General features: G+C 71.0%; 47 protein-coding genes and 2 pseudogenes. 17 read left to right on the top strand and 32 right to left on the bottom strand.

The genetic code is table 11. The features are described from left to right. Positions 1 to 96: 96 nt before the first annotated feature. Positions 97 to 1,053, bottom strand: a complete 957-nt coding sequence (locus OG521_35315) for an ROK family protein (protein WUW25749.1) — start codon at positions 1,051 to 1,053, stop codon at positions 97 to 99. Between the two features lie 182 nt (positions 1,054 to 1,235). On the opposite strand from OG521_35315, the gene OG521_35310 reads away from it, so the two are divergent. After that, positions 1,236 to 2,264, top strand: a complete 1,029-nt coding sequence (locus OG521_35310; protein ID WUW25748.1) for a LacI family transcriptional regulator — start codon at positions 1,236 to 1,238, stop codon at positions 2,262 to 2,264. A 116-nt stretch (positions 2,265 to 2,380) separates the two neighbouring features. Next, positions 2,381 to 3,223: pseudogene (locus OG521_35305) on the top strand (hypothetical protein). 1,048 nt (positions 3,224 to 4,271) lie between these two features. On the opposite strand, the gene OG521_35300 reads toward OG521_35305, so the two are convergent. The 5 genes from OG521_35300 to OG521_35280 form a co-directional block, all read right to left on the bottom strand. Further along, on the bottom strand, positions 4,272 to 5,570 hold the full coding sequence (locus OG521_35300) for an HpcH/HpaI aldolase/citrate lyase family protein (protein ID WUW25747.1): 1,299 nt from the start codon (positions 5,568 to 5,570) through the stop codon (positions 4,272 to 4,274). Positions 5,571 to 5,741: 171 nt separating this feature from the next. Beyond that, a complete protein-coding gene (locus OG521_35295; GenBank protein ID WUW25746.1) occupies positions 5,742 to 6,704 on the bottom strand; it encodes an electron transfer flavoprotein subunit alpha/FixB family protein in 963 nt (320 codons plus the stop codon). Between the two features lie 61 nt (positions 6,705 to 6,765). Beyond that, the gene (locus tag OG521_35290) at positions 6,766 to 7,551 is read right to left on the bottom strand and encodes an electron transfer flavoprotein subunit beta/FixA family protein (protein WUW25745.1); all 786 of its coding nucleotides are present in this window, start codon (positions 7,549 to 7,551) and stop codon (positions 6,766 to 6,768) included. A 201-nt stretch (positions 7,552 to 7,752) separates the two neighbouring features. Continuing rightward, the gene (locus OG521_35285) at positions 7,753 to 8,259 is read right to left on the bottom strand and encodes a flavin reductase family protein (GenBank protein ID WUW25744.1); all 507 of its coding nucleotides are present in this window, start codon (positions 8,257 to 8,259) and stop codon (positions 7,753 to 7,755) included. Between the two features lie 196 nt (positions 8,260 to 8,455). Next, a complete protein-coding gene (locus OG521_35280; GenBank protein ID WUW25743.1) occupies positions 8,456 to 8,782 on the bottom strand; it encodes a thioredoxin family protein in 327 nt (108 codons plus the stop codon). 218 nt (positions 8,783 to 9,000) lie between these two features. Here OG521_35280 and OG521_35275 point away from each other — a divergent pair, with 218 nt between their 5' ends. Then, complete coding sequence (locus OG521_35275; GenBank protein ID WUW25742.1) at positions 9,001 to 9,723, top strand: 1-acyl-sn-glycerol-3-phosphate acyltransferase; 723 nt, start codon at positions 9,001 to 9,003, stop codon at positions 9,721 to 9,723. Positions 9,724 to 9,753: 30 nt separating this feature from the next. On the opposite strand, the gene OG521_35270 is transcribed toward OG521_35275, so the two are convergent. The 5 genes from OG521_35270 to OG521_35250 form a co-directional block, all read right to left on the bottom strand. Further along, positions 9,754 to 10,446 (bottom strand): phenylalanine--tRNA ligase beta subunit-related protein, encoded by a 693-nt coding sequence (locus tag OG521_35270; protein ID WUW25741.1) that lies wholly within the window; start codon positions 10,444 to 10,446, stop codon positions 9,754 to 9,756. 26 nt (positions 10,447 to 10,472) lie between these two features. Continuing rightward, complete coding sequence (locus OG521_35265; protein WUW25740.1) at positions 10,473 to 11,075, bottom strand: transglutaminase family protein; 603 nt, start codon at positions 11,073 to 11,075, stop codon at positions 10,473 to 10,475. Positions 11,076 to 11,152: 77 nt separating this feature from the next. Continuing rightward, positions 11,153 to 12,235 carry a low specificity L-threonine aldolase gene (locus OG521_35260; GenBank protein ID WUW25739.1) on the bottom strand — a complete coding sequence of 361 codons (1,083 nt, stop codon included), beginning with the start codon at positions 12,233 to 12,235 and terminating at the stop codon, positions 11,153 to 11,155. Continuing rightward, entirely contained in the window at positions 12,214 to 12,981 is a 768-nt protein-coding gene (locus OG521_35255) for an SDR family NAD(P)-dependent oxidoreductase (protein WUW26907.1), read from the bottom strand. The genes OG521_35260 and OG521_35255 overlap by 22 nt, the downstream gene beginning before the upstream one ends. A gap of 26 nt (positions 12,982 to 13,007) precedes the next feature. Further along, positions 13,008 to 14,405 (bottom strand): DUF6421 family protein, encoded by a 1,398-nt coding sequence (locus tag OG521_35250; protein ID WUW25738.1) that lies wholly within the window; start codon positions 14,403 to 14,405, stop codon positions 13,008 to 13,010. 492 nt (positions 14,406 to 14,897) lie between these two features. On the opposite strand from OG521_35250, the gene OG521_35245 reads away from it, so the two are divergent. Further along, positions 14,898 to 15,581 carry a glycerophosphodiester phosphodiesterase family protein gene (locus tag OG521_35245; GenBank protein ID WUW25737.1) on the top strand — a complete coding sequence of 228 codons (684 nt, stop codon included), beginning with the start codon at positions 14,898 to 14,900 and terminating at the stop codon, positions 15,579 to 15,581. Between the two features lie 18 nt (positions 15,582 to 15,599). On the opposite strand, the gene OG521_35240 is transcribed toward OG521_35245, so the two are convergent. After that, positions 15,600 to 16,157, bottom strand: a complete 558-nt coding sequence (locus OG521_35240) for a GNAT family N-acetyltransferase (protein ID WUW25736.1) — start codon at positions 16,155 to 16,157, stop codon at positions 15,600 to 15,602. Positions 16,158 to 16,235: 78 nt separating this feature from the next. On the opposite strand from OG521_35240, the gene OG521_35235 reads away from it, so the two are divergent. From OG521_35235 to OG521_35205, 7 genes are all read left to right on the top strand, one after another. After that, positions 16,236 to 16,622 carry a VOC family protein gene (locus OG521_35235; protein WUW25735.1) on the top strand — a complete coding sequence of 129 codons (387 nt, stop codon included), beginning with the start codon at positions 16,236 to 16,238 and terminating at the stop codon, positions 16,620 to 16,622. A gap of 126 nt (positions 16,623 to 16,748) precedes the next feature. Continuing rightward, a complete protein-coding gene (locus tag OG521_35230) occupies positions 16,749 to 17,354 on the top strand; it encodes a DUF5134 domain-containing protein (protein ID WUW25734.1) in 606 nt (201 codons plus the stop codon). An 86-nt stretch (positions 17,355 to 17,440) separates the two neighbouring features. Next, positions 17,441 to 18,376: a M56 family metallopeptidase gene (locus OG521_35225; protein WUW25733.1), complete on the top strand. Its 936-nt coding sequence runs from the start codon at positions 17,441 to 17,443 to the stop codon at positions 18,374 to 18,376. A gap of 152 nt (positions 18,377 to 18,528) precedes the next feature. Beyond that, positions 18,529 to 19,221 (top strand): phosphatase PAP2 family protein, encoded by a 693-nt coding sequence (locus OG521_35220; protein WUW25732.1) that lies wholly within the window; start codon positions 18,529 to 18,531, stop codon positions 19,219 to 19,221. A gap of 47 nt (positions 19,222 to 19,268) precedes the next feature. Further along, positions 19,269 to 19,970 carry an HAD-IA family hydrolase gene (locus tag OG521_35215; protein WUW25731.1) on the top strand — a complete coding sequence of 234 codons (702 nt, stop codon included), beginning with the start codon at positions 19,269 to 19,271 and terminating at the stop codon, positions 19,968 to 19,970. Positions 19,971 to 20,040: 70 nt separating this feature from the next. Next, entirely contained in the window at positions 20,041 to 20,220 is a 180-nt protein-coding gene (locus tag OG521_35210) for a hypothetical protein (GenBank protein ID WUW25730.1), read from the top strand. 149 nt (positions 20,221 to 20,369) lie between these two features. Next, positions 20,370 to 20,594 carry a hypothetical protein gene (locus OG521_35205; protein WUW25729.1) on the top strand — a complete coding sequence of 75 codons (225 nt, stop codon included), beginning with the start codon at positions 20,370 to 20,372 and terminating at the stop codon, positions 20,592 to 20,594. Between the two features lie 268 nt (positions 20,595 to 20,862). Here the strand turns inward: OG521_35205 and OG521_35200 are convergent, their stop codons facing one another. Then, a complete protein-coding gene (locus tag OG521_35200; protein WUW25728.1) occupies positions 20,863 to 22,353 on the bottom strand; it encodes a hypothetical protein in 1,491 nt (496 codons plus the stop codon). Between the two features lie 324 nt (positions 22,354 to 22,677). Here OG521_35200 and OG521_35195 point away from each other — a divergent pair, with 324 nt between their 5' ends. After that, a complete protein-coding gene (locus OG521_35195) occupies positions 22,678 to 23,469 on the top strand; it encodes a carbon-nitrogen hydrolase family protein (GenBank protein WUW25727.1) in 792 nt (263 codons plus the stop codon). Positions 23,470 to 23,530: 61 nt separating this feature from the next. Here the strand turns inward: OG521_35195 and OG521_35190 are convergent. Continuing rightward, positions 23,531 to 23,674 (bottom strand): annotated as a pseudogene (locus OG521_35190) (FAD-dependent oxidoreductase). Between the two features lie 115 nt (positions 23,675 to 23,789). Between OG521_35190 and OG521_35185 the strand changes: the two are divergent. Beyond that, positions 23,790 to 24,458, top strand: coding sequence for a DUF305 domain-containing protein (locus tag OG521_35185; GenBank protein ID WUW25726.1), 669 nt, complete (start codon positions 23,790 to 23,792; stop codon positions 24,456 to 24,458). Between the two features lie 111 nt (positions 24,459 to 24,569). Beyond that, positions 24,570 to 25,940 carry an FAD-dependent oxidoreductase gene (locus OG521_35180; protein ID WUW25725.1) on the top strand — a complete coding sequence of 457 codons (1,371 nt, stop codon included), beginning with the start codon at positions 24,570 to 24,572 and terminating at the stop codon, positions 25,938 to 25,940. 27 nt (positions 25,941 to 25,967) lie between these two features. Here OG521_35180 and OG521_35175 read toward each other — a convergent pair whose 3' ends face one another. Beyond that, positions 25,968 to 26,336 (bottom strand): ArsR family transcriptional regulator, encoded by a 369-nt coding sequence (locus OG521_35175; protein WUW25724.1) that lies wholly within the window; start codon positions 26,334 to 26,336, stop codon positions 25,968 to 25,970. Positions 26,337 to 26,522: 186 nt separating this feature from the next. Between OG521_35175 and OG521_35170 the strand changes: the two genes are divergently transcribed. Next, positions 26,523 to 27,098 carry a YdeI/OmpD-associated family protein gene (locus OG521_35170; GenBank protein ID WUW25723.1) on the top strand — a complete coding sequence of 192 codons (576 nt, stop codon included), beginning with the start codon at positions 26,523 to 26,525 and terminating at the stop codon, positions 27,096 to 27,098. 7 nt (positions 27,099 to 27,105) lie between these two features. On the opposite strand, the gene OG521_35165 is transcribed toward OG521_35170, so the two are convergent. The 7 genes from OG521_35165 to OG521_35135 form a co-directional block, all read right to left on the bottom strand. Beyond that, on the bottom strand, positions 27,106 to 27,522 hold the full coding sequence (locus tag OG521_35165) for an acyl-CoA thioesterase (GenBank protein WUW25722.1): 417 nt from the start codon (positions 27,520 to 27,522) through the stop codon (positions 27,106 to 27,108). A 58-nt stretch (positions 27,523 to 27,580) separates the two neighbouring features. Then, the gene (locus OG521_35160; GenBank protein ID WUW25721.1) at positions 27,581 to 28,660 is read right to left on the bottom strand and encodes a galactose mutarotase; all 1,080 of its coding nucleotides are present in this window, start codon (positions 28,658 to 28,660) and stop codon (positions 27,581 to 27,583) included. 104 nt (positions 28,661 to 28,764) lie between these two features. Further along, positions 28,765 to 29,799, bottom strand: a complete 1,035-nt coding sequence (locus tag OG521_35155; protein ID WUW25720.1) for a LacI family transcriptional regulator — start codon at positions 29,797 to 29,799, stop codon at positions 28,765 to 28,767. Positions 29,800 to 29,897: 98 nt separating this feature from the next. Further along, complete coding sequence (locus tag OG521_35150; GenBank protein ID WUW25719.1) at positions 29,898 to 30,941, bottom strand: ABC transporter permease; 1,044 nt, start codon at positions 30,939 to 30,941, stop codon at positions 29,898 to 29,900. Continuing rightward, positions 30,938 to 31,912, bottom strand: a complete 975-nt coding sequence (locus OG521_35145) for an ABC transporter permease (protein WUW25718.1) — start codon at positions 31,910 to 31,912, stop codon at positions 30,938 to 30,940. The genes OG521_35150 and OG521_35145 overlap by 4 nt, the downstream gene beginning before the upstream one ends. Beyond that, positions 31,909 to 33,549: a sugar ABC transporter ATP-binding protein gene (locus OG521_35140; GenBank protein WUW25717.1), complete on the bottom strand. Its 1,641-nt coding sequence runs from the start codon at positions 33,547 to 33,549 to the stop codon at positions 31,909 to 31,911. Before OG521_35140 ends, OG521_35145 begins: the two co-directional genes overlap by 4 nt. A 190-nt stretch (positions 33,550 to 33,739) precedes the next feature. After that, the gene (locus OG521_35135) at positions 33,740 to 34,825 is read right to left on the bottom strand and encodes an ABC transporter substrate-binding protein (protein ID WUW25716.1); all 1,086 of its coding nucleotides are present in this window, start codon (positions 34,823 to 34,825) and stop codon (positions 33,740 to 33,742) included. A 513-nt stretch (positions 34,826 to 35,338) separates the two neighbouring features. On the opposite strand from OG521_35135, the gene OG521_35130 reads away from it, so the two are divergent. After that, positions 35,339 to 37,786 (top strand): glycoside hydrolase family 127 protein, encoded by a 2,448-nt coding sequence (locus OG521_35130; GenBank protein WUW25715.1) that lies wholly within the window; start codon positions 35,339 to 35,341, stop codon positions 37,784 to 37,786. Between the two features lie 176 nt (positions 37,787 to 37,962). Continuing rightward, positions 37,963 to 40,233, top strand: coding sequence for an AbfB domain-containing protein (locus OG521_35125; GenBank protein ID WUW26906.1), 2,271 nt, complete (start codon positions 37,963 to 37,965; stop codon positions 40,231 to 40,233). A 386-nt stretch (positions 40,234 to 40,619) separates the two neighbouring features. Here OG521_35125 and OG521_35120 read toward each other — a convergent pair whose 3' ends face one another. The 10 genes from OG521_35120 to OG521_35075 all read right to left on the bottom strand — a co-directional run bounded on the left by OG521_35120 (position 40,620) and on the right by OG521_35075 (position 57,658). After that, complete coding sequence (locus OG521_35120; GenBank protein ID WUW25714.1) at positions 40,620 to 43,904, bottom strand: PA14 domain-containing protein; 3,285 nt, start codon at positions 43,902 to 43,904, stop codon at positions 40,620 to 40,622. Between the two features lie 220 nt (positions 43,905 to 44,124). Further along, positions 44,125 to 46,560, bottom strand: coding sequence for a GH92 family glycosyl hydrolase (locus OG521_35115; GenBank protein WUW25713.1), 2,436 nt, complete (start codon positions 46,558 to 46,560; stop codon positions 44,125 to 44,127). A gap of 268 nt (positions 46,561 to 46,828) precedes the next feature. Further along, entirely contained in the window at positions 46,829 to 47,926 is a 1,098-nt protein-coding gene (locus tag OG521_35110) for an NADH:flavin oxidoreductase/NADH oxidase (protein WUW25712.1), read from the bottom strand. 124 nt (positions 47,927 to 48,050) lie between these two features. Then, positions 48,051 to 48,323 (bottom strand): DUF1876 domain-containing protein, encoded by a 273-nt coding sequence (locus tag OG521_35105; GenBank protein ID WUW25711.1) that lies wholly within the window; start codon positions 48,321 to 48,323, stop codon positions 48,051 to 48,053. A gap of 81 nt (positions 48,324 to 48,404) precedes the next feature. After that, on the bottom strand, positions 48,405 to 48,797 hold the full coding sequence (locus OG521_35100) for a hypothetical protein (protein WUW25710.1): 393 nt from the start codon (positions 48,795 to 48,797) through the stop codon (positions 48,405 to 48,407). A 33-nt stretch (positions 48,798 to 48,830) separates the two neighbouring features. Then, positions 48,831 to 52,013: a glycosyl hydrolase 115 family protein gene (locus OG521_35095; GenBank protein ID WUW25709.1), complete on the bottom strand. Its 3,183-nt coding sequence runs from the start codon at positions 52,011 to 52,013 to the stop codon at positions 48,831 to 48,833. 102 nt (positions 52,014 to 52,115) lie between these two features. After that, positions 52,116 to 54,530, bottom strand: coding sequence for a glycoside hydrolase family 3 C-terminal domain-containing protein (locus OG521_35090; protein WUW25708.1), 2,415 nt, complete (start codon positions 54,528 to 54,530; stop codon positions 52,116 to 52,118). Positions 54,531 to 54,580: 50 nt separating this feature from the next. Beyond that, positions 54,581 to 55,474, bottom strand: coding sequence for a carbohydrate ABC transporter permease (locus OG521_35085; protein WUW25707.1), 894 nt, complete (start codon positions 55,472 to 55,474; stop codon positions 54,581 to 54,583). 4 nt (positions 55,475 to 55,478) lie between these two features. Continuing rightward, positions 55,479 to 56,408: a sugar ABC transporter permease gene (locus tag OG521_35080; GenBank protein WUW25706.1), complete on the bottom strand. Its 930-nt coding sequence runs from the start codon at positions 56,406 to 56,408 to the stop codon at positions 55,479 to 55,481. A gap of 2 nt (positions 56,409 to 56,410) precedes the next feature. Then, positions 56,411 to 57,658, bottom strand: a complete 1,248-nt coding sequence (locus tag OG521_35075) for an extracellular solute-binding protein (GenBank protein ID WUW25705.1) — start codon at positions 57,656 to 57,658, stop codon at positions 56,411 to 56,413. Positions 57,659 to 57,671 lie beyond the last annotated feature (13 nt).

Below are 57,671 nucleotides of genomic sequence, written 5' to 3'. Positions count from 1 at the left end.
GGGAGGCAGAAGGTCCTCGGGACGGCCGGGTGGCGACGACAGCCGCCGTCGCCACCCGGCCGCGGTTCCGTGACGGCCCGGAGAGCCGGACCGCCGCTAGACGGACACAGCCCCGTCCGCGGTGACCCGTGCGGCGAAGGCCGCGGCCGCCGCGCCCACGAGTCCGGCGTCGTTGCCCATGACCGCCGGTGCCACGGTGAGCTGCTGGACGAACGAGAGCGTCGCGTACCGGCGCAGGGCGGTGCGCAGCGGGGCGAACAGCACCTCGCCGGCGCCGGCCACTCCGCCGCCGATCACCGCGATGTCGATCTCGACCAGGGTGGCCGTCGCGGCGATGCCCGCGGCCAGCGCCTGCGCGGCGCGTTCGAACGAGGCGACGGCGACCGGGTCGCCCGCCCGTGCGGCGGCCGCGACCGCGGCCGCCGACGCGTCGCCGTCCGGGCCGGGCCGCCAGCCGCCCTCCAGGGCGCGGCGGGCGATGTTGGGGCCGCTCGCGATGCGCTCGACGCAGCCGCGCGCCCCGCACGGGCAGGGATCGCCGTCGAGATCCACGCTGATGTGCCCGATGTGGCCCGCGTTGCCGCTGGGGCCGGGGTGGAGCGAACCGCCGAGGACGAGCCCGCCGCCGACCCCGGTCGACACGACCATGCACAGCGCGTTGTCATGGCCGCGGGCGGCGCCGAGCCAGTGCTCGGCCGCGGTGATCGCGACGCCGTCGCCGACCAGCTCGACCGGGAGCCCGCCGGTCGCCCTGCTCACCCGCTCCACCAGCGGGAAGCCCCGCCAGCCGGGCACGTTGACGGGACTGACCGTCCCGGCCGCGGCGTCCACCGGACCCGCGCTGCCGATCCCGACGGCCGTGGCCCGGCCCCACAGCGGGGAGGCGGTCAGTTCGGCCAGCACCTCACCGACGGCCGCCATCACCGTCTCGCCGTCCTCCCGGGCGGGCGTCGGACGCTGCACCCGCACGCGGAGCGTGCCGTCGCCGTCCACCAACGCTCCGGCGATCTTGGTGCCGCCGATGTCCAGCGCGGCGACGAGGTCGGTATGCATCGGTGTGGGCTCCGGATGGTGAGGGGGCGGACCTGCGGCTTCAGTGAATAGTCTGCATAGTCTCCATTCAGCTGACAACGTTGTCCAGGGCCTATGCTCGACGCCACACCCTCCGGCCGCCCCAGCGGTACCCTCCGCGGTCCGTCCGGACAGCCCCGTACCCGACGACAGGACAGCGCACCGTGGCCGAGACCACCCGTCACCCCGAGCCCCGTTACGGCAACAGGCCGACCATGAAGGATGTGGCCGCCCGCGCCGGAGTGGGCCTCAAGACGGTCTCCCGGGTGGTCAACAGCGAGCCGGGCGTCACACCCGACACCGAGCGCCGCGTCCAGGAGGCCATCGACGCGCTGGGCTTCCGCCGCAACGACAGCGCACGGGTACTGCGCAAGGGCCGCACCGCCTCCATCGGCCTGGTCCTGGAGGATCTCGCCGACCCGTTCTACGGACCGCTGAGCCGCGCGGTGGAGGAGGTGGCACGGGCGCACGGCGCCCTGCTCATCAACGGTTCGAGCGCCGAGGACCCGGAGCGCGAGCAGGAACTCGTCCTCGCGTTGTGCGCGCGCCGCGTCGACGGGCTGATCGTGATTCCGGCCGGCGACGACCACCGCTATCTGGAACCGGAGATCAAGGCCGGCATAGCGACGGTGTTCGTGGACCGCCCGGCGGGCCGGATCGATGCCGACATGGTCCTCTCGGACAGCTTCGGCGGCGCCCGCGAGGGCGTCTCCCACCTGATCGCCCACGGCCACCGCCGGATCGGCTTCATCGGTGACCAGCCCCGTATCCACACCGCCACCGAGCGTCTGCGCGGCTACCACACGGCGATGACCGACGCCGGGATCACCGTCGAGGACTCCTGGGTCTCACTCGGCTCCACGGACCCGGACCGCGTCCGGGTGGCCGCCGAGACCATGCTCTCCGGCCCGGAACCCGTCACCGCGCTCTTCGCGGGCAACAACCGTGTGACGGTGACCGCGGTGCGCGTCCTCGCGGGCCGGGAGCGGCCGGTCGCCCTGGTCGGCTTCGACGACATCGAGCTGGCGGATCTGCTCGGCATCACCGTCATCTCCCAGGACGCGGCGGCAGTCGGCCGCACCGCGGCCGAACATCTCTTCCGCCGCCTCGACGGGGCCGACCACTCACCGGCCCGCGTCGAACTCCCGACGCGACTGATCGCCCGCGGTTCGGGCGAACTGCGCCCGTCCTGAGAACACTTGAGCGGATTCGCACCTTCTGGCCTTCTGGGAGGCGCGGTGCCCGGTTCACTAGGATGTCGGACGCACTGCGCCCGTATTCCTAATTTCCGGGGAAGGTCAGAAGCAAGGTGAACGAACGCACTCTTGAGGCATTGGGCCTTGATGAAGCGCCACGCGAACACCCGCTCATCTACCCGGGGGCCTGGCCCGTGGAATCGGGCCTGCTGCATCGGAACGAGTACCTGAGGTTACGGCCCAAGCAGAACCGGCGGCTCGCCCAGTGGCTGGTGGAGAGCCCGGACAACGGATTCAACGGCAACGCCGCGTCGAGTCGTGCCGTACCGCTCGACTACGCGCTCATGAGCTCCAACGAACCGCTGATCGGGGAGCGGTACCCGGTGCTCTCGATCGGCTCCAACGCCTGCCCGGCGCAGTTGCGGCACAAGATGGAAGGGCTGGGCGTCTCCTCGACCATTCCCATGGTGAAGGTCCGCTCCACCGGCATCGGGGTCGGGGTCTCCGCCTATGTGAGTCCGCTCGGCTACGTCTCGGCGTCCCCCTTCCACACGCCGGGCAGGACCCGCGACCTGTTCGTCACCTGGCTGGACGCGGCCCAGCTGGAGATCGTCGACGGCAGCGAGGGCGTCTTCACACCCGGTGGCGAGTACGACCGGGTGTTCCTGCCGGGCGACGACTTCCCCGTCGAGCTGCCCTCCGGCGAGCGGCTGGGCGGCGTCTACGCGTATGTACACCGCTACGGCGTGATCCACGACGGAACGGGCGCCCCCAGGACGCACCCCGGCGAGCGGCAGTTGCTCACCGACCTGCTCTCGGAGTCACGGCGCCTGCGGGAGTGGTTCGGTGACACGCCCGACGAGTTCAGCTCGCGGGCCCGGGGCGACGAACAGCTCTGCGAGAAGGGCACCCGGCTGTTCCAGGACGAGGAACGCACCACACGGTCCGGGCTGGAGGACCTGGTCCCCGAGGCGCCGTCGAACATTCCGTACGACGACATCCACCCGGCCAATGACCTGCCGCCGAACGCCTTCCACGCCGCCCGCACCCCCGATACGTACGACCAGCGCGGTTCGGGTGTCGTCAGGATCTCGGCCGGGCTCGCCGCCACGCTGCGCCACCCGAGCCATGTGATCGTGCAGAACGTTCAGATTCCCGCTGCCCGGCACGAGCGGCTCGGCGCTCTGGCCAACGTGGTGGTCGCTGCCGACATCGACCGCGAGGACCGGCGAACCGTGCAGGTCGACCGCTCGCTGCGGATCTGCGTGGGGGTCGAGCCGGGCGAAGCGATCACGGTGCGCCCGGCCACGCTCCCCAAGCGCAGACACCGCTGGCAGGATCTGCTGTTCGGCAAGCAGAGCTACATCACCTGCCGGATCCAGGACGGCGACCGCGCCAGCGCGGAGCACGAGGTCTGCCTGCTGGACGCCCTCACGCTTCAGCTCATCGGCGTGTCCAGCGGCGATGACGTGGTGCTGGAGGGCTTCCCGGACGAGAACGGGATCGTGCCGATCCTCGAACTGAAGGCCATCCAGACGAGCGACGAGGTGCAGAGCCGCCGGACCGAGCTGCACGGCGGTGACATGACCAGCCGCTATCCGAGCTCGCTCGACGCGCTAGGCACCTATCCGGACCTGCCGTGGGCGTTCCTGGACCGCAGGCTGTGGTCCGGACTCGGCGTCGAGGGACAGTGGCTGGCCACCGTACGCATCCGCTGCAGCCGTACCTACCAGCTCAAGAAGGAACTCCGCGAAATGGTGTTCCTGCTCGGCCTCGCGTTCATCGGCGTGGTCACCGTGCTGAACAGCATCCTCTGGCGGGTCACCAGCCTCGTCGTCCTCGTGCTGCTCGTCGGCGTCCTGGTGAGCATGCGGCTCCGCAGCAGACTCACCCAGCGCGCGCGGCGTATCGGAGGCCCGATACAACGCCGGTGATCCGGTCGTCCCGGGCGCGGCACACGCCGGCGCCCGGGACGACCGGATCGTTCACACGGTGCGGTACCGGCTACGGTGCCGTGACGGTCAGCCCGCCGCGCCGCGGTGAGGCGAAGGCGTCGAGGTCCGCGCGGGTCAGTCCGGTCAGCCGGGCCACCTCGGCGGTGTCCAGGGCGCCGCAGTCGATGCCGCGCAGCAGGTAGCCGCTGAGCGCCTTGGCGGTGGCGGGTTCGTCCATCACGTCGCCGCCGGCCTTGGCCACGTAGGCGGCGAGCCGGGCCGCGGCCTGCTCCAGGCCCTCGCGGTAGAAGGTGTAGACGGCCGCGTAGCGGGTCGGCAGGTGGCCCGGGTGCATGTCCCAGCCCTGGTAGTAGGCGCGGGCCAGAGCGCGCCGTGTGAGGCCGTAGTGCAGTCGCCAGGCCTCGTGGACCTGCGGGGTCGGGCCGACGGGCAGGACGTTGGTCGAGCCGTCGGAGACCCGCACCCCGGTGCCCGCGGCGGCTACCTGCATGACGGCCTTCGCGTGGTCGGCCGCCGGGTGGTCGCTCGCCTGGTAGGCGGCGCTGACCCCGACGCAGGCGCTGTAGTCGAACGTGCCGTAGTGCAGTCCGGTCGCCCGGCCCTGCGCGGCGTCGATCATCCGGGCGACGGCGGCGGTGCCGTCGGCCGCGAGGATGGACTGGCTGGTCTCGATCTGGATCTCGAAGCCGAGCCGCCCGGAGGGCAGGGCGTGAGCCTTCTCGAAGGCCTCGAGGAGCTGGACGAAGGCGGTGACCTGTTCGGGGTACGTCACCTTCGGCAGGGTCAGCACGAGCCCGTCGGGCAGGCCGCCCGCCTCCATCAGGCCGGTGAGGAAGACGTCCGTGGTGCGGATGCCCCGGTCGCGTACCGCGGCTTCCATGCACTTCATCCGGATGCCCATGTACGGGGCCGCCGTGCCGTTGGCGTACGCCTCCGAGATCAGCCGGGCCGCCCGGGCCGCGGCCTCGTCCTCCTCGGCGTCGGAGCGGGGGCCGTAGCCGTCCTCGAAGTCGATCCGCAGGTCCTCGACGGGCTCGCGCTCCAGCTTGGCGCGGACGCGGTCGTGGACGGGGCCGGCGAGCTCGTCCGGAATGCCGAGGACCGCGGCGAGCGAGGCGGCGTCGGGGGCGTGCTCGTCGAGCGACCGCAGTGCCTGGTCGCCCCAGGAGCGGATGGTGCCCTCGGTGAAGGCGTCCCCGGGTACGTAGACCGTGTGGACGGGCTGGCGCGTGCCGGGGTCGCCCGGGTAGCGGCGGGCGAGTTCGGCGTCCACCGCCGTGAGGGAGGCGCTGATCCCGTCGCTGACCGCACCGGCGAGGCTCGTCGCCACCTTCTCCTGCTGACCCATCTCCGCACCCTCCGCACTCTCGTTGTTTCCGCTTCCCGGAATCAACAATCCGTATAGTGAAGTTATAAGGCTGTCGTACCTGCGTCAATGGTGATCGGAAACGGTGCGGGGCCGCGCGGTGGGTTCACCGCGCGGCCCCGGGCCGTCGTGCTGTGCTGTGTGCCGTGGGGGTCAGCCCTTGCGGGTGTTGACCTCGTCGGTGAGTTGGGGGACGACGTTGAAGAGGTCACCGACGACGCCGTAGTCGACGAGGTCGAAGATCGGGGCCTCGGCGTCCTTGTTGACCGCGACGATGGTCTTCGAGGTCTGCATGCCGGCCCGGTGCTGGATCGCGCCGGAGATGCCCGAGGCGATGTAGAGCTGCGGCGAGACGGACTTGCCGGTCTGGCCGACCTGGTTGGAGTGCGGGTACCAGCCGGCGTCCACCGCGGCGCGCGAGGCGCCGACGGCGGCACCAAGCGAGTCGGCGAGGGCCTCGATGACCGCGAAGTTCTCCGCGCCGTTGACGCCACGGCCGCCCGAGACGACGATCGCGGCCTCGGTCAGCTCCGGACGCCCGGTCGACTCGCGCGGGGTGCGCGAGAGGACCTTGGTGCCGGTGGCCTGCGCCGAGAAGGAGACCGTGAGGGCCTCGACGGCACCGGCGGCCGGTGCCGGCTCGACCGGGGCCGAGTTCGGCTTGACGGTGACGACCGGGGCACCCTTGGAGACACGGGTCTTGGTGGTGTACGAGGCGGCGAACGCGGACTGCGTGGCGACCGGGCCCTGATCGCCGGCTTCCAGGTCGACGGCGTCGGTGATGATGCCGGAACCGATCCGGACCGCGAGGCGGGCCGCGATCTCCTTGGCCTCCGCGGAGGAGGGCAGCAGCACGGCGGCCGGGGACACCGCGTCGTAGGCGGCCTGGAGCGCGTCGACCTTCGGTACGACGAGGTAGTCGGCGAACTCGGGGGCGTCGGCGGTCAGGACCTTGACGGCACCGTGCTCGGCGAGCACGGCGGCGGTGTCCGCGGCGCCGTTGCCCAGGGCGACGGCGACGGGCTCGCCGATGCGGCGGGCGAGCGTCAGCAGCTCCAGGGTGGGCTTCCGGACGGCACCGTCCACGTGGTCGACATAGACGAGAACTTCAGCCATGGGACTTCAATCTCCTGCGTGTGCGAGGTAGGCGGGGGCGGTGAAGGGGTACGGCCGGGGCTCAGATGAACTTCTGGCCGGCCAGGAACTCGGCCAGCTGCTTGCCGCCCTCGCCCTCGTCCTTGACGATCGTGCCCGCGGTACGGGCCGGACGCTGCGCGGCGGAGTCGACCGCGGTCCACGCGCCACCCAGGCCGACCTCGTCCGCGTCGATCCCCAGGTCGTCCAGGTCCAGCGACTCGACCGGCTTCTTCTTCGCGGCCATGATCCCCTTGAACGACGGGTAACGGGCCTCACCGGACTGGTCGGTCACCGACACCACCGCCGGCAGCGACGCCTCCAGCTGCTCGGACGCCGTGTCACCGTCCCGGCGGCCCTTCACCACACCGCCCTCGACCGACACCTCGGACAGCAGCGTCACCTGCGGCACACCCAGCCGCTCGGCCAGCAGCGCCGGAACCACACCCATCGTGCCGTCCGTCGACGCCATCCCCGAGATCACCAGGTCGTAACCCGTCTTCTCGATCGCCTTCGCCAGCACCAGCGACGTACCGATCACATCCGTGCCGTGCAGATCGTCGTCCTCGACATGAACGGCCTTGTCCGCACCCATCGACAACGCCTTGCGCAACGCGTCCTTGGCGTCCTCCGGACCCACCGTCAGCACGGTGACCTCCGCATCGTCCGCCGCATCCGCGATCTGCAACGCCTGCTCGACCGCGTACTCGTCCAGCTCCGACAGCAGCCCGTCGACATCCTCACGATCCAACGTCAGGTCATCGGCGAAATGCCGGTCACCGGTCGCGTCGGGCACGTACTTCACACAGACAACGATCCTCAAGCTCACGCCGGCTCTCCTACTGCATCGTCATTTCCGGGCTGCCTTGTTGCACGCAGCATAGGCGCCTGATGGGGCGATTTCCGGTCGGGGCGACCGGCGCACCGACCGTAATATTACTCGCCAGTACACCCACTGGGTGTTCAATGAGCAAGCGCTTTGCGCTGTGATCTGGCCAACGCCGGGCGCTCGGATGCCACCACGGCGAGGTCAGTCTCGCAGAGCCGTGAACCTGCCCTGGTGATAGACCAGCGGACGGCCGCCGCCGGCCGGATCACCGACGACCGCCTGCGCGATCACGATGCGGTGGTCCCCCGCCGGGATCCTGGCCACGACCCGGCAGACCAGCCAGGCGAGCACGCCGTCCAGCACCGGGACGCCTTCGGGCCCGCTGCTCCATCGGGTGGACGGGCCGAACCGGTCGGCGCCGCTGCGCGCGAAGGTGGCGGCCAGCTCCCGCTGGTGATCGCCGAGTATGTGGACGCCGATGTGCTCGGCCTCCGCCACCACCGGCCAGCTGGAGGACGAGGTGCCGACGCCGAAGGAGATGAGCGGCGGGTCGGCCGCGACGGAGTTGAGGGAGGTGGCGGTGAAACCGACCGGCCGGTCACCGGCCGCGGTGATCACGGCGACGCCGGCGGCGTGCTGCCGGAACACGGAGCGGAGGAGGTCGGGCGAGGCGGTCCGGGCGTTGCCGAGTTCGGGTGATGCCGTCATGGAGATGTCCTTCTGCACGTCGGAGGTACGGGGCCGTGGATGCTCAGGCATCCGGACAGCGCGCACTCGCGTTGCGGGCGAGGTCGACGTGGACCCGGCCGTAGAGAAGGAGTACTGGCGGCATAGCGTCAGAGTGACGATGCGTGGCGGTTGCAGTCAAGACCGTCCCATCAGGTGGGAGAAGCATCACGGCCCGTCATATCGCCTGTCCCAGCGCGGCGACGACGTCGGCGGTGCGTGGCTGTCCGACGGCCCGGCGGACGATGCGGCCGGCGGCGTCGAGGACCAGCACGGTCGGGGTCCGGCTGATGTCCAGCGCGCGCACAAGAGTGAGATGCGCCTCGGCGTCGATCTCCACATGGGCGACACCGTCGACCATCCCCGCCACCTCGGCGAGGGTGCGACGGGTCGCCCGGCACGGCTGACAGAACGCGCTGGAGAACTGGACCAGCGTCGCCCGCTCCCCCAATTCCACGCCGAGTTGGGCCGTGTCCAGCCTGTTCGTATCTGCCTGCCCGTCCACCTTCGGCCTCCTGTCAGAGCTCTACGCAAAGGGTCAGCACCCACGGCCGCCCGGACATTCCCGGCCGTTCCACGTGACGAGAATCTCGCGCCCCGCGCCCGCCGAGACTGGCCACCACGACGCGCATGGGGCACGATCGGCCCAATGCCGAAAACCTACGGCTGCGTAACTTCCGCCGGGAGAACCCTCCCCAGGCGCTGAAGAAGGGTCTTCTCCAGATGGCAGAACTCGTCTATCGGCCGGTCATCGGCGCCGCTCGTACGTTTTTCAAGGCGCTCGACCTGAAGATCGACACTCAGGGTTCGGAGCACATCCCGAAGACCGGTGGCGCGGTTCTGGTCAGCAACCACATCAGCTATCTGGACTTCATCTTCACCGGGCTGTCGGCGCTGCCGCAGAAGCGGCTGGTGCGGTTCATGGCGAAGGAATCGGTGTTCCGGCACAAGGTCTCGGGACCGCTGATGCGCGGCATGAAGCACATCCCCGTCGACCGGAAGCAGGGCGAGGACGCGTATGCGCACGCCCTCTCCTCGCTGCGCTCCGGCGAGATCGTCGGCGTGTTCCCCGAGGCGACGATCTCGGAGTCCTTCACGCTCAAGAGCTTCAAGTCGGGTGCGGCCCGTCTCGCCCAGGAGGCCGGCGTTCCGCTGATCCCGATGGCGCTGTGGGGCACCCAGCGGCTGTGGACCAAGGGGCGCCCGCGCAACTTCAGGCGCAGCCACATCCCGGTGACGATCCGGGTCGGTGAGCCGCTGGAGGCCCCGACCGACCAGTACGCGGGTGCGATCACCCGGCGGTTGCGGGAGCGCGTGCAGGAGCTGCTCGAAGCGGCCCAGCGCGCCTACCCGGTGCGCCCGAAGGACGCGAGCGACACCTGGTGGGTGCCCTCGCACCTCGGCGGTACGGCTCCGACGGCCGCCGAGGTCCGCGAGCGCAGCTGACGGGCGCCGGCCCGGAGTGCGGCCGAAACGTCACTCCGGAGTGCGGACGGTGATCCGCGCTCCGGGGCTCAGCTTCTCCAGGGACTCGGCGAGTTCGGTGCCGGCCGCCTCGAGTTCACCGGCGGACATCGGCGCCAGGCTCTCCAGCAGGAAGAGGGCGTTCACCGACTCCTCGGTGAGCCGGGTGCGTACTCCCTGGCGCCAGTTCCACCGCCGGCAGGTGACGCCCTCGTCGTCGCGCCAGACGACCTCGCCGGGCTCGGGGTGCTCGATGGTCTCCTCGCCACCCGCGACGGTGGGAAAGGGCTCGCGCCCGGTGGAGCGCACGAGCCGCATGGCCCCCTCGATGCGGTCCGTGTCCTCGCCGCCGACCGGGATCAGATGGGCGACGCTGATCGCGTTGTAGAGGTCGACCAGCAGATTGATCCGGGGCAGCCCCGCCTCGCTCAGGGCCCGCTTGGCGAGCGCCTCGGCGGAGTTGCGGGTACGTGAGGGCTTGGCGCCGAACGCGGTGTAGGTGTCGCGCCAGGCGGCGAGGTGGGGGTCCTCGTGCGGGGGCCGGCCGTCGAGCCGCTCGGCGAGGCGTCGCGTCGCGTCGTCCAGGAGGGCCGAGCTCCGCACGTCGCTGGGTCCGTTGACCAGGCCGTGCGCCTCCACGGCGAGGCAGGTGAAGCCGGGGGCGAGGGCGCGTACCTCGTCGGAGACGGTGATGGTCGGGGTCATCGATACCTTGCCTGGAGTGGGTGTCGTCAGAGTGCTGTCGGGAGTGTGCGCCAGAGTTCCGCGCGGTCGGCGGCCGTCCGCAGGGCGCGCAGCACCTCCGGATGCGGTGCTGCATAGAGTACTGGATAGTCCACTTCATTGAACTCCGGCCGGACGGGCCAGGCCAGCCGCTCCTCGTCCAGCGAGAACTGCGCGTCCACACCCGGCGGCACGTTGCCCCGCGGATCCTGCCGGTCCCAGCGGTCACGGCCCGGCAGCCTCAGCGCCACCAGCCCGTGGACCGCCCCCGGATCCCCGGAGTCGTCCGCGAGCGCCTGGTAGCAGAGGGCGGCGGGGATGCCCTCCGCACGCAGGAGTGCGGCCAGGGCGTGCGATTTGGCATGGCAGATGCCGTTGCGGGTGGCGAGGACGTCCGAGGCGCGCCAGGTGACCCGCATATCGCCCGAGTCCGCGGAGTGCGTGACGGTGTCACGTACGAAGGCGTAAGCAGCGACGGCGTATGAGTATGCGTCCGTTGCCTCGGAGCGCAGTCGTGCGGCCGTCTCGCGGACCAGCGGATGCCCGTGGTCGATTGCCTCGTCGGCCGTCAGGTAGGCGGAGATCTCCGGGATCTGCTGCGTCAGCTCCATGAGCGTCGAGCGTAGGGAAGCGGCCGACCGGAGTCAATGCATTTCCGGTCGACCGCATATTCATGCATGGTGGAACGCTACGCCGCCGCCATCTCTTCCTTCAGGGCGAGGAGGAACGCGTCGACGTCGTCCTCCGTGGTGTCGAAGGCGCACATCCAGCGCACGTCACCGGCCTTCTCGTCCCAGAAGTAGAACCGGAAGCGCTTCTGCAGCCGCTCGCTCACCGCGTGCGGCAGCCGGGCGAAGACGGCGTTGGCCTGGACGGGATAGAGGATCTCCACGCCGCCGACCGCGCGGACGCCCTCGGCGAGCCGCTGGGCCATGGTGTTGGCGTGCCGGGCGTTGCGCAGCCACAGGTCGCCGGCCAGCAGCGCCTCGAGCTGCACCGAGACGAAGCGCATCTTGGAGGCGAGCTGCATCGACAGCTTGCGCAGGTGCTTCATCGCCCGGACGGCGTCCGGGTTCAGCACCACGACGGCCTCGCCGAAGATGGCCCCGTTCTTGGTGCCGCCGAAGGAGAGCACGTCGACGCCGACCGTGTTCGTGAACGTCCGCATCGGCACGTCCAGGGAGGCCGCGGCGTTGGCTATCCGGGCCCCGTCGAGATGGACCTTCATGCCGTGCCCGTGGGCGTGCTCGCAGATGGCGCGGATCTCGTCGGGGGTGTAGACCGTGCCCAGCTCGGTGTTCTGGGTGATCGAGACGACCTGGGGCATGGCGCGGTGCTCGTCGTCCCAGCCGTACGCCTGCCGGTCGATGAGCTCCGGCGTGAGCTTGCCGTCCTCGGTGGGCACGGTGAGCAGCTTGAGCCCGCCGACCCGCTCCGGCGCGCCTCCCTCGTCCACGTTGATGTGCGCGGACTCGGCGCAGATGACGGCGCCCCAGCGGTCGGTCATCGCCTGGAGCGAGACCACGTTGGCGCCCGTTCCGTTGAAGACCGGAAAAGCCTCGGCGGTGGGTCCGAAGTGGCTGTGCATCACGCGCTGGAGGTGACCGGTGTAGTCGTCCTCGCCGTAGGCGATCTGATGGCCGCCGTTGGCGAGGGCGAGGGCCGCGAGGATCTCTGGGTGGGTCCCCGCGTAGTTGTCACTGGCGAATCCGCGTACCTGCGGGTCGTGATGACGACGCGCGTCGGTCCTTACGGTTGCGGGGTCAGCCACAGGCGCTTTCCGTTCACTTCCGGGGCGGGCCGGTCCCAGACGCCGGCGATGGCATCAGCCAGCTCCTTGACGTCGGTGAAGCCCGCGAACTTCGCATTCGGGCGCTCGGCGCGCATGGCGTCGTGCACCAATGCCTTCACGACCAGGATCGCAGCCGCGCTCTGCGGCCCCTGGTCGCCCCCCGCCTTGCGGAAGGCGTCCGCGAGCGCGAGGGTCCAGGCCTCGGCCGCCGCCTTCGACGCCGCGTAGGCGGCGTTGCCCGCGGTGGGGTTGCTCGCGCCGGCCGCGCTGATCAGCAGATAGCGGCCGCGGTCGCTGCGCTGCAGACCGTCCTGGAAGGCCAGCGAGGTGCTCTGGACCGTGCGGATCAGCAGCTTCTCCAGCAGCGTCCAGTCGGCGAGGTCCGTCTCGGCGAAGGTCGGGCTGCCGCGCCAGCCGCCGACGAGGTGGACCAGACCGTCGATCCGGCCGAACTCCTTCTCCGTCTTGTCGGCCCATTCACGGGCGGCACCGAGATCGAGCAGGTCCACGGTGTCGCCGGTGACGGTGGCGCCGCCGTGGGCGTAACGGGCCGCGTCCACGGCCTCCGCGAGCCGGGTGGCGTTCGCGTCGGAGGCGACGACGACCGCGCCCGCCTCGGCGAGCCTCAGCAGCGCCGCCCGGCCGGCGGGTCCCGCCGCTCCGGCGACCGCGACCACGGCCCCTTCGAGCGCACCGCTCCCGCTGCCCCTGCCGTTTCCGTTCATGGCCACCGCCTCCTCACGACGTGCGCTCACGCGGCCGCCTGCCCGGCTTCCGCGGCGGTGATCCCCTTGGTGGAGGCGATCACGTTCTTCAGCTTCTTGGAGAGCGCCTCATAGAACATGCTCAGGGGAAACTCGTCCGGAAGCACGTCGTCGACGAGTTTGCGGGGCGGCAGCGAGAGATCCAGGGCGTCGGGACCCTTGGCCCAGCGCGATCCCGGGTGCGGGGCGAGATAGGTGGCGACCATGTCGTACGCCGCGAACCAGTGGACGAGCTTGGGGCGGTCGATGCCGTCCCGGTAGAGCTTCTCGATCTCGGCGCAGAGCTGGTTGGTGACCTGCGGGGCACGCTCCCAGTCGATCTTCAGGGTGTTGTCCGTCCAGCGGACGACGTCGTGCTTGTGGAGGTAGGCGAAGAGGAGCTGGCCGCCGAGGCCGTCGTAGTTGCGGACGCGCTCGCCGGTGACCGGGAAGCGGAACATCCGGTCGAAGAGCACGGCGTACTGCACGTCGCGGCCCTGGCCGAAGCCGTCGGCCTCCAGCTTCACGGCCTCCCTGAAGGCGGTGAGGTCGCAGCGCAGCTCCTCCAGGCCGTACATCCAGAACGGCTGGCGCTGCTTGATCATGAACGGGTCGAACGGCAGGTCACCGTGGCTGTGCGTGCGGTCGTGGACCATGTCCCAGAGCACGAAGGCCTGCTCACAGCGCTGCTGGTCGCCGACCATGTCGCGGATGTCCTCGGGCAGCTCGACGCCCAGGAGCTCGACGGAGGCCTCGGTGACCCGGCGGAAGCGGGCGGCCTCGCGGTCACAGAAGATGCCGCCCCAGCTGAAGCGCTCGGGGGCCTCGCGCACGGCGATGGTCTCCGGGAAGAGCACCGCGGAGTTGGTGTCGTACCCGGAGGTGAAGTCCTCGAAGGTGATGCCGCAGAACAGCGGGTTGTCGTAGCGGGTCGCCTCCAGGTCCGCGAGCCACTCGGGCCAGACCATCCGGAGCACGACCGCTTCGAGGTTGCGGTCGGGATTGCCGTTCTGCGTGTACATCGCGAAGACGACGAGGTGCTGGAGCCCGTCGGCGCGGTCCTTGGCCGGCTGGAAGGCCAGCAGCGAATCGAGGAAGTCGGGGATGCCGAATCCGTCGGCGGCCCAGCGGCGCAGGTCCAGGACGAGGGCACGGTGGTACGCGGCGTCGTGCGGGAGGAGCGGCGACAGCTCCTCGACCGCGGCGGCCACTCGCTCCAGTGCCGACCCGGCAAGGGCCCGCGTGGGCGCGCCATCGGCGTCGAAGTCGATGGAACCGTCCTTCGACTGCCAGGGACGGATCTCCTCCACGGCATTCTTGAGCGCGGGCCAGGCAGGGTGCTCGACCACCCGCTGAGCGGAAGGTATGTCACCGGCGGCGACGTCGTGCACAAGAATTTCCGTCATAACACTTCCTCCACGGGAGAACCTCGCGTCAAGCAACCGTATCCGTGTGCGGTTCTCCAAGACAAGTGGGGACCTGAAAATTATCCTGCACATCCCCATGGTCACCGCGATTTTTCCTGCCGTCCAGCGCTCGGGCAACCTCTTCCACGTACGAACGGCCGTCATGGACCCTCCCGGGCCGTCCTGCCCGCCCCGGCCGCGACCGGACACCAAGGGCTGTCCCGCAATTCCTGGTGGATCAGCGCGCGGCGTCAGATGCGGTGCATCGCAAGGCGGAGAGGCGCCCGCATACTGGGCGCATTCGGGCGATTCGGCAACGGAGGGGGTCCCCCCGTGCCGTTCCGGCCACGGGGGAGAGGTGCCGTAGCTGTCGTCGTGCGCCCGCCAGGAATTGCGGGACAGCCCTTAGGCTGCGGGACTGCGGTCATGCCGTAGTGCCGCGTGGGTAGGAGCAGCACGCGGGGAGACGCCGTCGACGGAAGCGAGAGTGCCTTGTCTTTTCTCACCATCGGTCATCGCGGGGTGATGGGTGTCGAGCCGGAGAACACCCTGCGGTCGTTCGTCCACGCCGAACAGGCCGGCATGGACCTCATCGAGCTGGACCTTCATCTGAGCAAGGACGGCGCGCTCGCCGTCATGCACGACGCCGAGGTGGACCGCACGACCGACGGCAAGGGCCCGATCGCCGAGAAGACCCTGGCGGAGCTGCGTGAGCTCGACGCCGGTCAGGGGGAACGCGTGCCGGTCTTCGAGGAGGTCCTCGACGCCGTGCGCTCCCCCTTGCAGGCGGAGATCAAGGACGTGGCCGCCGCGCGCACGCTCGCCGAGGTGATGCGGAGGCGCGATCTCGTCGAACGGGTCGAGGTGATCTCGTTCCACGACGAGGCGATCGCCGAGATCGCGCAGCTGGTGCCGGGGGTGCGGACGGCTCTCGTGGCCAGCCGCTGGGGCGACGACGTGGTGGACCGCGCGAAGGCGGTGGGCGCCACCCGGCTGGTGCTCAACGTCCGGCGCATCACGCTGGAACTGGTCGAGAAGGCCCACGCCGAGGGGCTGACCGTGGTCGGCTGGGTGGTCAACACCCAGGACCATCTGCGGCTGGCCCGTGGCCTCGGGCTCGACGGCGCGACCACCGACTTCCCGGAGATCCGCCGCGCCGGCCGTTTCACCGCGTAGCCGAGCCGCGGGCCCGGGTCAGGCCTCGGGCAGGTCCTTGACGAGCAGCTCGAAGGCGAGGTCGTCGCGCTGCGGAACACCGAAGCGCTCATCGCCGTACGGGAACGGGCTCAGCTTTCCCGTACGGCGGTAGCCGCGGCGCTCGTACCAGGCGATCAGGTCTTCGCGCACCGAGATGACGGTCATGTGCATCTCACGCGCACCCCAGCTCTCGCGGACCGTGCGCTCGGCCTCGGCGATGATCACCTTGCCGAGGCCCGTGCCCTGGAGTGCGGGACGCACGGCGAACATGCCGAAGTAGGCGGCCTCGCCCCGGTGTTCGAGCTGGCAGCAGGCGACGGTCTCGCCGTCGCGCTCCACCACGAGCAGTCGGCTGCCGGGGGCCTCCACCACGTCGCGCACGCCCTGCGGGTCGGTGCGCTGCCCCTCCAGGATGTCGGCCTCGGTGGTCCAGCCCGCGCGGCTGGAGTCACCGCGGTACGCGGCCTGGATCAGCTCCACGAGGGCGGGCACATCCGCTTCGGTCGCGTCGCGGAAGGTCAGCTGTCCCGAGTCCCGGGGCGGGGCGGTGTCCATGGTGAGGCTCTCCGTTCTCTGCTTCGGCCGTGCCGCAGCAGCGTAACTCCCGGCGGGGCAGCCCTTAGAGTCCGGACCATGGTTCATGTGCTGAGCAGCCGGATCCTGGTGACCCCCACGGATCCCGAACGGTCACGGACGTTCTACGGGGAGTCCCTCGGGCTCCCCGTCTACCGCGAATTCGGTACGGGTCCCGAGCGGGGGACGGTCTACTTCCTCGGCGGCGGGTTCCTGGAGCTGTCCGGTCGCGGTGACGCGCCGCCCGCCCCCGGACTGCGGCTGTGGCTCCAGGTCGCCGATGTCCGGGCCGTCCACGCGGAGGTGTCGGCCCGCGGTGTGGAGGTCCTGCGGCCGCCGCTGCGCGAGCCCTGGGGGCTCGACGAGATGTGGATCGCCGATCCGGACGGGGTGCGCATCGCCGTCGTCGAAGTGCCGGCGGAGCACCCGCTGCGCTATCGGCCCTGAGGCCTCGGCGCCGCAATACACTCCCGTCGCGCGCTCCCCCTGTACCCCAGTGCGCCGCGTACGAGGGTGCGGGCCCGGGCATCGACTAGACGACGGCGATGTCGTTCGCCCAGGGGGAGGTCTGCTGTGCACGGACCCGCGATGTCCGGCTGGCTGCTGATGACGTTGTGCGCGGTGACGGGCGCGTACTGCCTGCTGCGGACCCGCAGCGGGACCGGGGAGGAGCGCAGAGCGGCGCGTGCCGAGGCGCTGATGGGCTTCGGCATGGCCGCCATGGCGATGCCGGCGGCTGTCGTCGCCCCGCCCGCGTGGGGATGGGCGCTGTACGCCGTGCTCTTCGGCGCCGCCGCGGTGCGCGCCCTGTGGTTCTCCCGCCGCAGCGGTCACCATCTGCACCACCTGGTCGGCTCCTCGGCGATGGTCTACATGTCCGTGGTGATGGCGCGGTCGGGCGGGACGGGGCACGGCGGCCACGCCTCCCACGCCATGGCGGCCGCCGGCGGCGTGCCCCTGCTGACCGGGCTGCTCCTCGTCTACTACACCGTGTACGTCCTGCGGTCCGGGGCGCGGCTGATACCGGTGACCGCGGCGGCGGCAGGGGGCGGGACCGTGACCGGCGGAACCCTGACCGGCGGGACACCGGCGGCCGGCTGGGGGACCCGGCCGGAGCTGGCGCTGGCCTGCCGGCTCACCATGGGCATAGCGATGTTCGCGATGCTGCTCGCTCTGTGAGACGGGAGCCTCCACAAACCGTGGCGTGCGTCACTTGCCGAGCGCAGCCATACCCGTGTGTACCGCGCCCCTCATAGGCTGACGCCATGTTGGTCTCCCTCGTGCTGCTGCTGCTCGGTGCACTGGCCGCCGTCGTGACCCCGCGGCTGATGGCGCGGGCCGAGTGGCCGGAGCGCGAGCCCGTGGTGGCGCTGTGGGTGTGGCAGTGCGTGGTGGCGGGGGTGCTGCTCTCGTTCGGACTGTCCATGACGTTCAGCGCGGCGGCGGCCTGGCAGGCGGTGCGCGGCCATGTGTTCGCACCCGCCCCGCACGCCGTGGTCGAGGCCTACGCTCTGGCGGCCTACGGCCCGTGGTCGGCCGTGATGGCCGTGCTGCTGGCTCTCGGCGGTCTGTGGACGGCCGCGATGCTGACCCGCGAGATCCGTCGCGTCCGGCTGGAACGCAGGGGACGGCGCGCCGAACTCCTGGTGCGTTCACCGCTGATGCCCGGCGAGGAGCCCGGCAGCGGCCGGCTCGTGGTCCTGGAGGGGGAACGTCCCGACGCCTGGTGGCTGCCCGGCACCGCGCCCCGGCTCGTCATCACCACCGCCGCGCTGGGACGGCTGAAAGGCCGTCAGCTCGACGCGGTGCTCGCCCATGAACAGGGGCATGCGAACGCCCGGCACGACTGGCTGCTCAACTGCTCGGCCGCGCTGGCGTCCGGCTTCCCGCAGATTCCGGTGTTCGCGGCGTTCCGCGGCGAGATGCACCGGCTCGTGGAACTGGCCGCCGACGACACGGCCTCACGGCGCTTCGGGCGGCTGACGACCGCGCTCGCACTGGTCGAACTGAACGAGGACCGGGGCGTGTTCGGCCCGTGCCCGACGCCGGACGCGCAGATGCCCCTGCGGGTGAACCGGCTGCTGGCGCCCGCGGGGCGGCTGACGGCGGGCCGCCGGCTGCGGCTCACCGCGGCGGCCACGCTCCTGCCGGTGGTCCCGCTTCTGGTGGCGTTCGTTCCGGCGCTCAGCGCACTGGGATAGCAGGACCGGGAGTTCCCGGGTCCGGCGGCAGCCGGACAGCCCGACCGGGCGTTGTCGTACGCGTTTTCGCCGGCGGCCGGACACGGCACCCGGACGTCCTGCCCGCCGCGCCGGGATGGCCGTACGACCCGCCCGTCGGCAAGGATCACCTCATGCACTCCCCGCCCCTCTCCCCCACGCGCCCCGCCCGCACCCCGGCTCCGGCTCCGTGGACGGGCATCGTCTGCGGCGTCCTCGCCCTGGTGCTGCTCGCCCTGGTCGCCGCGCGCTGGTCCCCGCTGATGCGCCTGGACCGTGCGGTCGCCGAAGCGCTGCACCGGCGGGCGGTGACGGAGCCCGGCCTCGTCCATGTGAACCGGGTGCTGACGGACTGGCTGTGGGACCCCTGGACGATGCGCGCGCTGATCGCCGTCGCCGTGGTGCTCCTGTGGTGGCGCGGCGCCCGGCTGCTCGCGGCCTGGGTGGCGGTGACGAGCCTGTTCTCCAGCCTGCTGCAGCAGGGGATCAAGGCCGCCGTCGGCCGCGAGCGCCCCCGCTGGCCCGATCCGGTGGACTCCGCGCACTACGCGGCGTTCCCATCCGGACACGCGATGACCGCCATGGTGAGCTGCGTGCTGCTGCTGTGGCTGCTGCGCCGGTCCGGGGCCCGTCCCTGGATCCGGCGGACCGCCTTCGCCGCCGCCTGGATCTCGGTGCTCGGCGTCGGTCTCACCCGGCTCTACCTGGGCGTCCACTGGCCGTCCGACGTACTGGGCGGGTGGCTGCTGGGAGCGGCCCTGGCCGCCTTCGCGACCGCCGGGTACGACCGTTACACCTCGCGCGACCGGGCGCCGGACGCCGCCTGACCGGGCATCCTTGCCCCGCGGTCACCGCGTCGGCGAGGATCGGGGCCATGCCGATCAAGGGTGTGCTCTTCGACTTCTCCGGGACGCTCTTCCGGATCGAGTCCGTCGGTTCCTGGCTCGCCGCGGCCCTCGCCGAGCGGGAGGTGAGTCCGGACGAGGCCGGCTTCGAGCGGTGGGTACGTGAGCTGGAGGCCTCCGGTGCGCTGCCGGGCGGTCCTCCTCCCGCGCAGGTCCCGGAGGAGCTGGCGGGCGCCTGGGCCGCCCGCGACGAGAGCGCCCGGCAGCATCGCGAGGCGTACACCGGTCTGGCGCGGCAGGTCGAACTGCCGGATCCGGGGCTGTACGACGCGCTGTACGAACGCCATATGGCCCCGGCCGCCTGGCGGCCCTACCCGGACGCGGCGGAGGTGCTGGCCTCGCTCCGCGACCGCGGTGTCGCGGTCGGCGTGGTGAGCAACATCGGGTGGGACCTGAGGCCGGTCTTCCGGGCGCACGGCCTGGACGGCTTCGTCGACACGTACGTACTGTCCTTCGAGCACGGCGTCCACAAGCCGGACGCACGCCTCTTCCACACCGCCTGCACACTTCTCGGACAGGATCCGGCCGATGTGGTGATGGTCGGCGACGACCGGCACGCCGACGCCGGGGCGGCCGCGCTGGGCTGCGAGGTACGTTTCGTGGACCATCTCCCGGTGGACGAGCGGCCGGACGGCCTGCGGGAGCTCGGTCTGGCCTCCGAGGTTGCCTGAGAGACATGTGAGAGATGTCCCTGACGCGCAATGGGTCGGATTGTCACATCGGGGCCTTAGCCTGGTAGGCATGTCCCCGACTCCGTGCCCGTCCGGTTCCGTGCGTCCCGCAGCAGTGGTGAATGAAGACATTCGCGACCTGTGGCAGCGTTCGGGCGGCTGCCTGTCCCCGGAGGACGAGGAGCAGTACCAGCGGCTGCTGGTCGAGTGGGCCGCGGCCACCGGCGGCGGCGCGAGGTCCGCCGCCTGAGCATCCGGGCCCGTCCGGGTCCGCCCGCCCTCTCCGGCGCGACTGCCGCGGGGCCGCCGAAGCGGTCCTCGTACACCTTTTCGATCTGCCGTTCGACCGGGTTCCCGATTCGCTGTGCGGCGGCCGTCGGCACGTCGCACCCTGGAGGCATGACTTCTCCCCCGATCGTGATCTTCCGCCCCTCCCCCTCCGGCGGACGGCGCGTCACCGTGCAGCGCGACGGGCGGGTCCAGATACTCGGCCTCGCGCACTCCGACCACGATGTGATCGTGTTCCTCGAGGGTGCGGGGCTCGACGACCCCGAGCGGATTCTGGACAGCCCCGAGTGGGTCGAGTGGCGGGGCGGTCGGGCCCATCGGTACGAGGCGGCCTGAGACGTCTGGTTCCGGCGATCCCCTGCGTCGCCGGAACCAGGCGGTCACCCCGGCCGGTCCAGCCGCCGGGGACCGCGTACCGGCCTGCTGACGGCGGGCGGCCGGTGCGGGGGTACAGCATGTCCCGGCGCGGCGGATCGGTCAATGAACGGACGCGCCGGTACCGCCCGGGCAGTTGCCCGGGCGGTACCGGCGCGGGGACCACTCCGACGTCCGTACGGCGTGACGGCCGGCCGGCCGCCCTGGTCGGCGGCTGGCAGCCGTCGGCTCAGCGGTCGAAGTAGTCGGGCTGCGTCTGGACGTTGAGTTCGTCCGTCCGCACCCGCTTCGCCGGGTCGGTCCGCCGGTCGTCGATCTTCAGGACGTCGAAGCCCTTGGCGATGTCGTTGGAGTAGATGTAGCCGTTGTAGTAGTACGCCGACCAGGGGCCGGCCGTGGTGACCTCTTCCGTGGTGACGGGACCGCGCTCGAAGAAGCCGATCTCCTTCGGCTTCGAGGAATCGGTGAAGTCCCACACCGAGACGCCGCCCTGGTACCAGGCCTGGACCATCAGGTCGCGGCCCTTGACCGGGATGATCGAACCGTTGTGGGCGACGCAGACCTCGGTGTCGGCCTGCGGACGGTCGATCTTGAAGTAGCTGCGGAAGACCAGCTTGCGGTGGTCGCCCCGGCCGACGATGTCGTAGATGCCGTCCGCGCCGCGCTTCGGACCGATCTCCTCGTTGCAGGTGGCAGCGCCGCCGCCGCCGAGCTCGTCGGTGAACACGACCTTGTCCGCCCGCTGGTTGAACGTCGCGGAGTGCCAGAACGCGAAGTTCACGTTGTCCTGCACCCGGTCGATGATCTTCGGGTTCTCCGGGTCCTTGATGGAGAACAGCAGACCGTCACCCATGCAGGCACCGGCGGCCAGGTCCTTGGACGGCAGCACGGTGATGTCGTGGCAGCCCGTCGTCTTGCTGACGCCCGGGTTGGTGGGACCGCCCGGGTTCCCGCCGTCCGGGAAGAGGACCGGGAAGTTCACGATGCGGGCCTCTTCGGGGGCCTTGCGCGGCACCTTGATGACGGAGATCCCGTCGTGCGGAGGCTGGCAGTCCGGGAACGTCTCGTTCGGCGAGTACGAGGAGACGTACACGTAGACGTTCTTGCGGTCCGGAACCAGCGTGTGCGTGTGCGATCCGCACGCGGTCTCGACCGCCGCGACGTACTTCGGGTTGCGCTTGTCGCTGATGTCGAAGACCTTCATGCCCTCCCAGGAGGACTTCTCCGTCGCGGGCTGGGTGGTGCTGGTGCAGGAGTTGTCGCTGCGCGAGGAGTCCGTGGACAGGAACAGCAGGTTCCCGGAGACGGAGATGTCGTTCTGCGATCCGGGACAGAGCACCTGCGCGACCGTGCGGGGCGCCTTCGGATTGCTGATGTCGAAGATCCTGAAGCCGTCGTAGTTCCCGGCGAAGGCGTACTTCCCCTGGAAGGCCAGGTCCGTGTTGAGTCCCTGGAGCGCGTCCTTGGGGACGTTCGCGAGGTGGGTGATGTTGCGGCTGTGGACGATCTCGTCCACGCCGGGCACCTCACCGCTGGCGATGGCGGCGGTCGCCTGCGCCTGCTGACGCGCGGAGACGTCGGTCCGGCTCGTGGCCGTGTCACCGGGGTCGGGTGTCGCGGCCGCGGGCCCGGCCATCAGCAGGGTGGCGAAGAGCCCGGCGGCGGCTGCCGCCACGCCCAGACGTCTGCGCCGCACCGGGGTGGTGTGCAACGAGGTCACTGCGTCCTCCCATGGATCCGTATGTAGTTGAACGGGGCATGGACTCCGGCAGTATGGTCCTTGCCATGGGCATCTCAACAGATGGCAACAGAGACGTAATGAAAGTTATTGGCTTCAGGCCATGACCAGCGGTGGTCCGGCCCCTGCCACTCGCCCCGGGCGATCTCCCCGGCCACAGGGCAGCCCTGGTGCGAACGCCGCCTGCAGCGATGGGCGACCTGCGGGGATTGCGGCACCACCGCCCGAACCCGCGGCGGCACCTGGGTCCTCCGGCGGTGACCGGGCCGCTTGCGCAGACGAGTTCAGCCGCGGAAAGCAGGACTGATGAAAGCCTCCACAGCCATCGCACAGTTCCCCATCACCTGGGACATCGAGCGGAATCTCGCGGCCATCACCGCGCTCCTGGCAGACGCCCGGCCGGACGAGATCGTCGTACTCCCCGAAGGCGCTCTCTCCGGCTACGGCGCCGACCTCGCACCTCTGGAACACCTGACGCCCTCGGCCCTCGCGCATGCCATGGACCGCCTCGCAGAGCTGGCTCGGCGCAGAGCCGTCCATCTGTTCTGCGGCACTTTGCTGTACGAACGCGGCGCCTGGAGCAATGCCGCCCTCTACTTCTCTCCGGACGGCACCCGCTGGACCTACCGGAAGACGAACCTGGCGATGAGCGAGCGAGGCCGGCTCGATGCCGGCTCCGAGCTCTCGACGCTCACGATCCACCTGGCGAGCGGACCCGTCACGCTCGGCGTCCAGATCTGCCGCGAGATCCGTTTCCCCGAGCAATGGCAGCATCTGGCCGACCGCGGAGCAGAGGCCTTCATCTACCTCACCCATGCGGCCAACCCCTCCGAGCCCGCAGGGGTCTGGCGGAGCCACCTCATCAGCCGCGCAGCGGAGAACCAGCGGTTCGTCCTGGCAGCCAACGTGGCAGATCCACGCCAGCACTGCCCCAGCATGGTCATCTCACCGAGAGGAGAGGTCCTCGCCGAGGCGGACTCCGGCGAGTCCACCATGATCAGAACCACGATCGACCTTGCCGAGTCCGCCCATTGGTACCTCGGCCAGCGCCGACGGGACCTGCTCAGGACGAGTTATCAAGGTCGGACGAACGCCTGACAGGGCAGGACCGGAACCGCGGGCGCGGGCGTGAGCCGGGTCGGTTCAGCGACGGCGGGAGTCAGCCGTGGTGACGCAGCATCATGCGTGTGGCGACCCGGGGCGGGGTCCGTCACATCGCTGTGTTCCGCAAGGTGACGCCCAGCGGGTGGGACAGTTGCCGGCCCATCCTCCCGGCCTGCCGGGCGGCCGCTGCGACAGCCTGACCCCAATCGGGACATTCCCTCGCAGCCCGATCGAAGAATGACAGTTTTTGATCAGAGCTGCGCGTTGACGTGTTAGGACAGAGCGCAACCACCCATGTGTCAGCGGAGGTCTCTTTGTTGATTCGTCGTCAGGTCATACGGTTCCGCGGCTGGGCTCTGTTCGCTGCCGTCGCGGCGGCCGTGCTCACGTCGGCAGGCTGCGACGCGGGCGGTGCCGACAGCGGTCCGAAGGCCGGGGCGCACGGCGGCGGCACGGTCGTGGCGCCCGGGAAGCCGGGCGAGCCCGCGCGGACGCTCTCCGCCTCGGAGGCCGCCGAGGAGGCCGGGGTGGATACCCCCAACTCGGCGGACGTCCGCTACGTACAGATGATGATCCAGCACCACACGCAGGCACTGGAGCTGACCGCGCTCGCGCCCTCCCGGGCCCGCTCGGCCTCGGTCAAGCGGCTCGCCGAGCGCATCACGGCCGCCCAGAAGCCCGAGATCGGAGCGATGGAGGGCTGGCTCAGCCGTCACGGCCGGGCCGGGCAGTCCGCGGGCCACGACCACGGCGCGATGCCCGGCATGGCCACGACGGGGCAGCTGAAGGGCCTCCAGGCGGCGAAGGGCGCTGCCTTCGACCGGTTGTTCCTCAAGCTGATGATCACGCACCACCAGGGGGCGGTCACCATGGCGACCGAGGTGCTCTCGGAGGGCAACAACGTGCAGGTCGAGGAGATGGCCGGGGACGTCGTGGCCCAGCAGACCACCGAGATCGGCCGGATGCGCGCCCTTTCCTCCTGAGCGGCGGGCAGCCTCGGCAGGGCGCGCGGTCCCCAAGAGCACGCGGCGCACCTCTCCCCCGCCGGGTCCGCCGGTGCGATGCTGGAGACACCCTCAGGGAAGAGGTGCGCCGTGCTCCGTGTCGCAGTCGTCGGCTCCGGTCCCAGCGGGATCTACACCGCCCAGGCCCTGGTGGCGCAGACCCTGGTGCCCGATGTGCGGGTGCACGTCCTGGACCGGCTGCCCTGCCCGTACGGTCTGGTGCGGTACGGCGTCGCGCCGGACCACGAGAAGATCAAGTCGCTGCAGCGGAGTCTGCGGACGGTTCTGGAGCACGAGCGCGTCACCTTCGTGGGCAATGTCGCCGTGGGCGGGGACGGGCTGCCGCCCGAGCGGCTCGGCGAGCTCTACCACGCGGTGGTCTACTGCGTGGGAGCGGCCACGGACCGCCCGCTGGGCATCCCCGGCGAGGATCTGCCCGGCAGCCATTCGGCGACCGAGTTCGTCTCCTGGTACAGCGCCCACCCGGATGCGACCGACGGACTGTTCGCGCTGCGGGCGCGTTCGGTGGTGGTGATCGGGGTCGGCAACGTGGCGGTCGACGTGGCCCGGATCCTGGCGCGGGGCGCCGATGAGCTGCGCCCGACCGATGTCCCGCAGCCCGCGCTCGGGGTGCTGGCCGGCAGCCGGGTGCGCGAGGTGCACATGGCCGGCAGACGCGGGCCCTCACAGGCCCGGTTCACCACCAAGGAGCTGCGGGAGCTCGGCGGACTCCCCGGGGCGCGGATCGTCGTGGACCCCGCGGAGCTCGCCCTGGACCCCGCCTACGCGGGTACGGAGCCCGGCTCCCCGCCACTGCCCGCGCTGGTCCGGCGCAACCTCGACGTGCTGCGCGGGTGGGCCGTGAGCCCCCCGGCCCCCGGCCCCGGCGCGGCCAGGACCATCGGGCTGCGGTTCTTCCTCCGCCCGGTCGAGCTGCTGGAGCGCGGCGGGCGGGTGGCGGGGGTGCGGTTCGCCCGGACGGTCCCCGACGGCAGCGGTGGGGTGCGCGACACGGGTGCGTACGAGGACATCGGTGCCGGGCTCGTGCTGCGGGCCGTCGGCTACCGGGGGATGCCGCTGCCCGGTCTCCCCTTCGACGCGGCGCACGGGACGGTGCCCCACCGGGCCGGCCGGGTGCTGCGGGACGGGGTGGACTCGCCCGGGGAGTACGTCGCGGGGTGGATCAAGCGCGGGCCGACCGGCGTGATCGGGTCGAACCGTTCGTGCGCGAAGGAGACCGTCGCGTCGCTGATCGAGGACGCGGCCGTGCTCACGGGGCGCCCGTCGGCAGCGGATCCGCTGGCGGTGCTCCGGTCCTGGGGGCTGCGGCCGGTGGAATGGGACGGCTGGCTGTCGATCGAGCGGGCGGAGGCGGCGCTGGGGCGCTCGCTCGGCCGGGGGCCGGTGAAGATCCCGGACTGGCCGGGGCTGCTGGACGCGGCACGCGGCGGCACTCCGTAGGGCGGCGCGCGCGTCCCGTCCGGCCGGTCAGGCCTCGCCGAGGCGGTCCGCCTGGAGGTTCGCCGCTTCGAGCACCCGGTCCAGCAGTCCGGGGAAGAGCGCCTCCAGGTCCTCGCGCCGGAGCCCGTTCATCTTGGCGGTGCCCCGGTAGATCTGCTGGACGATGCCGCTCTCGCGGAGCACCCGGAAGTGATGCGTGCTGGTGGACTTGGTGACCGGGAGGTCGAAGCGGGAGCAGGTGAGTTCGCCGTCGGCGGCGGCCAGTTCGCGGACCACGCACAGGCGCACCGGGTCCGAGAGCGCGTGCAGGACGGACTCGATCCTGATCTCGTCCCGTGCGGGGTGGGCCAGCGTGCGGACGCCGGAAGCCGGTTCTGTGGTGCTGACAGGGGTCACGTTGGCTCCGCATCGTCACTCGGTCCGGGGCTCCCATAATACGAGGCTCATCGTAATTGGACGCACAGGGCGGGAGCACGTACGGGGAGGGCAGGAGGCATATAGGACTGAAACTGTCCTGGAGGAGAATTAGCGTGGTGGTGCAGCCGGGCGGACCGCCCGGTATCCCTCAGGAGGCGCAGACCGATGACGGAGACCCTGGAGCACGCCCGGCCCTTCGCACGGGCCGCGGAGCTCGAATCGTGGCTGGAGAGGCACCACGCCGACCGGGACGGACTCTGGCTGAAGCTCGCCAAGCGCGGCTCGGGCGTGGCGTCCGTGGACACGGACGAGGTCCTCGACCTCCTGCTCTGCTTCGGCTGGATCACCGGGCAGCGCAAGTCGTGCGACGAGGTGTACTTCCTGCAGCGGATCACGCCCCGCCGGCCCCGGAGCGTGTGGTCGCTGATCAACGTGGAGAAGGTCGAGGTGCTCCTCGCGGACGGGCGGATGCGCGAGGCCGGCCTCGCCGAGGTCGCGGCGGCGCGGGCGGACGGGCGGTGGGAGGCGGCGTACCCCTCGCAGCACAGGGCCGGCGTCCCGGCGGACCTCGCGGCCGCTCTGGAGGCGGACGAGGCGGCCCGGCTCTTCTACGAGCGGCTCGGCAAGTCGGACCGCTATCTGGTGATCCTGCGTCTCATGACGGCGACGAGCCCCGGTGTCAGGGCGGCCCGCCTCCAGAAGGCCGTGGCCTCCATGGCGGCGGGCCGGAAGGTCCGCTGACGCCCGGTCAGCCGCTCAGCAGCTCCGGCTCCTTGGCGAGCGAGGCGAGCCGGTCACCCGGATCGGCGACCAGCCTGCGCGTCGTCAGATCGAGGACGCCCGCGACGCCCGTGATCTCGGCCGCCACCGTGCCGTCCTCCTTGAGGACCTGCTGGGCGACGGTGAACGTCTTGCCCTCCCCGTACTCGAACCGGCAGGTCACCCGCACCCGCTCGCCACCGCGCAGCTCGCGGCGGTACTTCACCGTGACCTCCAGCGCCACCGGCCCCACTCCGTCGGCCAGCAGCTTCTCCTGGGGCAGTCCGGCGGCCCGCAGCAGCTCCCAGCGCGCGTGCTCGGCGTACTGGAGGTAGACCGCCTGGTTGAGATGTCCCTGCGTGTCGAGCTCGTAACCCCGCACGGTCACGTCCACAAAAAAGGTCATGGACGTCGCAACACCCCGTCCCATTCCGGCATTCCCGCACCGGCGGGGTGGCGCGGGGTCAGTCCGTGGCCGCCGCGAGGTGCGGGAACCTCAGCTCGGTGCGGCTGGAGAAGACCTCGTCCGGCCGCAGGACCGTGCCGGGGTGGTCCGGACGGTTGGGTGAGTCGGGCAGGTGCTGGGTCTCCAGGCAGACGGCGCTGTGACGCTCGTGGCGTCCGCCCTCGGGGGCGGCCAGGGTGCCGTCGAGCTGGTTGGCTGTGTAGACCTGGATGCCGGGTTCGGTGGTCCACACCTCCATGACGCGCACGGCACCGGGAGCGGTGAGCCGGGCGGCGCGGCGCAGGCCGTCCGGTGAGCGGGGCCCGTCCAGCACCCAGCAGTGGTCGAAGCCGCCGGCCCGGCGCAGCTGCTCGTCCGGCAGCGCGATGCGGTCCCCGACGGTGTGCGGGGCGGTGAGATCGAACGGGGTGGCCTGCACGGGCAGGGCGGGGCCCTCGGGAATGCCGTCGTCGTCGACGGGGAGGTAGTGGCCGGCGTCCACCTGGAGCGTGTGGCCGAGGATGTCGCCCCGGGCGGTGAGCTCGAAGTAGGCGTGGTTGGTGAGGTTGATGACGGTGGGACGGTCGGTGGTGGCGGTGTAGTCGAGGGCGAGGGTGCCCGCGGTGTCCAGGGTGTACGTCACGGTGACGTCCAGCGCGCCGGGGAACCCCATGTCGCCGTCGGGGCTGTGCAGGGTGAGCCGGAGCGTCGCGGCCGTGTCGTCTGCCTCGCCTGCGGCCTGCCAGACGTGGGTGTGGAAGCCGTCGGGCCCGCCGTGCAGGGCGTGGCCCCGGTCGGTGGCGGGGACCTGGTGGGCCGTGCCGTCGAGGGTGAAGCGGCCGTGCGCGATGCGGTTGGCGAAGCGGCCGATGAGGGCGCCGAAGAACGGGTTCTTGCCCGTGTAGTCGTCGAGGGACACCAGCGGGCGTACGACCGAGGCGGGGACTCCCCCGGTGTCCGGCACGGTGAGACGGTGCAGGACGCCACCGTAGGTGAGGATCTCGGCCTCGACTCCGGTACCGGAGTCGAGCGTCCAGACATCGACGTCCGTGCGCCCGTGGGCGCCGAACGGTTTGCGGTTCACGGTGGGGCGAGGCATCAGAGATCCTTGGGACGAGCGGACGGCCGGGCGGAGCGGGTACGGCGGGCCCTGGACGGGAGCGCCGGACTCCCCCCGGGACGGCGGGAGTCCGGCACCACGGGTCACGGTCCGGCGGGCTCGGCAGGAGGCCGGGGAACGGTGGATTCGCGGACGACGAGCCGGTAGCCGGGCCGCGGGCGCCGGGGTTCGGAGACCGGGTTGCCGGAGAGGCGCTCGACGAGGCTGTCGACGGCCAGCCGGGCGATGGCCTCCTTGTCGGGGGCCACGGTGGTGAGCGTGGTGGCCCCGTAGAGGCTCTCCTCGATGTTGTCGAACCCGACGACGGCGACATCCTCGGGGATGCGCAGCCCTCGCTCCGACAGCGTGCGCATCGCCCCGATGGCGATGAGGTCGTTGTACGCGAAGACGGCGTCCGGCTGCTCCCCGCGGTCCAGGAGGGCGGCCATGGCGGTGGCTCCGTCCTCGCGGCCGTAGCCGTCGGTGACGACGACGAGCGACTCGTCGGCCTCGATTCCGGCGGCGGCCAGCTCCTCCCGCCAGCCGCGCAGCCGCAGGTGGGCGGGCTGGCGTTCGCGGCCGGTGCGCGAGCCGAGGAACGCGATCCGGCGGTGGCCGTGGTCGATGAGGTGGCGCACGGCGTCGCGGGAGGCCGCCACGTTGTCGATGGCGATGTGGTCGTACGGGGCCTCGTACTCGCGCTCGCCGAGCAGCACCAGGGGCGCGGTCTCGGTGCGCGCCATCAGGTCCTCGGTCTCCAGGTGGATGGGGCTGAGGATGAGCCCGTCGATCACATGGGACCGGAATCCCTGGCTGACCAGGAGTTCCTTCTCGCGCAGTCCGCCGGTGTGGTCGACCAGCACGGTGTAGTCGTGCCGGGCGGCGGCGTCGACGACGGCGCCGGCCAGCTCCGCGAAGTACGGGTTGCCGAACTCGGGGACGGCGAGGGCGATGATGCCGGTGCGGCCCTTGCGCAGATGGCGTGCGGTGAGGTTCGGCCGGTAGCCGAGCTCGTCGATGGCCTGCTGCACCTTGGCCCGCATCTTCGGTGTGACGTGCTGATAGTTGTTCACCACGTTCGACACGGTCTTGATGGACACGCCCGCCCGTAGTGCAACGTCCTTGAGGCTGACGCCCACGGCACTCCCTGGATCGACTTGTCGCGCGTTGACGCGCGGTGGCCCGGCTGTGCCGGTTCGGCTCGAACGGTGCCGGGGCCGCGGGCCCCGGCACCGGTTCAGGTGGTTCTGCGGCTGCGCGCCAGATAGCGCTGGGCCACGACGACAACGATAAGGAAACCTCCGCTGACGACCGACTGGTAGGAGGAGTTCAGCGAGCCGATCTGATTGATCAGATTCTGGATGACGGCCAGCAGCAGCACGCCCCAGAGCGTTCCGCTGATGGAGCCGGCACCGCCGATCAGGAGGGTGCCGCCGATGACGACGGCGGAGATCGCGTCGAGCTCCATGCCCACGCCGACTATGGTGACGCCGGAGGTGAGCCGGGCCGCGTTGAGCGCTCCGGCGAATCCGGCGAGCAGTCCGCTGAGCGTGTAGACGAGGATCTTCGTACGGGCGACGGGCAGGCCCATCAGCATGGCCGCGTCGTTGCTGCCGCCGACCGCGAAGAGCGTCTGCCCGAACGAGGTGCGCTGGAGGATCAGTCCGCCGATGCCGAACAGCACCAGGGCGATGAGGATCGGGTAGCCGAAGCCCCAGACGCTGCCCTGTCCGAGTTCGGCGAAGGCGGAGTCCTTGGGCACCAGGTAGGTGGTGGCGCCCTCGTCGGTGATCGCGAGGAGCAGACCGCGCGCCCCCAGCAGGGTGGCGAGCGTGACGATGAAGGGTGCCATTCCGGCGCGGGCGACCAGGAGTCCGTTGAGCAGTCCGATGGCCCCGCAGACCACGAGCGGGACGAACAGGGCGGCCAGGAAGCCCCATTGCGAGGCCCAGGCGGCCAGTACGCCGCCGAGGGCGAACACGGAGCCGACCGACAGGTCGATGCCGCCGGTGATGATGACCATGGTCATGCCGAGGGCGACCACGGCGGGGAACGCCGCCTGGACGGTCACGCCCCGGGCGTTGTCCAGGGTGCCGAACGTCGGGTAGACGAAGGACGCCACGATGACGACCGTGAGCAGGACCGCGAGCACGCCCTGGCGCTGGAGGAGTTCGGCGATGCGCTGCCCGGTCGCGGGGCGGGGGGTGCCGCCGCCGGCTGCTGCCGGGGTCTTGCGCGGTACCGGGGCCTGGACCGCGGGGGCGGGTGAGGTTTCGTTCATCGGGACCGACGCTCCCGGGCGACGTAGACGGCGGCGATGATGATGGCCGCCTGGGCGATCTGTGCGGTGGAGTCGGGCAGGTCGTGCTTGACGAGGGTGGCGCGCAGCAGCTGCATCAGCAGGGCGCCGGCGACGGTGCCGAGGATCCGGATGGAGCCGCCGTTGAGCGGGGTGCCGCCGACGACGACCGCCGTGATGGCGGAGAGCTCCATGAGGGTGCCGAGCGAGGAGGGGTCGCTGGCGGTGAGCCGGGCGGTGGCGAGGATGCCGGCCAGCGCGGCGAGGACCCCGCAGAGCATGTACACACCGATGAGCACCCGTCGTACGGGCAGTCCGGCCAGGGCCGCGGCCGAGCGGTTGCCGCCGATGGCGACGACCTGGCGGCCGAAGGTGGTGCGGGTGACCAGGAAGGCCACGGCGAGGGCGAGGACGCCGGCGATGAGGACGACCAGCGGGATGCCGAGGAAGGATCCGGTGCCCAGCGAGAGCAGGTCGGGGTTGACGATCTGCTTGAGCTGGCCGTCCGCCATCACCAGGGCCAGGCCCCGGCCGCCCACGAACAGGGCGAGGGTGGCGACGATCGGCTGGAGTCCCACGAGGGAGACGAGTGTGCCGTTGACCGCTCCGACGAGTGCGCCGGCCAGCAGCGCCATGACGAGCGCGGCCACCAGGCCGTAGCCGAGGTAGAGCGGCAGCAGGGCGGCGGCGAGCGCCATGGTCGAGCCGACGGAGAGGTCGACGCCCTCGGTGCCGATGACGAGCGCCATGCCGAGGGCGACGATGACGATGGGGGCGACCTGGACGAGCTGGGTGCGGAGGTTGTCCGCGGTCATGAAGTGCTCGGTGAACAGGGCGTTGAAGAGGAGGACGACCGCGACGGCGAGGTAGACGCCGTACTCCTGGTACCAGGCGGGGTCGCGCAGCCGGGCCAGCGGCCGGGCTGCGGGGGTGGAGACTGCGGCCTGGGTCATCGGGGGTCCTCCTTGGCGGCCGGGGCCTTGTCCACGGGCGCCGGTGAGTGGTCGGCGAGTACTTCGAGCAGATGGCTCTCGGCCACCTCGTCGCCGGACAGTTCACCCGCGACCGCGCCGCCGCGCAGGACGACGATGCGGTCGGCGCCCTCGATGAGTTCCTCGATGTCGGAGGAGATGAGCAGGACGGCGAGGCCCTCGCCGGCGAGGTCGTCGATGAGGCTCTGGACCTCGGCCTTGGCGCCGACGTCGATGCCGCGGGTGGGTTCGTCGAGCAGCAGGACCTTGGGCTCCAGGCAGAGCCAGCGGGCCAGCAGGACCTTCTGCTGGTTGCCGCCGGAGAGCTCGCCGACCTTCTGCTCGGGGCTCGCGGCCTTGATCCGCAGCCGCTTCATGAAGATGCCGACGATGCGGTCCTGCTTGGCGCGCGAGACGATGCCGGCGCGGGAGAGGCGGGGCATCGCGGCGAGCACGATGTTCTCGCGGACGGAGAGGCCGGGCACGATGCCTTCGGCCTTGCGGTCCTCGGGCAGCAGGCTGATGCCCGCCCGGATGGCTCCGGCGGAGGTGAGCCGGCGCAGGGTGCGTCCGCCGATGGCGAGTTCGCCGGAGTCCAGGCTCAGCGCTCCGGCCAGGGCCTTCGCGGTCTCGCTGCGGCCGGAGCCGAGGAGCCCGCCGAGGCCCAGCACCTCACCGCCGTACAGCGACAGGGATATGCCGTGCAGCAGGTGGTCGCGGGAGAGGCCCTTCGCGGTGAGGACCGGGGTACGGGTGGTGTCGTGGCCCTCGGAGCCGAAGCTGGTGAGTCCGGAGCGGCGGACCTCGGCCATGTCGCGGCCGAGCATCATCGAGACGAGCTGCATGCGGTCGAGGTCGGCGAGGTCGCCGGTGTGGATGTGCTTGCCGTCGCGGAGCACGGTGACGCGGTCGCAGATCCGGTAGAGCTCGTCCATGCGGTGGCTGACGTAGAGGACGGCGATGCCGCGTGCGCGCAGGTCCCCGATGACGCGGAAGAGCGTCTCGACCTCGCGCGGCTCCAGCGAGGAGGTGGGCTCGTCCATGATGACGACCTGGGCGTTGACCGAGACGGCACGGGCCAGGGCGACCATCTGCTGGGTGCCGATGCCCAGGGTGTGCAGGGGCCTCTTCGGGTCGACGCGTACGCCGAAGCCGTCGAGCAGTTCGGCGGTCTCGCGGTGCATGCGGCCGAAGTCGATCAGGCCGAAACGGTTCTTCGGCTCGCGGCCCAGGAAGATGTTGCGCGCCACGCTCATCAGCGGGACGAGGTTCACCTCCTGGTAGATCGTGGAGATGCCGGCCTGCTGCGCCTCGAACGGCCGGGCGAAGGCGATCTGTTCGCCGGCCAGCCGCAGTTCGCCCTCGTCGGGCCGGTACACACCGGTCAGCACCTTGATCAGGGTGGACTTGCCGGCTCCGTTCTCGCCCACGAGTGCGTGGGTCTCGCCGGGGCGCAGGGCGAAGGAGACTCCGTCGAGTGCGACGACGCCCGGGAACCGCTTGCTCACCGAGCGGGCTTCGAGGACGGGTGCGGCCGGATCGGAGGTCTCCGGTGCGGCGGCTTCCTTCGCGTCGGCGGCCGGCTCCGGCGGCTGCGGTACTGCTTCGGGTGGTGCCATGGCTGTTCTCGGCCTTCCGCTCTTCCAAGGGTGTCGGGCCCGGGGCCGCCGTGACGGGTGGCCGCGTCACGGCGGCGGGTGAAGCCGGCGGGTCCGGGCCGGGCCCGGCCGGGGGCCGCGCAGGGTTCGCTGCGCGGCCGGTCCCGGCCGGCCCGCTGCCGGCGTTACGGGCAGGTGGCGCGGGTCTGGATCAGAACGCGCCGCCGAGCGAGGCCTTGGCGTTGGACTCGTCGTAGGCGCGGTCGGAGATGATGACGTTCTCCGGGATCTCCTCGCCGCCGTAGAACTTCTGGGCGGTCGCGAAGGCCAGCGGGCCGAAGCGCGGATTCGACTCGATGACGGCGTTGTACTCGCCGTTGACCAGGGCCTGGACGGCGTTGCGGGTGCCGTCCACGGAGACGATCTTGACGTCCTTGCCGGGCTTCTTGCCGGCGGCCTTCAGCGCGGTGACGGCGCCGAGGCCCATCTCGTCGTTCTCCGCGTAGACGGCGGTGATGTCGGGCTTGGACTGGATGAGCTGCTCCATGACCTGCTGGCCCTTGTCGCGGGCGAACTCACCGGTCTGCTGGGCGACGATCTCCAGGCCGGGGGCCTTGGCCTTGAGCTGGTCGACGAAGCCCTTGGTGCGGTCGGTGGTGACGTTGTTGCCCGAGGCGCCGAGGAGGATGGCGACCTTGCCCTTGCCACCGGTCGTCTTGATCATCGCGTCCGCGGCGCGCTTGCCCTGCTCCACGAAGTCGGAGCCGAGGAAGGCCACGTAGTCCTTGCAGGCGGTGGAGTTGAGCTTGCGGTCGACGGTGAGGACCGGGACCTTCTTGGCGGCGGCGGCCTTCAGTGCCGGCTCCAGGCCGTCGGAGTTCAGCGGGGCGACGATGAGGAACTGGGCGCCCTGCGACAGCATGTCCTGGATGTCGCTGATCTGCTTGGACAGCTGCGACTGGGCGTTGGTGGTGAGCAGCTTCTTGACGCCGACCTTCTTGGCCTCGTCCTTGATGGACTGGGTCTCGGCGATGCGGAACGGGTTGGCCTCCTTCTCCGACTGGGAGAAGCCGACCACGGCGTTCTTCAGGTCCAGCTTCGGTGCTCCGTAGGTCTGCAGCGAGCAGCCCGAACCGGAGGAGGACTCGGGGGACTTGGCCGCCTGAGCACCCTGGCTGCTGTCGGCGTTCGCGGTGTCCGACGTCTCCGACTTGGAGCAGCCGGAGGCGGCCAGCGTGGCGGTGGCGGCGAGGAGGCAGGCCACGGCGAGGGTACGGGTTCGGCGCTGGATCATCATGCGCGGGAGCTCCTTGGCGGGATGACGGCACGTCGATGGACGTGCGGTCGGGCATGGCTGGATGATGCATCGGCTGCCGCTCGGCGGCTGATGCCACTGCGTTCCTCACGACCCCGCCACCTGGACGAACTGCGGTCGTGAGAGCCTGCGCGGCCTCTCGGCGGCTCGGTTTACAACGTTATATAGGCGCCGTGGCACGGGCGGCAAGAGCGTGGTCGATGCGTTTCCAAAATGTGTCGGAGCGATGCGGTGCCGACGGGCGGCTCCCGCCCCACTGGTTGCCGCCGCACCCCTGGACACCCGCCCGACACCGTGCTGTCATACCGCCGGTACGCAATTTTCCAACGTTGCAAGCACGGTGCCGCGCCACCCCTCCGGTCGCGACGGCGTGCCTTGCCGTGCGCGCGTCCGGTTCCGCCCCGGGCCGGTGGGCGTCATGGCAACCCCCGCACGTGTCATGTGCCGTCCCCGAGCCGGAGCCCCGCACGGCCGGCCGAGAGCAGGAGCCCCTCCATGCCCCTGAACCGCAGACAACTCATGGCCGGCGCGCTGGCCACCGTCGCCGCCACCACGGCCGCTTCGGGCCGCTGGGCCACCACGGCGACCGCGGCCGAACACCGCGCCAGGCCCGCCCACGGCGGCCACTACTCCCCCAACGCCGCGCCCCTGCACCCGACGGCCTTCCTGAAGCTGCCCCCCGGCCGGGTCACCGCACGCGGCTGGCTCGCCGGACAGCTGAAGCTCCAGCTGGACGGACTGTGCGGCCGGTACGAGGAGTTCTCGCACTTCCTCGACTTCACGGCCACCGGCTGGGTCCGCCCCGAGCTGGGCGGCTGGGAGGAGGTCCCGTACTGGCTGCGCGGCTACACCGACCTGGCGATCGTCACGGGTGACGCGACGGCGCTCGCCGCCGTGCGCCGCTGGTTCGACGCGATCCTCGCCACCCAGCAGTCCGACGGCTTCTTCGGGCCGAAGGCGCTGCGCACGTCCCTGAACGGCGGCCCGGACTTCTGGCCGTTCCTGCCGCTGGTGCAGGCCCTGCGCTCCTGGCAGGAGTACTCGGGCGACACCCGCGTCATCCCGTTCCTCAGCCGGTTCTTCCGCTACATGAACGCCCAGGGACCCGGCGCCTTCAACACCAGCTGGATCGCACTGCGCTGGGGCGACGGCCTGGACAGTGTCTTCTGGCTCTTCAACCGCACCGGCGACACCTTCCTCCTGGACCTCGCCGACAAGATCCACGCGAACGGTGCCGACTGGGGCGACAACCTGGTCAACCTGCACAACGTCAACATCGCGCAGGGCTTCCGCGAGCCCGCCCAGTACGCGCTGCGCAGCGGTTCGGCCGAGGACACCCGGAACACGTACGGGACGTACGGCAAGGCCATGGACCAGTACGGGCAGTTCCCCGGCGGCGGCTTCGCCGGGGACGAGAACGCGCGCCCCGGGCACGGCGACCCCCGGCAGGGCTTCGAGACCTGCGGCATCGTCGAGTTCATGGCCAGCCACCAGCTGCTCACCCGGATCACCGGCGATCCGCTGTGGGCCGACCGCTGCGAGGAGCTGGCCTTCAACTCGCTGCCCGCCTCGCTCGACCCGTCGGGCAAGTCCGTCCACTACATCACCAGCGCCAACAGCGTGGACCTGGACGACGTCCCCAAGAGCGGCCGGCAGTTCCAGAACGGTTTCGCCATGCAGGCGTTCCTGCCCGGCGTCGACCAGTACCGCTGCTGCCCGCACAACTACGGCATGGGCTGGCCCTACTTCGTCGAGGAGCTGTGGCTCGCCACCCCGGACGGCGGGCTGGCCGCCGCGATGTACGCGAGCTGCGAGGTCACCGCGAAGGTCGCGGACGGCACCGAGGTCACGTTCACGGAGGAGACCGGCTACCCCTTCACGGACACGGTCACCCTGACCCTGAAGGCGCCGAAGAAGCTGTCGTTCCCCCTGGTGCTGCGGGTACCGGCCTGGTGCGACAGCCCGGAGGTCAAGGTCAACGGGCGTCCGGTCGCCGCCCCCGCGGGCCCGGCCTTCACCCGCGTGGACCGCACCTGGTCCGACGGCGACCGGGTGACGCTCCGCTTCCCGCAGCGGACCACGGTCCGCACCTGGGAGCACAACCACGCCTCCGTCAGCGTGGACCGCGGCCCGCTCACGTACTCCCTGCGCATCGACGAGACGTACGAGCGCATCGGCGGCACCGACCAGTTCCCGGAGTACGCGGTGCACGCCACGAGCCCGTGGAACTACGGCCTCGTCCTCGACGAGCGGAAACCGGCCGCCTCGCTGCGCCACCACAGCGTCCGCCACCTCAAGGACGCGAACCCGTTCACACTGGAGGGCACCCCGCTGACCATGACGGCGAGGGCCCGGCGGATCCCGGAGTGGACGGCGGACGGCGAGCACGTCGTCGCGCCGCTCCAGGACGGCCCGGCCGGCACCACCGAGCCGGTCGAGGAGATCACGCTCGTCCCCATGGGGGCGGCGCGGCTGCGCATCACCTCGTTCCCCACGGCCGACCCGGGCGCCGGGCCCTGGCTGTCCGACCGCTGGTACCGCATCCGCAACCGCCACTCCGGCAAGGTCCTCGGCGTCGACGTCATGTCCACCGCCAACAGCGCCCATGTCGTCCAGTTCGGTGACAACGGCACCGACGACCACGACTGGCAGCTGGTCCCGGAGGGCGACGGCTGGTACCGCGTCCGCAACCGCCACTCCGGCAAGGTCCTCGGCGTCGACAACATGTCCACCCAGGACAGCGCCCACGTCGTCCAGTTCGACGACAACGGCACCGACGACCACCTCTGGCAGCTCGTCCCCGACGGCGACGGCTGGTACCGCATCCGCAACCGCCACTCCGGCAAGGTCCTCGGCGTCGACAACATGTCCACCCAGGACAGCGCCCACGTCGTCCAGTTCGGTGACACCGGCACCGACGACCACCTGTGGCAGCTCGTCTGACCCCCGACCGTTCCTCCGCACATCCCGCACCGCTCCCCGCGCCATCCGGCGCGGGGAGTTTCCCCGTACCGGGGGCAGCCCCCGGCGAAGGAGACGAACCGATGAGCCGTTTACGTGTGCCCGGCCGCAGGCCGTGGTGGAGACGGGCGATCGCCACGACCGGACTGCTGGCGCTGGTGTCCTCGGCACTGGTGGGAGTCGGATCGGCGCCGGCCGGTGCCGCCTCCTGGGCACCCAAGCCGTCCCCGATGACGACGCCGTGGACCGCCCAGGTCCCGGTCGACAAGCCGCTGCCGGAGTATCCGCGCCCGCAGCTGACCCGGCCCGACTGGGCCAACCTCAACGGCATCTGGGACTTCGCGGTGACCGGCCGCGACGCCGGGCAGCCGTCCTCGTTCCCCGATCAGATCCGGGTGCCGTTCGTCGCGGAGTCCGCGCTCTCCGGCATCCAGCGCAGGATCACCGAGAATGACAAGCTCTGGTACAAGCGCACCTTCACCGTGCCCGCCGGCTGGAACGGCCGCCGGGTCGAGCTGAACTTCGGCGCCTCCGACTGGCAGACGACGGTCTGGGTCAACGGCACCCAGGTCGGCGCCCACAAGGGCGGCTACGACTCGTTCGCGTACGACATCACCCCGCAGCTCAACGGGGGTACGAACACGGTCGTGGTGTCCGTGTACGACCCGACGCAGACGGGCGGCCAGGCCGTCGGCAAGCAGCGCATCAACGACGTGCAGCCGCACAGCGGCGGCGGCATCTTCTACACCGCGGCCTCCGGCATCTGGCAGACCGTCTGGCTGGAGCCGGTCGCGGCGGCCCACATCACCCGTCTCGACATGACGCCGAACCTGGGCGACAGCACCCTGCGGGTGAAGGTGCAGGGCGCGTCCGCGTCCGGCCGCACCGCCCGGGTCACCGTCTCCAGCGGCGGAACCGTGGTCGGCACGGCCACCGGCACCGTCGGCTCCGAGATCTCCGTCCCGGTGCCCAACGCGCATCTGTGGACTCCGGAGGACCCGTTCCTGTACGACGTGAAGGCGGAGCTGCTCGACGGCTCGGCCGTCACCGACTCGGCAAGCGGCTACACGGGCATGCGGTCGATCGCCGTGGCCAAGGTCGACGGTGTGCTGCGGCCGGTGCTCAACGGGAAGTTCGTGTTCCAGACCGGCACCCTGGACCAGGGCTACTGGCCGGACGGCATCTACACCGCGCCGACCGACGCCGCCCTCAAGTCCGACCTCCAGGCCCACAAGGACCTCGGCTTCAACATGGTCCGCAAGCACATCAAGGTGGAACCGCAGCGCTGGTTCTACTGGGCGGACAAGCTGGGCCTGCTCGTCTGGCAGGACATGCCCGCCATGGACACCGGCAAGAGCCCCGGCACGGCGGCCCGCACCCAGTGGGAGGCCGAGTTCCACGCGATCATCGACCAGCACCGCAGCTCGCCCTCGCTGGTGATGTGGGTCGACCAGAACGAGGGCTGGGGGCAGTACGACCAGGCCAGGATCGCCAACGAGGTGAAGGCCTACGACCCCTCCCGCCTGGTGAACAACATGAGCGGGGTCAACTGCTGCGGCTCGGTGGACGGCGGCAACGGGGACGTGGTCGACAACCACATCTACGTCGGCCCCGGCAACACCGCGCCGACCGCGACCAGAGCCGCGGTCCTCGGTGAGTTCGGCGGCCTCGGCTACAAGGTCCCCGGACACGAGTGGTTCCCCGGCGGCGGCTTCAGCTACGAGGACCAGGCGAGCGTCTCCGCGCTGAACAACCGTTTCGTCGGGCTGCTCGACAGCATCCGCGTCGGCCAGCTGCCCGCGGGCCTCTCCGCCTCGGTCTACACGGAGATCACCGACGTCGAGAACGAGGCGAACGGGCTGCTCACCTACGACCGCCAGGTCGTCAAGGTGGACACCGCACGGGTGAAGGCCGCCAACCAGGCCCTCATCAACGCCTCACGCAACCCGGCCCCGCCGGTGACCCTGCCCACCGGGCAGTACAAGTCGCTCCGCGTCACGACGCCCGGGTACACCAACAAGTACCTGCGCCACCAGGACGCGCTCGCCTTCACCGAGGTCGTCGACGCGGGAAGCAGCGGACTGCTGAAGAACGACGCCACCTGGAAGATCGTCACCGGACTCGCCAACAGCAACTGCTACTCGCTGGAGTCCCGCAACTATCCCGGCGAGTACCTCCGGCACCGCGACTTCCGGGTCCGCCGCGACGCCAACGACGGCTCGGCGCTCTTCAAGGCCGACGCCACCTGGTGCGCCGTAGCCGGCACCGGGGGCGTGCGACTGTCCAGCGCCAATCTGCCGGGCAGCTATCTGCGCCACATCGATTCGGAGGTGTGGCTGGCCACACCGGGCGGCGGGCACGCCTGGGACAACCCGGCCACCTTCACCGAGGACACCACCTGGGCGGTGGAGGCGCCCTGGGCGCCGTGATCTGACCCGCCCGCTCCATCGCTGTGGCCGACGGCCCGGACACGACGCGACCGCGTCGCATCCGGGCCGTCGGTCTGGCGCGTCCCGACAGCCGGGGCGAGATACGTGTGCGGCTGCGCCGGCCGGCCGCCGCGGTCGCGAGCAGACACCCGCCACACCATGTCGCCGAGCCGATGCGGCCGTGAACATGCTGGGCAGCGAGGCCAGTTCGTCCCGTGGAAGCCCGGTCTGCGCCGCCGGGACGTCGTGGGTGCGGGTCAGGGTCACATGTCCCGGCACCTCCCGGCCCCCCACGCGGCGCATGCCGCTGCCTGCCGCCGCACGGATGCGGTGGCAGGCAGCGGTTTCGGTGCTTCAGGGGTTCAGCACTTCACGAACAGCCCGGACTACGGCTGCTCGCTGTCGTGCAGCGCGCTCACCTCGTCGGCGGTCAGGGCCTTGTCGTACACCGCGACCTGGTCGACGGAACCGTTCCAGAAGTCGGTGTTCCCACCCGACCACTTGGCGCGGCCCACGGCCAGGGCTCCGCTGCTGACGTCGGCCGATCCGGCCGGCGCGGTCGCGGCGAGCTTGCCGTCCACGTACAGCTTGATCTCGTCACCGCTGCGCACACCGACCACGTGGTACCACTGGCCGAGCTCGGGCTTCATCTCCAGCCGGGCGCGGTGGGCGCCGGGGGTGGAGAAGGCGAATCCGCCCTGGCCGTACTGGAGGTAGAACGGGTTCTCCTGACGCCGGCCGTCCTGGCTGACGATGGTGGCGTAGTTGCCGGGCAGGGCGTCCAGCGACGCCCAGGCGGAGACGGTGTAGTCGCCGGTGGTGTCGACGACCGGGCCGTCGGTCTCGGCGTACTGGCCCGCGCCGTCGAACTTCAGCGCCGAGCCGTGCACGCCGGCCGTCCAGGACGTGCCCTCGGAGAGGGTGAGGGTCTTGTGGTTCGGCCCGCTGTCGGCGGCCTCGGTGCCCTTGTTCTCGTCGAGGGACCAGGCGCCGCCGCCCTTGATCTCGTCCCGCTCGCCGGCGGCCGCGCCGGCGGCGATGACCTCTCGGTTGATCTTGCGGACCTGGGCCGGGTCGACCTTGATCTCGCGGCGGTCGTACGTCCAGAGCCCGTTGAGCTCGTTCTCCAGGTCGGTCACCTGGGTGTAGATGGAGCCGGAGAGTTCGGCGCCGGCCGCCTCCAGGTAGTACTTACGGGTGTTCTCGACGTACTTGGCGGTCAGCGCGGCCTTGTCGGCGACACCGCTGTAGATCGCGGTGGGCGCGCCGGGCCACATGTGTCCGGGCATCCGCAGGGTGAATCCGCCGTGCTCGCCGTCCATCGCCGCGCGGTTGTCGTCCGGGAAGGCCGGGTCGGTGTTGTTGTAGTCGTGGTGGTCGATGATGTCGCCCTTGCCCGAGTCACCCTTCGAGTTGCAGCAGTTGACACCGCTGTGGGCGTTGACGACGCGGGAGGGGTCGGCGGCCTGGACCTGCTCGGTGATCTTGCCGGTCTCGGTGCGGTCCCACTCGCCCCAGCCCTCGTTGAAGACGATCCAGGCACCGATCGAGGGGTAGTTGTGCAGCTGCTTCATCATCTCGGCGCCCTGGTCGAGGAAGGCCTTGTGGCCCTTCTCGCCGGTGAGGTTGCCGGAGACGAAGTCCTGCCACACCAGCAGACCCAGCTGGTCGGCGTGGTAGTACCAGCGCGCGGGCTCGACCTTGATGTGCTTGCGCACGGAGTTGAAGCCGAGGTCCTTCTGCGCCTTCAGGTCGAAGAGCAGGGCGGAGTCGCTGGGCGCCGTGTTCAGGCCGTCCGGGTAGAAGCCCTGGTCGAGCTGGGCGAGGGAGAAGAACGGCTTCCCGTTCAGGACCAGCTTCTGGTAGCCGCCGACCTCGGCGACACCGAAGGACCGCATGCCGAAGTAGCTGTCGACGGTGTCCTTGGAGCGGCCGTCGTCGAGGGTGACCTTCAGGTCGTAGAGGTAGGGGTCGTCAGGCGTCCACAGGTGCTGCTTCGCGACCGGCAGGCTCAGCTCGCGGTTGGCCGGGCCGGTGACGCTGCCGACGACCTTGCCCTTCTTGTCGCGGGCGACGGCGGTGATCCGGGCGGAGGACGAGGCGTCGGCGGAGTTGACCGTCAGGGCGAGCCGGCCCTTGCCGATGTCCGGGGTGGTCGTCAGGGAGTCGACGGCCGCCGGGGCTACGGGCTCCATCCAGACGGTCTGCCAGATGCCGGACGAGGCGGTGTAGAAGATGCCGCCGGGGTTGGCGGACTGCTTGCCGGTGGGCTGGTCGGCGCCGGTGGTGTCGGTGACCGCGACGACGATCTCCTGCTGACCGCTGCCCTTGACCGCGTCGGTGATGTCGGCGCTGAAGGCGGTGTAGCCGCCGGTGTGCTCGGCGACCTGCTTGCCGTTGACCCAGACGGTGGCCTGGTAGTCGACGGCACCGAAGTTGAGCTTCAGCCGGTTGCTCTGGCCCTTGCCGTGCTTGTCACCCTTGACGGCCCAGTTCTTCGGGACGGTGACGAGCTTGCGGTAGAACATGTGGTCTTCGTGGCGCTCGAGACCGGAGAGCTGCGACTCGACCGGGTAGGGCACGGTGATGCGCTCGCCCAGCTTCTTGCCGAAGACGGGCTGCTCACCGGCCTTGGCCCCGGCGAACTCCCACGGGCCGTTGAGGTTCTTCCAGTCGTCGCGCACCTGCTGCGGCCGGGGGTACTCGGGCAGCGGGTGGTTGCGGTCGACCTTGTCGCCCCAGGTGGTGGTCAGCCGGTGCGTGGACAGGTTCGTGGCGGTGCGGCTGATCTGGGGAACGGCCTTGCCGCCGACCTGGAGGCCGGCTTCGCCGTCGTACCCGACCCTGACCTGCTGGTCCTTCTGGACGGGCCCGGTCAGGGTGATGTCCAGCGCCTTGGCGTTGCCCGGCACCCGGGCGACGGACTTCACGGGGATCGGCGAGGTGTCGGCCTCGATGGTGAGGTGGTCCTTCAGGGCGGCGTAGTCGGCCACCTTGTCCTCGAACGTCGCCCGGAGCTTCAGGCCGTTGTCCGCGACGCTCAGCCCGACCGGGTAGACCTCGAAGTCCGCGGGCGGGGTGAAGGCGGACTCGGGCACGATCTGCCGGGCGAGCGTGGCACTGGACCAGCGCAGGAACATGTTCGCGCCGCCGGTGTCCTGGAACATCTCCAGCTTGAACGTGTGCGGCTCACCGGCCTTGAGCGCGACCGGCCTGCTGGTCTGCTCGTTGTCCCAGTCCGGCTCCCAGTGGTCGATGACCACCTGGCCGTCGATGAAGAGCCGGAAGCCGTTGTCGCCGCTCGCGGCGAAGGTGTAGTCCCCGTCCTCGGGGGCCGTGATGTTGCCGGTCCAGCGGGCGGTGGTGTTCTCGGTCCGGCCGGTGGTGGACTCGAACGTGCCGGTGAGACCGGGGAAGTTGATCTGCGGGTCGAGGGCGACCCCGCCGAGCTTGTCGAAGTCCCGCGCACCCGGCGCGGACATGCTGAAGTACTCGCCCTTCAGCCCGTGCACGGCGGTGGCCGGGTCACCGGCCTTGAAGGTGGTCGCGGAGGCGGTGCCGGCGGCTGCGGCGGGGGTGGCTGCGGCGGCCGGGACCAGGGTGGCCCCGACGGGGACCAGCAGTGCTGCGGCCACGGCCGCCGTTCGGAACAGAGCGCGGGGGCGGGGCATTTGTCGTCTCAAGGCGTCGTCCTGTCGAGAGAGCTGAAGTGCCTCGAACCTGTGAGGCACAGCACACAATCGAACATTGAGCCACAGCATCAAACGCAAAACAACAGTCGTGCACAGAGAATTTTCAACGATAGAAACTTCTGGCACCGAACCCGTGCCACGCCTGTGCCGGATCGCCGCGCACACGGCGCGGCCGATCCGGCACAGGCTCGCCGTCCGGCTACCGCGGCAGCCCCGAAGGGGCCGTGGCCCACGAGGTGTTGGCGGTGGCGGACAGCCGGTAGACGAGCGAGCCACCCCGGCCGAGCAGGCTCGCGTCCGTCCACGAACGGTCGTGCGCGCGCCCGTCGACCGTCACCGCGTCGATGTACGGATGGCCGGCGTCGGCGGCCGGAGCGGTGATCGTGATGTCCCCGCCGTGCGGCCGGTCGATCACCGCCTTCGGGAACAGCGGGGCGCCCAGCAGCATCGAGGCGCCGCCCGGCGTCTGCGGGTAGAGGCCCAGCGCGGAGAAGACGTACCAGGCGGACATGGTGCCCAGGTCGTCATTGCCCGGCAGCCCGCGCGGGCCGGTCCCGTAGACCGTGTTCAGGATCTCGCGGACCGTCTCCTGCGTCTTCCACGGCTGACCGAGGGCGTTGTAGAGCCAAGGGGCGTGGATGCCGGGCTCGTTGGTGGGGTCGTAGCGCACCGCGTCACCGCCCTTCACCGACCAGGAGCCGTCCGCCTTGTGGAAGAAGCCGTCCAGGCGCCGCGCCGCGATGACCCGGCCGCCCATCGCCTCCGCGAGCCCCTGGACGTCCTGCGGGACCATCCAGGTGTACGTGGCGCTGGTGCCCTGCGCGAAGCCGCGGTCGCTGCCCGGGCTGAACGGCCCGGCCCAGGAGCCGTCGAGGTTGCGGGGCTGGATGTAGCCGTCGGTGCCGGCCCCGTCCGTGGCCTGCGCGTTGTACACGTTGCGCCACCAGCCGCCGCGCTCCCTGAACGCCGCGGCCTCCTCGTCCCGGCCGAGCAGCCCCGCCCAGCGGCCGAGCGCGTCGTCGGCGACCGCGTCCTCCAGTGTCTCGGCGGCGCCGCCCCAGCAGTGGCAGACGTCCTGGGGCGCGTAGTGGGAGTCCAGGTACTGGGCCAGGTTGGGACGCTGGCCGGTGCACTGCCCCGGGCAGCCCGCGTCCGAGAGCCCGTCGTCCACGGGGACGGTCGCCTGCCGCGCCAGCGACTCGTACGCGCCCTCGTAGTCGAAGTTCCGCACCCCCATGGCGTAGAACGTGGCGAGGGTGGCCGCGGTGGGGTCGCCGGTCATCACGTGGGTGGCGCCGTTGATGTGCACCCAGCGGTCCCACACACCGCCGTTCTGCCGGGCGAAGTTGTACAGCGACTGGGCGAAGTCCCCGGCGATCTCCGGCTTGATGAGGGCGAGCAGCTGGATCTGCGCCCGGTACTGGTCCCAGCCGGAGAAGTTGCTGTACTGCGCCCCCTGTCCGCGCTCGATCCGGTGGGGTTTCCCGTCCATGCCCGGGTAGCGGCCGTCGGTGTCGCTGATGATGTTGGGCTGCATCAGGGAGTGGTACAGCGCGGTGTAGAAGGCGGTGCGCTGCGCCTCCGTGCCGCCGCCCGTGCGTACGGAGGCCAGCTCGCGGTCCCAGCTGCGGCTCGCGGCCGCCGCGACGTCGTCGACGCCCGCGTGCGGGGCGATCTCCGCCTTCAGGTTGGCCTCGGCGCCGGCCTGGCTGACGTAGGAGATACCGACCCGCATGTGGACGTCGCTGTCGGTCGTGGTGTCGAAGCCGACCCAGCCGCCCGAGCCGCGGCCGGCCCGGTCCGCGCCGGTGGCGTAGCCCTCGCCGCCGCTGCCGGCGGTCGAGCCGGGAGCGAGCGTGCCGTCCTTCCAGGTGCCGGTGGAGGAGAAGGCGCGGTCGAAGGAGGCGGTGAAGTAGAGGCGGTAGTAGCTCTTGCGGTTGTTGGTGCCGCCGTTGGCGCGGCGGCCGCAGAACGCGCCGGTGAGCACCGAGCCCGTGACCTTGCGGCGGGCGGTGTCGATCCGCACCTCGGCGTCCTCGCTGCCGTTGAGCGAGTTCGAGACGCGGAAGAGCAGGTTGGCGGGTTTCCCGGCCGGGAAGGCGAAGTCGGCCACACCGGCCCGGCGGCTCACCGCGAGGTCGGCGGTGGCTCCGGAGTCGAGGCCGACGGTGTAGCGGCCCGGCACGGCCCGCTCGTCGTCGTGCGAGAAGTCCGCGGCGTAGACGGCGTCCTTGGTGTCGGCCGACGGCGACGAGGTGATGTCCCCGACGAACGGCATGACCGGGATGTCACCGGCGGCGCCCGGGTCGCACCCGGCGCCGTTGACGTGGGTGAGGCTCAGGCCGCGCAGCCGGGTGGTGTCGTACTGGTAGCCGTTCGCGGCGCCGGTGCCCGTCTGGTCGCCCTTGGTGCTCGTCGGCGACCAGGCGATCATGCCGTTCGGGGCGGTGGCGCCCGGAAAGGTGTTGCCGCCGTTCGCACTGCCGATGAGCGGGTCGACATAGGCGGTGGGGCGGGTGACGGGCGTCGCGGCCTCGGCGGCGGGCAGGACGGCGGCGGCCAGTGCGCCGGTGATGACCACGGCGGCTGTTCGCGCGGCGAGGCGCCGGGGCGCGGTCAGCGGTCTGGGGGGCATGTCGCGGTACCTTCCGGGGAGTTCGGACAACGTTGTCAGCGACCGGGGTCCGGCCGGTTGCAACGGTGATCGATTCGCGGCCGAGCGTAGATCCCCGCGGCGCAGGAGGGAATGCCCCGGCAGCCATCCCGGGTGAACGCGCGATGAACGGATGCCGCGATCCGGACGGTACGCACGCAACCGCCCTCCCGGCAGCGCCCGGGCCACCGCCGGAGGACGGCGGGGGCGGGACGTGCGGGGAGGGCGGTCGCGTGCCCCGGGCGATCGGTCAGATCGCGTAGGCGTACTGCTCGGGGGCGTGTGCCCGGGCGCTCAGTTCGCGGGCCGCGTCCTGTGCCCAGGACGGGCTGCGCAGCAGTTCGCGCCCCAGGAGCACGGCGTCCGCGCGCCCCTCGGTGAGGATCTTCTCGGCCTGCTGCGGGTCCGTGATCAGGCCGACGGCGGCGACGAGCAGCGAGGTCTCCCGCCTGACACGCTCGGCGAAGGGGACCTGGTAGCCCGGTCCGCTCTCGATCCGGGCGCGGGGCGCGTTTCCGCCGGTGGAGACGTCCAGCAGGTCGACGCCGTGGGCGCGGAGCTCCTCGGACAGCCGGACGGTCTCGTCGGCGGTCCAGCCCTCGCGCTCGTCCTCCGCGTTCTCGGTGAGCCAGTCCGTGGCGGAGATGCGGAAGAAGACGGGCAGGTCCTCGGGCCACACCTCGCGTACGGCGTCGACGACCTGGAGGGCGAAGCGGACGCGGTTCTCGTAGCTGCCGCCGTACTCGTCGGTGCGGTGGTTGCTGTGCGGCGAGAGGAACTGTCCGACGAGGTAGCCGTGTGCGCCGTGGATCTCGGCGACCTGGAAGCCCGCTTCGACGGCACGGCGAGCGGCCTCGCGGAAGTCGGCGACGACGCCCTGGATCTCGTCCACGGTCAGTTCGTGCGGCACGGGGTAGCCGGTGTCGAACGGGAGGGGGCTGGGGGCGACGGGCGTCCAGCCGTGCGCGTCGGCGCCGACGGGTCCGCCGCCGGTCCAGGGAGCGGCGGTCGACGCCTTGCGGCCGGCGTGGGCCAGCTGGATTCCGACGGCGGAGCCCTGCGCCTTGACGAAGTCGGTGATCCGGCGGAACGCCGCGACCTGGGTGTCGTTCCAGATGCCCAGGTCGGCCGGGCTGATGCGCCCCTCGGGGCTGACGGCCGTCGCCTCGGTGAGGATGAGGCCCGTTCCCCCCGTGGCGCGGGCGGCGAGATGGGCGAAGTGCCAGTCCGTGGGCACGCCCGTGTCCGGCCCCACCGGTGCGGCGCTGTACTGGCACATGGGTGCCATCCACACCCGGTTGGGCACGACAAGCGACCTCAGGGTGAAGGGCTCGAAAAGGGCACTCACGACGGACTCCGTTTCGCCGGGTACGGAAAGGATCGCTAGTACGATACATCCCGTACTACGACGTCCGTCAAATTACGACGCCTCTCGTACAAGGTGACGCGGAAAGCGCCCGGGCCCCTCTCGCTCAGGTCAGCGGGTACGACGTGCGGCCGGATGCCTCGTCGATCTCGTCGTGCGCCTTGGTCAGCAGCTTCATCGCCAGTTCGTTGAGTGCGCGGGCCCCCGCGATCTCCTCGCCCACCCGGGGCTGTTCGGAGTCGGAGGGATGGCGGCTGGCGTAGCCGTGGGCCCGCACCTCGCTCCCGTCGGAGAGCCGCACCAGGGCGGCCGCGCGGGTGCGATGGGTGTCTTCCTCGAATTCCAGCTCGATGTGCCATCCGACAGCCGTCTGCGTCATGGCGCTCACCTCCGGGGACTCCCCTCCAGGGTGCGCCCCCGGCCGCGACCGTGCGCGGCAGGGCGGGGCCGCCGACCGGCGTTACCGCCCGCTCTGGCGCCGACGGCGCAGCGTGATCCGGGCGTCGGCGTCGTACGCCTGACTCCAGCTGCGGCCCGCGCCCGACTTCCAGGTGACATGGGCGGTGTCCCCGTCGGTCCGGACGGCGTCCACCGTCATGATCCGGTCGCCGTCGCGCACGTCCCCGCGGCGCAGCTCGTCCGCCCGGACGGTGACGGGGTCCGCCGACGCCGCGCTCTCGGCCTCGTCCGCCGCGAGGCCGAGAGCGGCGGCCAGCTCACGGGCACGGGCCGGGGTGCAGAGGAGCACGCGGTCTCCCGGCGGTGTGCCGATCCTGATCTCGACCGTACTGCCGACGGGGGTCACTTCGAGGTGCTCGGCCGGCGCGCCGGTGCCGTCGTTGCCGCTCTTCATTCGCTCTGCTCTCCCTGGCCCGGACCCCCGGGCTCAGTGCAGCCGGAGGCTCTCCGGCGGGCCCAGGTAGCTGGGCTTGAGTCCGCCGGTGTCGACCACCAGGTTCTGCAGCACCACCGTCGGGTCGACCATCCAGAATTTCAGCACATGCACTCCGGCGTCGCCGATGTGGTGCACCGTTTCGGTGATGTTGACGTTGTCGGAGGTGTGGCGGGCCCACTGCGGGTTCATGGTGCCGTCGTCGGCCCCCGTCACCTCGGTGACGTTCACCGTCTGCGGTGCGGCGTCGTCGAAGGAGACGGCGTACGTCAGTCCGTCGGTCGGCAGCGGATTGTTGCGGGGCGAGAGATACGCGTGCACGGTGACCGGGCCGGTGGTGAAGAGGCTGACCCGGTACTCCAGCCGCGGGCCGGCGCCGCCGGGGGTCTGCCGGGCCGCGGTGACCGGGAAGGGCTCCATCCCGGCTCCGGTCCTTCCGATGTCCGGGATGCGCTGCCAGCTGATCCCGTCGCCGCCGACGGCCCGGCTGTAGTGGTCGGCCTCGATGGAGACGTACCCGTTGGCCTCGACGAAACCGTCCAGGCGCGAGCGGGCCACGGCGGGACGGTCGACGACCGCCGTGACCACCACCTCCGGCCCGTCCGGTCCGCTGACCGTGACCGGGACCTCGGTGACCCCCTCCGGGGCCCTGTCCCAGTCGACCCGCAGGGTGATCCGGTCCTGCCGGTCGACCCGGCCCCGGACCCGGTCCGCGATCAGCCAGGGGGCACCGGTGCGCACCCGGTAGCCGAACGGGGCCCGGCCCCGGTTGAACACCTCGATGTACTGAGCGGGCTGGCTCTGGTACGGGCTGAAGACGGGCAGCACGGCCGCGCTTCGCTCGTGCGGCCACCACCCCGCCGAACCGTCGACGGCCACGCCCATCTCGGCCCCGGAGGGCAGCTCGATGCGCTTGACCGCCGGGAACAGCACGTCCTTGAGGGCGACGTTGTCGATCTCGGGCTGCTGCCACGGGGCGTTCGGTCCGTAGCGGGCCACATCGCCGTAGTCGATGTGCGGCTGGGTCTGGAATCCCTGCCACTTCCCGCCCGCCACCTGCGTGTTGAAGCGGGCCGCCAGGGCCAGGTCATCGGCGAGCCGGGCCTCGGCGGCAGCCGCGAGGTCATTGGTGAGGGCCCGGCCCTGCCGGGCGTAGTGCAGGTTGGTGAACTCCGCCGCGCGCAGCGCGTACAGATTGGCGGTGGCCAGCACCTCGTAGCCGACCAGTTCGTACCAGGCGTCCTGTGCGGACGCCGGCAGCCTGCGCCCGACCCGTTCCGCCTCGGCGCCGAGCGTGCGCCACTCCTCGGTGACCCGCTCCAGTTCGCGGTAGTCGACGATGCTGAACGGCGTCGCCCCGTCGTCGTACACGATCGCCGAGCTGTCCTCGGCGGGGTCCTTGGCCGGATCGAGGGTGATCTTCCGGTTGAGGAGTTCGGGCTTGCGCCGCGACTGGAGCCGGGCGTACGTGCGCAGCACCTCGGCCACCGCGGCCGCCTGGTGCTCGCCGAAGTTCTGCCGGGCGTACTGCTCCTCCCATTCCGGCAGCCGGTCCAGGGTCCAGCGCTCCGGGTTCCAGGCGTACTCCAGGAAGAACTGCGTGGGCAGTTCGTTGCCCTTGAGGTCGCCGGCGTTGGTGACCCACAGACCGTGGTTCCCGTAGGCGACGGACTGGTGGAGCTGGTCCCACATGTTGGGCAGGGAGGCGGTGTCCACCCACTTGTAGTTGCGGCCGACACCGACGTAGTCGAAGTGGTAGTAGAGGCCGTAACCGCCCGCGCGGGCGTCGTTCCCCAGGTCGGGCAGTTTGCGGATGTTGGCCCAGTTGTCGTCGGTGAGCACCACCGTGACGTCGTCGGGGACCCGCAGCCCGCGGTCCCAGTAGTGCTGGACCTCCTTGTAGAGCGTCCAGACCTGCGGGATCGTGGTGACGTCCCGGCCGGAGACCTCGGCCAGGATCTGCCGCTGGGTGGCGATGATCTCGGTCATCAGCTCGATGCCGTCGCCGTCGGGCAGGCTGACGTCACCGTTGCCGCGCATCCCCAGGGTGACGACGCCCTCGAAGTCCTCCTCCTTCATCCGGCGGATGCCGTCGGCCCAGTACGCCTTGATCGCCTCGGCGTTGCGTCGGAAGGACCACTCGCCGGTGCCGCCGTAGGGGTCGTGGCCGGGGACGGTGACGGCTCCGGTGCTGTCGCGTACCGCCGCGACCGCGTGGCGGTTCCACTCCTCGATGCCGCGCATCATGGGCGCCTCGTGCGAGGTGCCCATGACGACGCCGTACGCCTTGGCCGTGGCGTGGTTGAGCGGGTCGTCCTCGGCGAACGCGCGGCCCCAGACGGCGGGCCAGAGGTAGTTGGCCTTCAGCCGCAGCATCACTTCGAAGATCCTGGCGTAGAAGCCGGCGTTGAAGCCGCCCTCGAATCCGGGCGCCTTTCCGGGGCCGAAGTACGCGGGGGCCCAGGTGCCGAGCGCCGGGTTCTCGTCGTTGATGAAGAAGCCGCGGTACTTCACGGCCGGGGTGCCCTGGCTGTGACGGCCGGGCAGGACGTGGATCTCGTCCCGGTGCACGGGGGCGACGTCGTCCCACCAGTACCAGGGCGAGACGCCGATGCCGCGCGAGACGTCGTACGTACCGAAGATCGTGCCCCGCTGGTCGCTGCCCGCGATCACGAAGGCGCGGTCGACGCCGGGCAGCGGCTTGTCCACGACGGTCTGGAGACTGGTCTCCCACCTGCCCCGGATCGCGGAGACGTCGAGCTTGCCCCTGGCGATCAGCCCGTCGATCAGCGGGCTGCGGCCCACGGTGCCGATGACCGTGATCTCGCGGGCCCCGGGCACCGCGCCGTGTGAGAGGGCGGGGCGGACGCCGGTGACACGTTCGATGTCGCTCCGCAGGTCGCCCGCCACCCGGACGACGCCGTCCCAGTCGCGGTCGCTGACCAGGATCGGGGCGGCGCGGCCGTTCCTGACCAGCGCGAAGCTGCCGGGCCTGGCGGCGAACGAGATGTACGCGCCGGGGTCGGACGGCCGGACCGCCGGGCCGTGACCGGTCGCGGACGCCTCGGCGGACAGTCCGAGGAGGGAGCCGAGCGGTGTCGCGGTGAGGGCCGTGAGGCCCAGGCCGAGCCCCAGCGCCGATCTGCGGCTGGTGTGCCGCGGAACGTTGTTGTCCATACTGCACTCCTGTTTCGAAAGTTTCGTGGGCCTCCCCGCAGCGGCGTCAAGGCCGGATCGGGCGGGGAGGCCCACGTGGACGGGGCCCGGCGGGAGGACCGGTCAGCGCACGGCCGGCTCCGGCAGGGGCGCGGGCTCGACCGAGGTGCCGCAGACGAGCCGGCGACGGTGGTCGACGACGCGCTCGGGGCCGGTGAGCCGCAGCCGTACGGTCCGGCGGACGTCGGCCGCGTCGCTGGAGGTGGCAAGGCGCAGTTCCAGCTCACCGGGCTCGACGATCCGGCGGCCCGCGACACCCGTGAAGGACGCCAGATCCGCGTGGAAGCGGAACCGGACCCGGGCGGCGGCGCCGGCCGCCAGCGGAACCCGGGCGTAACCGATCAGCCGGGCCTGCGGGCGGGTGGTCTGGGCGACCGGGTCGTGCAGGTAGAGCTGTACGACCTCCGCCCCCTCGCGCTCGCCGCTGTTGCGGACCGTGATCTCGATCCCGGTGGAGCCGTCGGTGGGGAGCTCCGCGGGTACGGACACGCCCGGCTCCCAGTCGAACGTCGTGTACGACAGTCCGTGTCCGAAGGCGTAGAGCGGTGTCGGATCCAGATTGCTGACCCCGCTCACCAGCCCCAGCGGCGGCTGCAGATACGTCCACGGCTGGCCGCCCGGCCCCCGCGGCACGCTTACCGGCAGCCGGCCGGAGGGGTTGACCCGGCCGGAGAGCACCCCGGCCAGCGCCGCTCCGCCCTCCTCGCCGGGGAAGAAGGCCTGCACGACGGCGGCCGTCCGGTCCGCCCAGCGCCCCAGTGCGTACGGGCGGCCCGTCAGCAGCACCAGGACCACCGGGGTGCCGGTGGCCAGCAGGGCGTCGAGGAACTCGCCCTGCACACCCGGCAGCGAGAGATCGGCCGCGTCGCAGCCCTCGCCCGACGTACCGCGGCCGAACAGCCCGGCCCGGTCGCCCAGCACGGCGACACAGACGTCGGATTCGCCGGCCAGCCGCACGGCGTCGGCGAACCCGGAGGTGTCCGTGCCGTCCACCTCGCAGCCCGCGGCGAATCCGACACCGGAGCCCGGGAACTCCCCGCGCAGCGACTCCAGCACCGTCGGCACGTCGATCCCCGTCTCGGCCTCGGGGTGCGAGACACCGACGTGGCTGGGGAAGGAGTAGCAGCCGAGCATCGCCAGCGGGTCGTCGGCGCGCGGCCCGACCACGGCGATCCGTGCGCCGTCACGCAGCGGCAGCGTGCCGCCGGGGTTGGCGAGCAGCACGCAGGCCTGTTCGGCGAGTTCGCGCGCCAGTGCCCGGTTCTCCGGGGGGTCGAGGTCGACGGTGTCGCGGGCCTCGTCGGGGTCGGCGCCGGCGAGCACGGTGGGCAGCGGTGACCAGTCGGGGTCGAGCAGTCCCAGTTCGCACTTCTGCAGCAGGACGCGGTGCAGGGCGCGGTCGACGAGCGCCTCGTCCACCACGCCGTCCCGCACCGCGCCGACCAGGACGTCGCCGTAGCTGCGGACGGTGGGCAGTTCCACGTCCACGCCCGCGGCCAGGGCCAGCCGGGCGGCGCCGGCCCGGTCGGCGGCGACCTTGTGCAGGGTCTCCAGGAAGCCGATGCCGAAGTAGTCGGCGACGACGGTCCCGGTGAACCCCCAGGTGTCCCGGAGCAGTCCGGTGAGGAGCGCGGGGTCGGCGGCCGCGGGCACGCCGTCGATCTCGGCGTACGAGTGCATCACCGAACGCGCCCCGCCCTCCAGCAGCGCCATCTCGAACGGCGGCAGGATCACGTCCGCCATCTCCCTGGCCCCGGCCCGTACCGGGGCGAGGTTGCGGGCACCGGCGGAGGCCGCGTATCCGGCGAAGTGCTTGAGCGTGGCGATGATGCCGGCCGACTCCAGCCCGCGGACGTAGGCGGTGCCGATGGTGGCCACCAGGTAGGGGTCCTCGCCGATGGTCTCCTCGACCCGGCCCCAGCGCAGGTCGCGCACCACGTCCAGGACGGGTGCGAGTCCCTGGTGGACGCCGACCGCGCGCATGTCCGTGCCGATCCGGCGGGCCATCTCGGCGACCAGGTCCGGGTTCCAGGCGGCACCCCACGACAGGGGCACGGGGTAGGCGGTGGCCCCCCAGGCCGTGAAGCCGGCCAGGCACTCCTCGTGGGCGAGGGCCGGGATACCGAAGCGTCCGGCCCCGGCGATGCGGCCCTGGGCGCGGGCCAGGGCGAGTGCCCCGACGCCGGGGTCGACGGGGGCGGTGCCGAAGGGGCGGGTGAGCTGGCCGAGGCCGCGGGTGGTGAGGCCGTCCCAGTCGACCGGGTCGACCATGTCGTTCTGGTGCGGGGCGACCCCGTCGCCGTCGGCGTCGGCGCCCACCCAGATTCCGTACAGCTGGGCGGCCTTCTCCTCCAGGGTCATCCGGGGGATCAGGTCGGCCACCCGCTCCTCGGGGGTGCGGGAGGGGTCGCGCCACGGTCCGTCGACGGCCGGGGCCGCTCCGGCGCCGCGGGCGTGCGGGACAGCGGGGATTGCCATGGGGGCAGGGGTTCCTCTCATGAGTGCGGTGGTGCGGGGCGGCGTGGGGGCTACTTGCCGCCCACCCCCATCAGTCCGTTGACCAGCGCCTTGCGCGCCACGAGGTACACCGCGAAGATCGGCACGACGGAGAGCACGATCGCGGCCAGCACGGCGGGGATGTTCATCCCGAACTGGGACATGAAGTTGAACAGGCCCAGCGTCAGCACGCGGTGCTCCTCCGACTGGGTCAGGATCAGCGGGAACAGGAAGCCGTTCCACGCCTGGAGCGCCGTGTAGATCGCCACCGTGCTGATGCCGCCCTTGGACATCGGGATCGCCAGCTGCCACAGCATCCGCAGCGGTGTCGCGCCGTCGAGCGCCATCGCCTCGTACATCTCCTCGGAGACGTCCCGCATGGTGCCGCTGAGGATCAGGACCGCCACCGGCATCGCGAAGGCCGCGGTCGGCAGGATGATCGCGGGCAGGCTGTCGTACAGGCCCAGCTTGCTGATCAGCAGGTACAGCGGCACGATCACCGCCTGCGCGGGGATGGCCACGCCGAGCAGGAAGGTCCGGAAGGCGAGCGAGGAGAGCCTGCTGCGGGCCCGTACCGCGACATAGGCGACGGGTACCGAGAGCAGCAGGACGATGGCCACGGTGGCCACCGCGACGATGGCGGTGTTGGTCAGCATCCTGGCGAAGCCGCTGTCCAGGACCGTGCGGTAGTTGTCGAGCGTGGGATGGGTCGGGACGGCCAGCGGGTCGCCGTTGAGCGCCTCGTCCTGCCGCATGAGCGACGAGGAGACCAGCGTGTAGAGCGGTACGACGACGAGCAGCAGCCAGACCGTCGAGCCCAGGCCGGCCAGGGGGTTGCCCCATCTCCTGCGGCGCCGCGCGGCGGTCTGCCGGCCGCGGGTCACGGGTGACGCGGGGCGCGTCTCGGGGCGGGTGTCGATCGACATCGCGTCACATACCTTCCCGGGTGGACCGCATGTTCCCGAAGCCGCTGAAGCGGACCAGGACCAGCGACAGGGCGGTGGCCACCACGACGAGCGCCGTCGCGATCGCCGCGGCGTAGCCGAGGTCGTAGGTCTGGAAACCGGTCCGGTACATCAGGTACGGGAGCACGGTGGTGTCCGTGCCGGGGCCGCCCCTGGTCATGATCAGCACGGTGTCGAAGTAGGTCAGCGATCCGACGATCATCAGGACCGATGAGGTCGTGATGGTGTGGCGCAGCTGCGGCAGGGTGATGTGGAAGAACTGCCGCAGCATGCCGGCGCCGTCGATCTCCGCCGCCTGGTAGAGGACCTGCGGGATCTGCCGGGTGCCGCCCTGGTAGATCAGGGTGTGGAAGGGCATGAACTGCCAGCCGCCGACGAACGCGACGGTGAGCAGCGCCCCGGTGGACGAGCCCATGATGTTGGGGTCGATTCCGAACCAGGGGCCGATCTTCTTGATCACGCCGAAGTTGGGGTCGAGCAGCGCATGGAAGAGCATCGCGATGGCCGTGGTGGAGAGCAGCAGCGGAATGAAGAAGACCGCCGAGAGCACGGCCCTGCTGCGCTGTCTGCCCGCCGCCCAGACGCCGAGCAGCAGGGCCACGGGGGTCTGGAACACCCAGCTGACCGAGGTGAGCAGCAGGCTGAGCCAGGCGGCCTGGCGGAACTCCGGGTCCTTGAACAGCCGGGTCCAGTTGTCCAGACCGATGGGGGTCGGGGAGTTCAGCCCGTCCCAGTGGCAGAAGGAGAGGTAGACGGCGATCGCCAGCGGGACGATCGCGAAGAGGGCGAAGAAGAGGATGCCGGGCACGGCCCAGCCGACCGAGGGGCGGCCGACGTGGCCGCCGGCCGCCTTCGCTCCTCCGCGCACCTTCTTGTACGAAGAGACGTGGGACATCGCTACTTGACGGCCTTCATCGCGGCGACGAACTGCTCGGGCGTGGAGGTGCCGGCGAACAGCTTGCTGATCTCGGTGAGCAGCGGGGTGGCGTAGCGGGACTCCAGCGCCTGGTCCCAGGAGAGGGTGAAGCTCGGGGCCTTCTGGACCATGTCGTACTGGTCCTTCGCGTACTGCGGGTTGGGCGAGCCGCTCAGCATGGAGGCGGCGTTGGACGTGGTCGGCACGTCACCGTTGTCGACCAGCGCCTGGGCGTAGGACTTGGAGGCCATGGTCTTCAGGAAGGCTATGGCCGCGTCCTTGTGCTTGGTGCGGGAGTTGATCGACCAGTAGTTGGTGGGGTTGCCCACCACGTCGGCCGGGTCCCCGACACCGCCGGCCACGGTCGGGAAGTTGGCCCAGCCGAGGTCCTTCTTGGCGAACTCGGGCGCCTTGCCGAGCTGGGTCGAGTACTCCCACGAGCCCATCAGGTGCATGGCCGCCTTGCCCTTGCTGAGCAGGGTGGGTGCGGCGCCGCTGCCGTAGTCGACGGAGTTGAAGTTCTTGCCGAAGGCTCCGCCGTCGACCAGTTCCTTCACGGTCTGGGCGGACTTGAGGACCGCGGGGTCGCCCCAGCCGGAGGAGTCCCCGTTCTGGATCTTCTTGAAGACCTCGGGGCCGCCGATCCGGTCGAGCAGGTACTCCATCCACATCAGCTCGGGCCACTTCTCCTGGCCGCCGAGCGCGAAGGGGGTGATGCCCTTGGCCTTGAACGTGGTGATGGCGTGCTGCAGGTCCTCCCAGGTCCTGGGGGCCTCCAGCTTGTTCTCGGCGAAGAGCTTCTTGTTGTAGAAGAGCATCACGGGCTGCATGCCGCGCATCGGCACCCCGTAGATCTTTCCGTCGAGGCTGCCCGCCTCGACGATGGACGGGAGGAAGCCGTCCTTGAGCGCGGCGTCGTTCTTGACGGTCGAGGTCAGGTCGACGAGCTGGCCGGCGTCGAGGTACGGCTTGATGGAGCCGCCGCCCCAGTTGTAGAAGATGTCCGGGGCGCTGGGCGAGCCCATGGCGCTGCGCAGCTTGTTGACGTACTCCGTGCCCGGGACCGGGATCAGCTTGACCTTGACCTTCGAGGTCTTGTTGAACTCCTTGACCGCCGCCTGCTGGATCTTGACGGCGTCGTCCCCGTAGACGTACGCCGTGATCGTGTCACCGCCGCCGCCGCTGCCGCCGTTCGATCCGCAGCCGGCGAGCACGCCTGCCGTGACCATGGCGGCACCGGCC

The sequence above is a fragment of the Streptomyces sp. NBC_01463 genome (assembly GCA_036227345.1).
Lineage (GTDB): Bacteria > Actinomycetota > Actinomycetes > Streptomycetales > Streptomycetaceae > Streptomyces.
Note: the sequence above shows the minus strand (reverse complement) of the source record. Positions and strands in the feature narration are given on the sequence as shown.

What these genes read in the sequence shown, in the direction of transcription:
- OG521_35115 (WUW25713.1), bottom strand. Translation starts at nt 46,560, where the DNA reads ATGCCCCCCAGACCGCTGACCGCGCCCCGGCGCCTCGCCGCGCGAACA.
- OG521_35315 (WUW25749.1), bottom strand. Translation starts at nt 1,053, where the DNA reads ATGCATACCGACCTCGTCGCCGCGCTGGACATCGGCGGCACCAAGATC.
- OG521_35130 (WUW25715.1), top strand. Translation starts at nt 35,339, where the DNA reads ATGCCCCTGAACCGCAGACAACTCATGGCCGGCGCGCTGGCCACCGTC.
- OG521_35140 (WUW25717.1), bottom strand. Translation starts at nt 33,549, where the DNA reads ATGGCACCACCCGAAGCAGTACCGCAGCCGCCGGAGCCGGCCGCCGAC.
- OG521_35105 (WUW25711.1), bottom strand. Translation starts at nt 48,323, where the DNA reads ATGACGCAGACGGCTGTCGGATGGCACATCGAGCTGGAATTCGAGGAA.
- OG521_35075 (WUW25705.1), bottom strand. Translation starts at nt 57,658, where the DNA reads ATGGTCACGGCAGGCGTGCTCGCCGGCTGCGGATCGAACGGCGGCAGC.
- OG521_35255 (WUW26907.1), bottom strand. Translation starts at nt 12,981, where the DNA reads ATGAACGGAAACGGCAGGGGCAGCGGGAGCGGTGCGCTCGAAGGGGCC.
- OG521_35300 (WUW25747.1), bottom strand. Translation starts at nt 5,570, where the DNA reads ATGGGTCAGCAGGAGAAGGTGGCGACGAGCCTCGCCGGTGCGGTCAGC.
- OG521_35295 (WUW25746.1), bottom strand. Translation starts at nt 6,704, where the DNA reads ATGGCTGAAGTTCTCGTCTATGTCGACCACGTGGACGGTGCCGTCCGG.
- OG521_35085 (WUW25707.1), bottom strand. Translation starts at nt 55,474, where the DNA reads ATGTCGATCGACACCCGCCCCGAGACGCGCCCCGCGTCACCCGTGACC.
- OG521_35285 (WUW25744.1), bottom strand. Translation starts at nt 8,259, where the DNA reads ATGACGGCATCACCCGAACTCGGCAACGCCCGGACCGCCTCGCCCGAC.
- OG521_35080 (WUW25706.1), bottom strand. Translation starts at nt 56,408, where the DNA reads ATGTCCCACGTCTCTTCGTACAAGAAGGTGCGCGGAGGAGCGAAGGCG.
- OG521_35160 (WUW25721.1), bottom strand. Translation starts at nt 28,660, where the DNA reads ATGCCTCGCCCCACCGTGAACCGCAAACCGTTCGGCGCCCACGGGCGC.
- OG521_35150 (WUW25719.1), bottom strand. Translation starts at nt 30,941, where the DNA reads ATGAACGAAACCTCACCCGCCCCCGCGGTCCAGGCCCCGGTACCGCGC.
- OG521_35210 (WUW25730.1), top strand. Translation starts at nt 20,041, where the DNA reads ATGTCCCCGACTCCGTGCCCGTCCGGTTCCGTGCGTCCCGCAGCAGTG.
- OG521_35250 (WUW25738.1), bottom strand. Translation starts at nt 14,405, where the DNA reads ATGACGGAAATTCTTGTGCACGACGTCGCCGCCGGTGACATACCTTCC.
- OG521_35090 (WUW25708.1), bottom strand. Translation starts at nt 54,530, where the DNA reads ATGGCAATCCCCGCTGTCCCGCACGCCCGCGGCGCCGGAGCGGCCCCG.
- OG521_35235 (WUW25735.1), top strand. Translation starts at nt 16,236, where the DNA reads ATGGTTCATGTGCTGAGCAGCCGGATCCTGGTGACCCCCACGGATCCC.
- OG521_35095 (WUW25709.1), bottom strand. Translation starts at nt 52,013, where the DNA reads ATGGACAACAACGTTCCGCGGCACACCAGCCGCAGATCGGCGCTGGGG.
- OG521_35220 (WUW25732.1), top strand. Translation starts at nt 18,529, where the DNA reads ATGCACTCCCCGCCCCTCTCCCCCACGCGCCCCGCCCGCACCCCGGCT.
- OG521_35225 (WUW25733.1), top strand. Translation starts at nt 17,441, where the DNA reads ATGTTGGTCTCCCTCGTGCTGCTGCTGCTCGGTGCACTGGCCGCCGTC.
- OG521_35170 (WUW25723.1), top strand. Translation starts at nt 26,523, where the DNA reads ATGACGGAGACCCTGGAGCACGCCCGGCCCTTCGCACGGGCCGCGGAG.
- OG521_35195 (WUW25727.1), top strand. Translation starts at nt 22,678, where the DNA reads ATGAAAGCCTCCACAGCCATCGCACAGTTCCCCATCACCTGGGACATC.
- OG521_35145 (WUW25718.1), bottom strand. Translation starts at nt 31,912, where the DNA reads ATGACCCAGGCCGCAGTCTCCACCCCCGCAGCCCGGCCGCTGGCCCGG.
- OG521_35275 (WUW25742.1), top strand. Translation starts at nt 9,001, where the DNA reads ATGGCAGAACTCGTCTATCGGCCGGTCATCGGCGCCGCTCGTACGTTT.
- OG521_35270 (WUW25741.1), bottom strand. Translation starts at nt 10,446, where the DNA reads ATGACCCCGACCATCACCGTCTCCGACGAGGTACGCGCCCTCGCCCCC.
- OG521_35215 (WUW25731.1), top strand. Translation starts at nt 19,269, where the DNA reads ATGCCGATCAAGGGTGTGCTCTTCGACTTCTCCGGGACGCTCTTCCGG.
- OG521_35165 (WUW25722.1), bottom strand. Translation starts at nt 27,522, where the DNA reads ATGACCTTTTTTGTGGACGTGACCGTGCGGGGTTACGAGCTCGACACG.
- OG521_35135 (WUW25716.1), bottom strand. Translation starts at nt 34,825, where the DNA reads ATGATGATCCAGCGCCGAACCCGTACCCTCGCCGTGGCCTGCCTCCTC.
- OG521_35205 (WUW25729.1), top strand. Translation starts at nt 20,370, where the DNA reads ATGACTTCTCCCCCGATCGTGATCTTCCGCCCCTCCCCCTCCGGCGGA.
- OG521_35100 (WUW25710.1), bottom strand. Translation starts at nt 48,797, where the DNA reads ATGAAGAGCGGCAACGACGGCACCGGCGCGCCGGCCGAGCACCTCGAA.
- OG521_35240 (WUW25736.1), bottom strand. Translation starts at nt 16,157, where the DNA reads ATGGACACCGCCCCGCCCCGGGACTCGGGACAGCTGACCTTCCGCGAC.
- OG521_35120 (WUW25714.1), bottom strand. Translation starts at nt 43,904, where the DNA reads ATGCCCCGCCCCCGCGCTCTGTTCCGAACGGCGGCCGTGGCCGCAGCA.
- OG521_35265 (WUW25740.1), bottom strand. Translation starts at nt 11,075, where the DNA reads ATGGAGCTGACGCAGCAGATCCCGGAGATCTCCGCCTACCTGACGGCC.